The organism is Listeria sp. ILCC797 (genome assembly GCF_900186185.1).
GTDB lineage: Bacteria > Bacillota > Bacilli > Lactobacillales > Listeriaceae > Listeria > Listeria goaensis.
This window is the reverse complement of sequence record NZ_FYBS01000016.1, coordinates 1-45,307: the sequence shown is the minus strand read 5'-3', so window position 1 is coordinate 45,307 and position 45,307 is coordinate 1. Positions and strand designations below refer to the sequence as shown.

The following is a 45,307-nucleotide window of genomic DNA, read 5'->3' as shown; positions in this document are numbered from 1 at the left end:
CTGTCTTCTGTTGTTCATCTTTAATGGACGTGTAGGCGAAGGCTCGGGAATTTAACATCGCGGCTTGAAAATCTTGATGGCTGACGTCTTCTCCTTTGTTCGTCTGTTTCCATGCATCATACTGCAGCTTCATTTGGTCGGCATAAAAGGTGTCCCCGCTGAATAAATCCTCGAGGCTCACTTTACTTTTTGGGACCTCTACTTGTTTTTGCGTGTAGCTGTTTTCAAATTGTGTGGTTGTCGTGGTGGCTCCAATTCGGTTTTCCGTTGTGAACGTGGTCGCATCTAAGTCGCGCATGCCTGCCACAAAGTCATCTAGCTTTTCATAAAACGGGTGGTCGATCGTGTTGCTTACTATGTCCCCGATTTGGTCGGAAAAACGGTAAAGGACGTCAAAATCCTCGAAAATCTCCTGATACTTGGATGTTCGGCTTGTATGGTGAAAGGAAATCACGCCGTCTGTGTCGTAGCGGGCAATGTCGTCTTCGGCTTCTTCTAAATTCTTGGAAACTTTCTTTAAATGGTCGATTGTACCCTTTCCCCATGCGCCTTTCCCGATAAGGCTGCCAATGCTTTTTCCTGCTTTTTCAAAGTCATCTTCCTGATAATGAATATCTTTCACTAAAGCATTCACCTACTTACTACTTTTTCTTTTAGTTTAGCATATGCAAGAAATGCAAGCTGTGGACATTGTGTGAATTTTTCAGTAATATATATCAAATTTCGGGGCACAAATAAAAAAACAAGCGGACAACTAGTAAAATTCATTTTTGAAAATGAGATTCGTACTGGCTGTATGCTTGTTTATTTTTCCTCTTTATAGGACAGCTCTCTTCATCATTATTCCCGCACAAACTTCCTAAAAACGGCATTCAATTTGGCATAGGCAATCGGTTCGGGCGAATCAATGGATTGCACAAATTGTTTGAAATGGCCGATTTGTTCGTTAATATAGGCGTTTAGTTCATCAAGGCGCGGTTCTAAATCGAGTTCATCGCCTGCTTTTTTGCGTACTAAAAGTTCAGACGTTATTTCGCGAATTGGTTCGGGGATTTCAATTTCAGCCATGATTTCATCAAAGAGGACAGGCGGTTCCGCTTCATATTTTTCAATGTAGCTACATGCAAAAAGCGGACGGAGCACATAAAAATATTTTTTAATTTTTACCTGCTCACCTTGCAAATATTCGCGAAAATTTCCTTCCGCCATATGTAAATAATGATAAATTAGCGGTTTTAGTGCCATATTTTCACGACAAAGTTTGCGAAGTTCAGTTGCAAGATTCCCTTTATCACGATATACAATTGGCGAATTCAGCCATTCAAGTAAAGATGGATTGCACTTCCGAAGCAGTTGCAAGCCCTTCTTCAAATCCCAACCGCTCACGTCAAGCGAGTCATCAATCGGGTACTCAATCACGTCGCGCCGCTCCTCCACTGAAACATACCAATCCTCAGAATGTGTATATAAAAACCGTACATCAAAATCGCTATCTTTGGAAGGAAAGCCCCAGGCCCGACTGCCAGACTCCACTGCATACCAAATGGTTACGTTTTGTTCGTGCTCAATTCGTTTTATTTCCTTTTCAACCCATTCCCACACGCTTCTCACCTTCTTAAATTTGGAGTGTGTAGACGCTAACTACGTGCGTTTTTTCTCCAAACTGTGTTGTTTTTTCTTCCTGTTTTTGGTAGCCGAGATGTTCCCAGAAACCTTTTGCCGCCTCATTCTCATTCAAAACGCCGATGCGGAGCGACTTCGCGCCGCCGTCTGTCGCCCAGTCGCGAATGACTTGATGTAAAACGCGTCCAAGTCCTGCTTCCCTCGCGTCTGGCACAAGCAGTAACAGCCCGATAATCCATTCGCCCTTCTTTGGAAAATCCGCCACAACATCAATCAGGCCGATAGGTTCTTCCTGATCATCTAAAATCGCCATGACAAACTTGTCGAATTTCGTTTTCCCATCAGGCAAGTCCGTTAAAATGGCGTGTGCATCACTTGAATTCGCTTTCCGCCCTTGCTCAATTTGAAAGTAATCCTCGCACTTGGCGCATACATGTTCAGCCAAAGCGATATCCTTTTCATTTAAAAATTTTACATGATAATTACGTTTCATACTGTCACACTCTTTTCCACATTTCTTCTTCCATCTTGCCATATTTCCTAGTAAACTTCAATCGCTAGCAGGAATATGCTATACTTAATTGGTATGATTGGAGGAACTGAACTTATGATTAAATTAGTAGCAATTGATATTGATGGCACACTTTTAAACGACCACCACGAAGTAACGACCGAAGTGAAAGAAGCGATTCGAAAAGCAAAAGTAGCTGGCACAAAAATTGTTTTATGTACAGGCCGTCCACTTGTCGGCGTGCAACAATATTTAAGCGAACTTGAACTGCGCGAGGAAGGCGATTATGTCATTAGCTTTAACGGCGCCATGGTTCAAGATACCTTTACGAAAGAAGTCGTATCGCACTTAACGTTAACGAAAGACGACCTCGTTTCACTTTCAAAAATAAGTGATGATGCTGGACTACATATGCACTTCTTCGATGATAAAACGCTCTACACAGCGAATCGGAACATTGGAAAATACACTATTGTAGAAGCTTATTTAACCGGGAGTCAGCTCGTTTTCACTGAAATCGAGAAAATTCCGGCTGATTTCCAAATGTCAAAAGCAATGATGATTGACGAACCAGAAATTCTCGAAGCGGGAATAAAGAAGCTACCAAGCGACCTTGAAGAGCATTACCACCTTGTTCGCAGTGCCCCGTTTTATTTAGAAGTTTTAAACCCGAATGCAAGTAAAGGAAATGCGGTGAAGCAGCTTTCTGAACTTCTTGGCATCAAACAAGATGAAGTGATGTGCATAGGCGACCATGAAAATGATACAACGATGCTTGAATTTGCAGGCACTGCCGTTGCGATGGGCAATGCTATCCCGCGCCTAAAAGATATGGCTGATTTCATTACAGAAACCAACAATAACAGCGGTGTCGCGCGGGCCATTGAAAAATTCATTTTGAATGCTTAAATTAAAAAGCGTTGTAGTTTTCAATAACTACAGCGCTTTTTTTAAACTATTTTTTAAAACCCGTACTCATCATTTTTCGTGTTGCTAGCACCTTCAACGCTAGGTAAACACATGAAAACAAGAATAATAATGCTTCCAACAAACGGAATAAGACCAAGTAGCACGAACCAGCCACTTTTTCCGATGTCATGAAATCTGCGAATCATAAGGCTAATTCCCGGAATAATATTCGCGATTCCAAAGAGCCATACAAGTACGACTACAAAAAGCATTGGTCCTGCATACATTGCTCCAAAAACTTCCCCCGGATAAGCTGTACCCGCTGCTGCTGTTGCAGAAGAAAGACCAACGATTAGCATTAAAATCCAAAAGATTGCCATGATAATCGCATTCCATAGGATAGTATACCAGTATTCCGAACGTGTTGAACGCCCACTAAAGTTCACATAATTCTTCCAATAGGCTTTATAAGCTTCTAAAAATCCCATTTTTTCAACTCCCTTTTTTAAACTATCCAAATTATTATACTATACTTTCAAAGTGAATGATATGTCTAAATTTCGAATTTATTAACCATTTATTCTTTTTTAGCCACACTTTTACACTATTTCAAAAAGTAATTCGGTGTAAAAAAAACCTTTTTTTGTTTCGCGAAGTAGGCACTCTTAAGCCCATTCTCCACTGGATAATGACTAAGCTTCGTGCCAGGCTTGTAGGTTAAAATTGCGCCGCCGTGTAGGTTCATGTCGTCCCACCAAATCGCGAATGCTTTTATTTTCCCTTCAAATTTATCAGTCCCTTTAATGGGCTTCAAATTGGTGACCATCGAGTGGTAAATGTAGCCAGTAACCCATTTCCCGTTTTTGTCTTGAACGGAAGTCTTGTGCCAATAGCGCGAATGCTTCCGAATTTGGACTTTTGTACCCGTTTTCCAAAGCCGAAGTGGCGTTTGTGATTTGAATTGCGGTTTTGGAAGTAGTGGGGTAACATCTTGGACGGTAGCAGAAATGGAATGTTTCTTCACATCATTTTTCGTATTGTGAGCTACTTTTATTTTAAACAATAAAGTGATATTTTGCGAAGCCGTTCCTCTGTAGCCCGTAATGCCGTACTTCGCGGCTAGCTCCATACGATGACCATAGCTTGAGTCAAGCCCAATCAGATTCATATACGCGACGAGCCCTAGATCGTCTGTTTTCGGCGCGCTCGCTTCAAACGAATCCGAACCATAACCTTTGTAATTGAACTGCATATGCGGCTTATCGACAAGCCCCCGCCAATCTCCACCCCATTCAAAACCGAGCGTCTTCGCCTTTGCGATAAACTTCTTCATATCTGCACGGTTGTACCCGTCCCACTGAATCGTTTGCCCTTTCGCTGGGACAAAATCGAATGCCTGCCCAACAATATGGTAAGACTTCATCGTCTGTGATGCGCCACTCGCCACGTGACTCTTTTGCTGCGCAGTAGTTCGGATCGTTTCGTAAATTAAAACTTCGATTTGTTCCCCTTCTGCCCATTTTAAAAGCGAAGTCGCCGCTTTTTTCGTCTGGTTGGCTAATTTTGCGATATTCGCCCAATTTCTCTCGCTGTAATACGTCACTTGCTGTCATCCCCCTTCAAATTCCCATCACGTTTCGTAAACTGTTCAAACAAACCCGTACCGCCTAGTCCTGCTAAGCCGCCAGACCATAACATAACGGAAATTGAGCCGGCACCAGGAATAAACGTTGCCAGGCCTCCAACCGTAATACCTATCATTAAACTTACTAGCGGCAAATAATGCCGCGGAATTTTATTTGTGCTTTTGACAACTTGAACAATTGCAGTTGTTGAAATTGTTAAAAACGTCATATAAGCGAGTAATTCTTCTCCAAAATTCATTTTTTCCATCTCCTTTATGAAAAGCTTTCGACAATGCTTGCAATTAAAAGTGCAGCAACAAGACCAATTGCCCAGTAAAACGAGCGCAAAGCTTTTTCTTCACGTATGTTGGCTGAAACTTCTCTATCAAGTGCGTGTTTTTCGCGGCTAGCAGATTGTGTAAGTGCATTTTTCAGCTCGTTTTCTAGTGCTTTTAGCGAGTTTCTGATTTCATTTAGTGCATGTTGTTCATTTAGTTCTCTCGCATGGCTTTGCTCCTCGATATGTTTGACACGCTTTTTCAAGTATGCCAATTCATTTTCTAATTGCACGACCTTCTCTTTCATCACTTCCACTTTCAACACCTCCGTTTTGATAGCAGCCTTTTAAAAAGTCGCATTTTTGCAACTTCCTTCATTATACGCGATTGTTGATTTTCTCACAAAAAAAGTATCGCAAAAATGCGACTATCCATTGTAAAACTTGGTGAGATAAGATATACTTTCTATAAATCTCTGGAAAGAGGGGCTTTCAATGCATGTTGGTGAGCGAATAAAAACAAGACGCAAACAATTAAAGATTAGCGCAGATGAAATTGCTAAAAAGTTAGCGGTTTCCAGGTCGACTATTTTTAGATATGAAAACGGTGAGATTGAAAAACTGCCTGTTGGCATGCTCAAGGCGATTGCTGATATGTTAGAAACGACTCCGAGTAAATTGATGGGGTGGGAAACTGAAACAAGCGAAGATTTCATCGCAATTTTTGAAGAGCTAGAGCCGGATAGACAAAGGCTGGTTTACAATTTTGCGGCGGAACAACTGGCAGCACAAAGACAAATGAAAGTTCTAGATTCCTCGACCATCGCGGCTCATTTGGAGGACGATGTCACAGAGCTTGAAATGCAAGAAATTCTGGGCTTTATTGAGAATATCAAAAAGAACTAGGACGTCTAACTTTTGTAAAAAAATAAAAAGAAAAATGGGTATAAACGTAGCATGCGATTATATAAATACAACAGTAGAAGGGGTCGTTAGATGAAACATCGTAGAAAAATTTTATTTACAGCTTTGCTAGCAACAAGTCTTTTGGGAGGATGTGGGGAGCTTCCTCTCGAAATTAATCAAACACCTGAAAATGGCTATGATTTAACCTATTATGGAACAACTGATGTAGGCGCTGAGATAACGTTTACAGATGCGGCTCGTAATGAAGAAAAGGCAATTGCAGAAGACGGCAGGTTTGCTATCCATGTTCCACGGACAACCTCTAAAGCGTCGTATGAAATCATTGCAAAAAAAGAGGGCGAAGAAGCAACAAATTCATTTACAATTCCGAAACAAAAAACATTGGTTGATTATGAGGTGCTGAAAGACCAGTTTACACTTCCGCTACCTGGTGCCCCGCAAGCGGATACAAAAGTGACGACTGGATTTAATATTGCCTGTGACGGGAACAACGTAATGGCTATTTCTCTCGTTTATGCGCCCAGTACCGAGCTTGACATGGGTATTTACGATTATGACAATTTCCAAAATGCCATTGAAGCGGTCATGCGTGCGGTTGGCTCAGAAGATAAGCTAGATAAAGTTTTAGATACTTTCGACGCTAGTCATAAGAAACACAGTACTACGAAAGTGACAGTAGATCATGCAACTTATAAATTCTCTACTGATAAGAGCCTGGATGTAACAACATTAGAGATATATCCAAATTAAATTTGCCTTACTGATCACCCCTTAGCCTGAAGGTTATAGAGGTGTTTGCTATTTTCCTAGCATACTCTTTCACTTCCAATTGAAAAGATTATACTTTAAAATAAAGAAGTAATGTGTTTTATGATTAATGATTTGAGGAGGATTTTAAATGGAACACAAAAAACGGACAAGTTTTCCGAAAGATTTTTTATGGGGTTCAGCTTCTGCTGCTTATCAAATTGAAGGTGCATGGGATACAGATGGTAAAGGACCTTCTGTTTGGGACAACTACGTACGAATTCCCGGCACGACTTATGAAGGAACAAATGGTGATGTAGCGGTTGACCATTACCATCGCTATAAAGAGGACGTGAAACTCATGGCGGACGCTGGACTAAGAGCATACCGCTTTTCGATTGCTTGGTCGCGTATTTTCCCACAAGGTAAAGGGGAATTAAACGAAGCTGGCTTGAAATTTTACGATGACTTAATTGATGAGTTATTAAAATACGATATTGAACCGCTTGTTACGATTTATCATTGGGATATTCCGCAAGCGCTATTTGATGAATACGGCGGTTGGGAATCACGCGAAGTCATTCGTGATTTTACTAATTATGCGATTACGCTATTTAAGCGCTACGGCGACCGTGTTAAATATTGGGTTTCTTTAAACGAGCAAAATATTTTTGTTGGAATGGGCTACGGACAGGCGCTTCACCCGCCAAAAGTTTCAGATTCAAAACGGATGTATGCTGTTAACCATATTGCAAACTTGGCGAATGCTAGTGTGATTCAAGCTTTCCATGAAATTGTTCCTGATGGTAAAATCGGACCAAGTTTTGCCTACACGCCTCACTATCCGATTGATACGGATCCAAAAAACGTTCAAGCAGCCGATGATGCGGAAGAATTGAATAGTTATTTTTGGATGGACGTTTACGCATATGGTCGCTATCCAAGTGCAGTATGGAAATATTTAGTGGAACAAGACATTGCGCCTACAATTGAAGATGGCGATATGGAATTGCTTCGCGCTGGCAAACCTGATTTTATGGGCGTCAATTATTATCAGTCTGCAACAGTTGCTTACAACCCGCTTGACGGTGTTGGCATGAGCAATGAAATGAATACGACGGGTAAAAAAGGGACTTCGAAGGAAACAGGGGTACCAGGCGTTTATAAAAAACTGGTTAATCCATTTGTGAAAACGACAAATTGGGACTGGACTATTGACCCGAAAGGTTTACAAATTGCCTTGCGCCGCATTAACAGCCGCTATCAACTTCCTATTTTAATCACAGAAAATGGTTTAGGTGAATTTGATAAGCTGGAAGACGGGCAAATTCACGATGAATATCGCATCGAGTATTTGGCGAGTCATGTGACGGCGATTCGTGATGCGATTAGCGACGGCGTGGATATGCTTGGCTACTGCACGTGGAGCTTTACGGACTTGCTTAGCTGGTTGAACGGCTATCAAAAGCGCTATGGTTTCGTTTATGTGGACCGCGATGTGTCTGACGATGCACCGATGACGCGTATCCCGAAAGATAGCTTCTACTGGTATAAAAAAGTGATTGAAACAAATGGTGAAGAATTATAATAAAAGTTGATGACGACAATCAAAAAAAGTAGGATGGCACTTCGGCCATCCTACTTTTTTGATAAGGGCATTTCAATTTATTGTGCGTTCACAAATTCTGCTGATTTAATTCCGGCTTGGCGACCGAAAATAATAATTTCCGCCACCGAGTTTCCGCCGATTCGATTTTCTCCGTGTAAGCCGCCAGCTACTTCTCCAGCCGCGAATAACCCGGTAATTGGTTGCCCCTCTTTATTTAGCACTTCCGTATTCGTATTAATTTTCACACCGCCCATTGTGTAGTGGACGCCTGGACCGATTTTAATCGCATAATATGGCGCTTTGGATAAATCATTATCCATACCTGTCGTACGACCAAATTCAGCATCTTTTTTACTAGCTACACTTTGGTTCCATGTATTTAATGTTGCTTCCAAGTCAGTAGCTGGAACATCAATTTCTTTAGCTAAAGCCTCAATCGTATCCGCCTTTTTCACAAAGCCCATTTCTTCATATTGCTTAATTGCCTTCACACGTTCTGTTACGCCTGCATCAAAAACTAAATAAGCCGTTCTTTCTGGCAATTTATTAATAGCAGCAGTCACTTTATCTCGTGTGTCTAGTTCATTTGTGAAACGCTTGCCGTCGCTATTAACTAAAATGGCACCTTCACCACGAACTGCTTCCCCAATTAAATACGATTTTTCTTGTTGAACCGTTGGGTGAACTTGAATTTGATCCATATCAACCGTTGTACCGCCAAGTTTCTCAATCATCTTGATACCATCGCCAGTACTACCTTCTTGGTTCGTTGTAACATAACCTTTTAAATCTGGACGAACTTTTTCAATCAATTCAGCATTAGCACCGTATCCACCGGTAGTAACAACAACTGCGTCTGCTGTGATATTTTTCTTCGTCTTATCATTGAACACGACTTTCACGCCGTTTACTTTGCCATCTTTTTCAGTAATTTCCGTTACATTTGCATTGACAAACGTTGGAATTTCTTCTTTTTTCACATTTTCTAACAGGCCATCTACTAAATATTGTCCTACTGCGGAACCGTCTTCTGGACGATGCGTCCGTTTTTCATTCATTCCGCCTGTAATGGTAATATTATTTAGCGTAATTCCTTTTGAATCGAGCCAATCAATTGCGTCGGCGGAGTTATCTACAAAGAAGCGTAGCATTTCTTTATCATTCGTTCCGTGTCCGCCTGCTAAAGTTTCCTCATAAAAGAGGTCGTTACTGTCTTCAATCCCTTGTTCTTTTTGAAATTTAGTTTCTGAAGCGTTCATACCAGACGATGCTTTGGACGTATTTCCTCCTGCAACTGGCATTTTTTCGAAAATAACTGGGTTTAAGCCTTTTTCTTTTGCTTCAAGTGCTGCGGACATTCCTGCACCACCTGCACCGATGATAATGATGTCGTAATGGTCTTCCAGTTTATCTAGTGATGTATAGCTCGCTTGAGATGCTCCTGAATTTGCTTCCGTAGCTTCCTCTTTTTCACTAGCCTTACTTTTTTCGTTTGACTTATCACTGGACCCGCACCCTGCTAGTACGAGTGTGATAGAAAGGATAAAAATAAGTGTAGCTAATAATTTCTTTTTCATTGTTAAACCTCCGTTTTTTCCCTTTTTCACGTTTATACCCTTACCTTGTGAACACGTGAACAAGCATAACATAAAATAAACTCCTTGTGTGCGAATTCACAAAAAAAGTGCTCAAAAAAACAAAAATAAAAGCCGCTATCCTTGTTTTAGGATAGCGGCTTTTATTTCGTAAATACATTTGGCTCGAAATTAAGCTTCTTATACAAAACAATTTTAGAATTCGCTTTAATTTCATCTGCTCTTTGCACAGTTTACGATATTTCTCCCCATCTGGGATTTCATGAAAATTAACTTTTCTTATTAAATTATACGCGCGCCTTGTCTAAATGCGCGGTGTCATTAAGTTGTACGATATTAAATTGGCCATTCTCATATTCGACTTTACTAATACTTGTATTTAAAATTCGTTCGCCTTCTGCGCGGTGGTCTGACATTTTTCCGCCTCCTAAAAGATACATCAGGAGCGTTAACGTCATGCCGTGAGAAACGACGAGAATATGACCGCTTTTTTGTTCAGAAATAAGCTTTTGCATGCCTTTTTGAACGCGTTCTTCTAGCTCATAATAAGTTTCGCCGCCATTTTCGCTTGCGTCAAATGTCGCTGGGCTATGTAGCATCGCTTCACGCGCTTCTTTAAACTGAACATCTAGTTCGCTGACACGCACGCCTTCCCATGAGCCAAAGCTCATCTCACGAAACTCTTCGGTAAGGTGAATCGGGACTTTTTTTCCACTTAAAATGTATTTGGCTGTATCTTGTGTACGTTTACTTGGACTCACGTAAGCTGCTTTAAAAGGAATATCTTGAAGTGCCTCGCCGACTAAAATTGCGCCATTTTTCCCTTCGGATACGAGCGGGGAGTCTCCCCAGCCTTGCATTTGTCCAGTTAAATTCCATTCTGTTTTGCCGTGTCTTACAAAATAAATTGTCAATTTGCCTTGTTCCAATTCATTTCCTCCTATAATTCAAACACTAATAGATATTATTGTACCACTCCATCTATTTTTTTAAAAGAGGACGAATTTCGCTCATTTTCGGCTTTAAAGCTTGGCTAGACTTGTTGAAAGCGATTTAGTCGCCTTGTAAATTTCGCGATAAATCAGATAGATTTTTTCATATTTTGCTACATTTTGCGCATTTGGCGTATATAATTGACCTTGATACGTGACAAAAGTTTCCGCGCATGCATTTAAATCCGGATAAATCCCGAGCCCTGTAGCGGCAATCATAGCGGCCCCAAGGCCCGGACCTTGCTCACTCGTTAGCGTTCGCACATTTCGGTTGTAAATGTCCGCTTGCATTTGAAGCCATAGCGGGTTTTTGGCACCTCCGCCAACTGCAACGATTTCCGCCGCATCACGTCCTGCCAGTTTTAACAGCTCAAAAGCATCACGCAGTGAAAAAGTAATGCCCTCAATAACCGCGCGCATGAAGTGACTGCGCGTATGCTGGCCGTCAATGCCAATAAAAGCACCGCGAATCTCGCTATCCGTGTACGGGGTGCGCTCACCGCTTATATACGGCGTAAACAGCAAGCCTTCCGCACCAACTGGGATTTTCTTAGCCCCTTCAAAAAGTGCGTCAAAATCTTCGTCTGGCGCGAATTCCCGCTTAAACCAGTTCAAACTATTGCCCGCAGAAAGCGTCACGCCCATTGAATAAAAAGACCCTTCTTCTACATGGTTAAAAAAATGTAACGGTGACGCGTCGGCCTCCAAAATGTCCGATTCGAAACTTAGGAAGACGCCACTCGTTCCAATGCTCGACAGTGCAAGACCTGGTTTTGTGATGCCGGCACCAATTGCAGCTACTGCGTTGTCCGCTCCGCCCATGAATACTTTCGCGCTCGTTTGAATCCCGAGTTGCCGCGCGAGTTCCGGTGTGACCGTTCCGATGCAAGTCGTTGATGAAACGAGTTTTGGTAGCGTTTGCCTTGGGATTTGAAACGCGGTTAAGATTTCCTCTGAATAGGTTTTCTTTTGGACGTCAAGGAGCAGTGTGCCGGCTGCGTCGGAGTAATCGGTGCAAAGTTCGCCCGTTAAAATGTAGGCCAAATAGTCTTTTGGCAAACAAAAATGCGCCGCCTGATCCCATGTTTTCGGTTCATTTTGAGCAAGCCAGACCAATTTAGGGAGCGTGAAGCCTTCCAGCACATCATTTCGCGTAATCGATTTAATGTCAGGCATCTTCTCCCGAATATACTTACACGCCTCCGTTGTACGGACGTCATTCCACAAAATGGCCGGGCGCACCACTTCCATCTCGCTGTCCATCACAACAAGACTGTGCATTTGCCCCGAAAAACTAATGCCTAGAAGCTCCGCCTTTAAATCAGGCACCGCCTCGTGAAGCGCTTGAAATACCACCTTTAAGGCACGCACCCATTCAGCCGGATTTTGCTCGCTGTAGCCCCTTCGCTCACTAATTAGCGGGTAATCGCTTGCGGCGTCTGCAATGAGCTCGCCCGCTTCACTCATCAAAACCGCTTTTAACGCGCTCGTTCCTAAATCTAAACCTAACACATAACCCATTTTTTTCTCCTTTAAATTAAATAATCGTTCAAGCGTGACTTCACATATTCAATGTGGCTTGACGCGTTTTTGACTTCCTCATTTGCTAGCGCATATTCAGTTAGCGTTTCTAGGTCTTCCTCGCCTTTCAAAATGCGTGCGCCAATTCCTTCGCGGAAGCTTGCGTATCGTTCTTCCTTAATTTTTTCAAAAAAGCGCTCTTCTGTAAGTTTTGCTGCTGCTTTTAATCCCCGTGCGTACGTGTCCATGCCAGCGATGTGTGCAAGCAGAAGGTCTGCCATCGCAAATGAACTGCGGCGAACTTTGGCATCAAAATTAATGCCGCCTGGCGCGATTCCGCCGTTTTGCAAGATTTCATACATCGTGAGCGTTGTGTCATACACATTTGTCGGGAACTCGTCGGTATCCCAGCCGAGCAGCAGATCGCCTTGGTTCGCATCAATCGATCCGAGCGCGTTGTAGGTGCGCGCCACATTTAATTCGTGTTCAAACGTGTGGCCAGCAAGCGTTGCATGGTTCGCCTCTAAATTCAATTTAAAATCATTTTCGAGACCGTATTTTTGTAAGAAAGCCATTGTTGTGGCCGCATCGAAATCGTATTGGTGTTTCGTTGGTTCTTTTGGTTTTGGCTCGATTAAAAATTGTACGTCGTGACCGATTTCTTTCGCATAACGAATCGCCATTTTATACATCCGCGCCATGTTCGCCTGTTCAAATCCCATATCCGTATTTAAAAGCGATTCATAACCTTCACGGCCGCCCCAAAAGACGTAATTTTTGCCGCCTAGTTTTTTACTAATATCGAGGCCTTTTTTAATTTGGGCGGCTGAGACGGCGTATACGTCCGCATTATTCGTCGAAGCAGCTCCGTTTAAAAAGCGCGGGTGCGTAAATAAATTTGCCGTATTCCATAGCAATTTGATGCCCGTCTGCGCCATTTTCTGCTGAATTAAATCCGTGATTTCATCTAAATTGCGCATGAATTCTTGAAGGGAGTTGCCTTCTGGCGCAATGTCCACATCATGGAAACAAAAATACTCCACGCCTAGCTTCTCCAAAATCTCAAAAAACATGTCTACCCGATTTCTCGCGAGCTCCATTTCCGTTGCCCCGTGTACATCGCGAACATTCGTTGCCGCACCAAACGGGTCAGATCCGTCTTGCGTCATGGTGTGCCAGTAAGCGACTGCAAAGCGCAAATGCTCCTTCATCGTTTTTCCTAAAACAACCTCTTCTGGATTGTAATGTCTAAATGCAAATGGATTTTCGGAAGTTACACCTTCATAATTAATTTTTTCGATTTGTTTAAAATAAGTCATCATTTTCTCCTTTATTTTTCGTTTTCTCTAAACGCGCGATTTCGTTCTTCTAACTCTACTAAATATTGTTTTTCCTGTTTGTCAGCTCGGTAGAAAAATAGTGCGATAGCTGCAATGGCAAAGCCAACAATTGGAATCCAAACGAAATTAAATTCGATGGCACGAAGGGATGCGTCGGTTTGAACTTGGTTCGCCTGATAACCGCCCATCGCCAAAATTCCAGCCGTCAAGGCACCGCCGATACCCATACCAAATTTTGCCCCAAAGCTAGAAGCCGATGTCAATAGCCCTTGGGCGCGTACACCGTTCTTCCATTCGCCGTAATCAACTGTGTCGGCAAGCATAACGGATAACAATCCGGAAATAAAACCAGTTCCAAAAGCATTAATGATAACCCCAACAATAATAATCGCGATACTCAAATTGTGTGCCCCGACACCCATGATGACTTGGCCAACAATTGCAAGCGCTAGCCCCATCACCATCGTGTTTCGCTTACCAATTCGTCCAGCGACAGCAGGTGTAAATAATAATGTCAGAAGCGATCCAAATGCGAGCGCCATAATGATGGGCACTAAATCTTCACGACCGAGATTGTATTTAAAGAAATACACCGTCGTTTGATTTTTCATCGTCATCGCCATCCAGTAAATGAAGTTCATTAGAATCATAATCATCCACGGCCAGTTACGCTTCATTGCTTTGACGCTATCCTTGACGCGCACCACTTTTTGAACGTTAGTGACGCGCTCTTTTGTGTTGACGAAAGTATTTAAAAGTAAAACAACAGCGACGATTGAAAAGAGCAAAATCGTTAGGAAAAAGCCTTTTTGCTGGTCGCCAGAACCGAGTAGCGCCACAATTGGCAAGGTGAAAACGGTTACGATAATTTGCCCGAGCGTGCCACCAAATTGGCGAATAGTTCCGAGCACTGTCCGCTCTTTCGGGTTGTTCGTCAAACTTGGCAAAATCGATGTAATTGGCAAATTCACACATGAATAAAAAATGCCGACTAAAATGTACGTCACATATGCCCAAACAATTTTTCCGCCGTCCGATAAGTCTGGCGTTGTAAATGTGAGCACACACATCAAGCCAAACGGAATGGAGAACCATAAAAAAAACGGCCTGCTTTTCCCCCATTTTGTATGTGTTCGGTCAATAAAAATCCCAATGATTGGTCCGTCAAACGCGTCAATGACACGTGCGACTAAAAACAGCGTTCCCACTGCCGCCGCACTAATGCCATAAACATCCGTATAGAAAAACATTAAATACGTTCCGATAACTTGAAATGCTAAATTACATGCTGTGTCGCTTAAGCCATAACTAATTCTTTCTTTCCATGGAACCATTGCTTTCAGAGGTGCTGCCTCTTTTATACGTTCAGTTGCTTCCATTTCGTTACCCTCACTTTTTTAATTTTTTTACTTCAGACGAAGATTTTTTGCTCCCTCAAAACGCAGTACATCACCCGAACCGGGCTTATGCCAAACAACAGAATAATGTGCGATGTTTTCTACATCAACAGAAACAACATCTGCTTGTTTATTCACCGTGACACGCGCCACTTCTTCACCCGCTTTAGAAAAAATCGGCTCTGTGACAGAAACGTCCGCCCCGTCAAAACCGTATACGTGGATTTCTGGGTTCGCCACGTAATCGTACTCGGCGCGCTCACCTTCTCTGCCCATCACAATCACACTGTTTTCTCTCGCAAGCAGTGGAAACGACATATAATCATGCGTTTCGCTGTACCACTTTTCGCCTTCATATGTTTTTTCGGTTAAAATGTTCGTCCATTTCCCTTGTGGCAAGTAAAATTCACCTCTACCCGCAGAATTGAAAATCGGGGCCACTAAGAGCGCGTCACCGAGCATATATTGCCGATCCAACGTTTGCGCCGTCAAATCCTTCGGAAAACTCATCACCATCGGGCGCATCATTGGAATGCCCGTTTGATGTGCCAACACCGCATGACGGAACAAGTACGGCATTAAACGCAGTTTTAGCTTCGTAAATTTGCGCGTTACTTCCGTCGCCTCATCATCAAACACCCACGGAACGCGGTATTCGACATTGCCGTGATAGCGACTATGAGAAGATAAAAGTCCAAATTGCGTCCAGCGTTTGTAAATATCTGGCGTCGCGCCTTCTTCAAAGCCGCCGATATCATGACTCCAGAAGCTAAAACCAGATAGCATGAAGGACAAGCCGCCTCGAAGCGATTCCGCCATGGATTCATACGTCGATAAGCAGTCACCGCCCCAATGAACGGGAAATTTCTGACTACCCGCTGTAGCTGACCTTGCAAACACAACAGCCTCGCCTGGTTTCTTGCGTTCTAAGAGCTCATACACCGCCTCGTTATATTGATACGCATAATAATTGTGCATTTTTTCAGGATCAGATCCATCAAAGTATGTAACGTCAGTTGGAATTCGCTCACCAAAATCCGTTTTAAACGCGTCCACACCCATATCCATGAGCGCTTCTAGTTTCGACAAGTACCACGCTTTCGCTTCCGGGTTCGTAAAATCGACCACCGCCTGGCCACCCTGCCATAAATCCCACTGCCAAACAGAACCATCTTTACGTTTAATGAAATAGTCGTTCGCTTTCCCTTCCGCAAATAAAGCCGATTTTTGCGCAATATAAGGATTTATCCAGACGCAAATTTTCAACCCTTTTTCCTTCAAACGTTTTAACATCGCTTCTGGATTCGGAAACACTCGCTTATCCCATTCGAAATTGCACCATTCAAAGTCTTTCATCCAGAAGCAATCAAAGTGAAACACTTCAAGTGGAATATCGCGTTCTTTCATGCCATCTATGAAGCGATTGACCGTTTCCTCGTCGTAATCTGTGCAAAACGATGTGCTGAGCCACAAACCAAACGACCATGCTGGCGGCAGTGCTGGTTTGCCCATCAAATCTGTATATTTCTGGACTATATCGGCCATTGTCGGCCCGTAAATCACATAATACTCAAGCGTCTCGCCTGCCACACTAAACTGATTTTTCGACACGTGCTCTGTCCCAATTTCAAACGATACGTGTTCCGGGTGATTGACGAAAACGCCATACCCTTTATTACTTATGAAAAAAGGGACGTTTTTATAGGACTGGTCGCTACTTGTTCCGCCGTCTTTATTCCAAATATCAACCGTCTGCCCATTTTTCACAAAATTCGTAAACCGCTCGCCTAATCCGTAAATGTTTTCGCCAACAGCAAGGTTCAGCCTTTCGCGCATAAAATTGCCGTCCGCCGTTTCAATGTAACCTTGTCCGTTTATATCAGATGTTGTAAGGAGCGTATCATTTCCGAAAAACGCAATTTTATAGCTCGTTTTATCGAGCTCGGCTTTTAAGGCGCCAGATTGAACGACAATTTTTTCTTGCGTATCCGTTGTTTCTAGCTCTCGTTTGCTTTTCTTGACTGGAAATTCCGGACCTTTTTTTAGTCCCCCATCATGATGTTTTAAAGTGATTTTGAGAATATCTTCTTTTGGTGTTTCTAAACCGACCGTCATCATTCCTAAATTCAATGTGTCGCCACGAGTTTCAATTTTCTTAAACGGCGCATAAACTTCAATTGAATCCGCTTTCATTTTGTAATCAAAAATTTCTTTTGGCGTGTGAATTGTGTAGCCTTCTTTGACGAGCCAAATCCCATCTGTAAATTTCATGACTTTTCCTCCCATTCATCAAACGTTTGCAAAAGTTTAAGTTTGTTAGCATAATAAACTAACTAACAATAATATAAAGGAATACGGTTTCTTTTGTCAAGCCTTTTTGCTAAAATAAGAAGAGAAAGCGGGGGAAACGAATGTTTACTAGTCGTGCAGGAATTAGAGAATCAAACGAACGAATCGTCTTAAATAAAATTGCGCAAAAAGGGCCGCTTTCGCGTGCCGAACTTGCGGAGACTATCGGTTTAAATAAAGCAACCATTTCTGATATCGTAAAAAAATTGATGGCACAAAAACTTATTAATGAAGTTGGCATTGGCGAAAGTACAAATCAAGGCGGCCGAAAGCCCATCATGCTTGAACTTAATGCAAAAGCGGGTTTTTCCGTCAGCGTTGACATCGGCTACAACTACATTGACGTGATGGTGCAGCGTTTAGACGGCACTGCCTATAAGCGGGAGTTGTTTCCTTTTAAGACCATCAAGCGGGACACGATTATTCAGGAACTTTCTGAAAAACTTGATGTATTTCTTTCCAGCTTGCCAAAAGCGCCATTTGGGGTTGTAGGAATTTTAATCGCGATTCACGGAATTGTACTAGACAACCAAATTCAATTTACACCAGCATATGATTTGGCTTTTCTGGATTTCAAAAATACACTCGGCGAACAATTTGCCTGCCCGGTGTACGTGGAAAATGAAGCGAATCTATTAGCAGTTTCTGACCATACAAGAGAAGAAAATTACGCAAACCTTGTGAGTATTAGCATTCATTCTGGCGTGGGAAGCGGCGTTATTTTGGACAATCAACTTTATACCGGCATAAACGGCTATGCTGGCGAAATCGGACATATGACTATTGTGACTGAAAACGGCCGCCCATGCCCGTGCGGCGCAAATGGCTGCTTGGAGTGCTACGCTTCCGAAAAAAACACTTTGGACACATATAAAGAACTATCTGGACACGAAAACGCACTCGTCGTAGATTTATGCCGCGCTTTTTTGGAAAAAGATGCAACGGCCGTGCGCGTCGTACAAAATATGATTCACTACTTAGCAATTGGCATCCAAAACGTGACGGCGCTCTACAACCCAGAAGTTGTTTTTATAAACAGTGAAATTTCGCGGCTTATACCCGATTTCACCAACCAAATCGAAGCCAAACTCACTTCATTCACATCAAAAAACATCAAAATAAAAGCCTCCCACCTAGGCGAGGAAGCTATCTTGTACGGTGCTGGCTATTTAGTTATAAAGCGCTTCTTAGATTCATAAAAAAAGCAGTTTCCTGAATAATAGGAAACTGCTTTTTATTACACCTCATCTGCTGTAAATACCAGACCCGCTGAAGCTTTCGCCTTCGTCACAACGTCCATCACAATTTGGCTGTGCGCAAGCTTGCGGAGCATTTCGTCCGCATCTTTTTCATCAATGATACGCTGGAACGCTGCGAATTCGTCGTACATGCGATGTTCGCTATCCTTCACGTCAATATGCTCATCTTCGCCGCTGTTTGGCAAAAATTCAAAAGAATCGCAAACACTTACCGAGCCGTTCACATGAATCGTTCCCGCGTCGCCTTGAACATTCGCTGAAATTGGTGCCTTACTATCTTTTGAGCCAATGCAAACCGCCTTAAAATTACCGTAATCCATCACTAGAACGCCAGACGTATCAATCCCTTTCGCCATGTTTGCGTAATAATGGACATCTTTTGGTGCACCGAACAAGCCAACAACAAAATGGACATTGTAAATGTTCAAGTCCATCAAGGCTCCGCCAGACATTTCTCGATTAAACGCTGGTAAAATGTTTCCTTCTTTGAAAGCATCATAACGCGAGGAGTACTGTGAATAGTTCGCTTCCACAATTTTCATTTCGCCAAGGCTACTCACCCGTTTTTTTATTTCCAAAAAATTCTTCATGTATTGATTGGTAATCGCTTCGATTAAGAAGAGACCTTTTTCTTTGGCTAAATCAACAAGAATTTGTAGCTCTTTGGCGTTCGATGTGAAGGGCTTTTCACAAATGACGTGTTTGCCATGGGTGAGCGCCATTTTCGCATACGAAAAATGCAAATGATTGGGCAGCGCCACATAAACCGTATCGATTGAATCATCCGTTAGAAATGCTTCAAAATCCGTATGCACCTTGTCAATGCCATACTCTTTTTGCAAACCTTCAAGCTTCGCACGACTTTTCTCCCGCCCGAAAATCGCCGCAAGCGTAATCTTAGGAAGTTCTGCAAAAACAGGTAGCAAGTCATGAACAATCATTCCTGATCCAACAATGCCTAATTTCATGTTATTTACACTCCTCTATTCCTTTTTCTAAAATTTGCATTTGTAGTAACGTTTCCTCGTCCTTCACTTGTTTCGGCTTCCCGTTCGCAATGGCTTCATAAAGCCCATCATACACGCGACCATAATCGCCCACTTCCGAAATTACTTTTTCCTCGTGGTAATCGCCGCTTTCGTCTATATAAGTCAGCGTTCCGTAATGTTCGGGTAAATCAATGCCAAAATCTGGATTTTCAGGCATGTAGAACAGTTTTAAATGCTCTTCTTGACGGTCTTTCGTTTCCTTCACAAAAGAACCTTTTTTGCCGTAAACAACAAAGCTAGGACGCCCTTTCAAACGGAAATAGCTCGATTTGACGGAGACTTTTAAGATGTTGTAGTAAAAATCTAGATCAAAATAGTCATTCATCCGGTTTTCGCCGAGCAATTGCCGGACGTCATAATGGATTTTGTCCGGTTTTCCAAAATAAGATAGCACTTGGTCGATGGTGTGGCAACCGTGGCCGTATAGGTAGCTGTTATAAAACTCAAACTTGTGCGTCGACTCGGGCACTTCTGGTCTAAAATAGTCATAATGCATTTCCACTTCCAACAAGTCGCCCAGTTTCCCACTTTCAATGACGCGCTGCACCGTTAAAAAGTCGGAATCAAAACGACGATTTTGGTAACACTGCGCAATTAGACCTTTCGCCTTCGCTAGTTGAAAAATTTCTTCGGCCTCTTCGGACGTCATCATAAACGGCTTTTCGACTAAAACATGTTTCTGAGCTTCCAAAACTTGCTTCGCAAATTCAAAGTGGGACTCCTGCGTTGTGGCTACCACAATCATTTGAATTTCCGAATCAGACAGTAATTCTTCCAAATTCGTTGTATAATGAATATGATCAAATTTTTTCCAAGCATCATGACTTGGATTTCTCCGGTAAATGGTTTTAACACGAATGTTATTTCGCTCTAATACGAATGGTAGATGGTATCGGTTGGTGCTTTTTCCGTTCCCGATATATCCAATTGTAAGCATACTAAATCCTCCTCGTTTCACTTTGATACTTTTATCTTATAAGTATTTGGCGAAAAAGGCTACCAATTATGTTTGCGCCAGTTCATTTAGGAAAAATGGTTCTAAATGTATTGCGGAAAACTTATTTTTTGCACAAAAAGTTCATGAAAGGAGCTTTTTTATGATTTTAACGAATATGAAAAACATGGCGAATTTTACGGCGACTGAAAAAACAATTGCAACATTTATTCTTAAAAACACCGATAAAATGGAACTTCTGACGATTCAAGAGCTGGCGAAAAGGACGTTTTCATCGCATGCCACCATCATCCGTTTTACTCGAAAATTAGGTCTTTCGGGGTTTAAAGAATTTAAAATTGCGCTTGTGAAGGAAATTCAAGGTCGCGAGTTTTCGCCTGCTGATGTTGACCCGAACACGCCGTTTAAGGAGGGGGACTCGCTTTCCACGATTAGTCGCGAGATTATGGAGCTCACGCAGCAGACTGTTTCGGAAAGTTTTCACTTGCTTGATGAGGCGAAACTTGCCAAGGCAGCGCGGCGGCTACACGGGGCAGAGCGAATTTTTTTATTTGCGGTGGGCGATTCGCAAATTCGGGCGGAGAGTTTTCAAAATAAGCTGTGGAAAATTAACCGCTATACGTTTTTGGCTACGAAGCGCGCGGAATGGGCGGTTCATACGGCAAATATGACGGAACGCGATTGCGCGGTTTTTGTAAGTTATGACGCGAAATCAAAACTTGATCTTGCGGCGGCGAAATTTTTAAAAGAACGCGCTGTGCCCATCATTTTGCTTACCTCACATACTACGAGCGAACTTAGTAGACTCGCGGATATTTGCATTTCGATTCCGAAATCGGAGGATAAAACGGCGCTCAAAATTTCTACTTTCGCTTCACAAATCGCCTTTGACTACGTCTTAAATGTATTCTTCGCAGCGCTTTATCAAATGGATTACGACGAAAACAAAACATATCTTGCAAAAAACCAAGCGTTCTTTCAGGAGAATGATGTTTAACTAAAAAAAGAAGCTGAATGAATCCAGCTTCTTTTATTTATCAGTATCAAGTGGTGTTAAGTGTGCTTCAATTTCTTCGCGACGGCTTTCGAATTTTGGTGGGAGTTCCACATAAGTTCCGTGTTCCACTTCGAAATTCGTGTTGAAGCCTGGGCCGTCTGTTGCCAGTTCAAAAAGGATGCCGTTTGATTCGCGGAAGTAAAGCGAGTGGAAATAAAAGCGGTCAATAAAGCCGGAGTTTGGATAACCGGAATCAGCAATTCGTTCCACCCAGGCGAGCATTTCGGCATCGTCTTTCACGCGAAAAGCTAGATGATGTACTCCGCCGGCACCTAAATTGTGTTGTTCTAAATCGGGTCTAGCCTCAAGATGAACCTCAGCTCCAGTGCCGCCAGCTCCCGTTTGATAGACAGTAAGCAATTTTTCATTTTCTTCATAAGCTCCTGCATGTTTAAAGCCAAGGAGTTTAGTTAGCACCGCGTCGGTTTTTTCTTTCTTTAAAACCGAAATGCGCACGGGACCAAGACCAGAAATGGCGTATTCGATTGGAACCGGCCCATCTTTCCACGGATGACCTGCTGGTGTGCCTGAATTCCCCTCATCAGAAACTAAATGGATTGTCAGGCCGTCTACGTCCTTCAGCCGAATAATCCGCCGCCCAAATTGCGCCTCGCCGGTGCTATGAAAAATTTGAAACTCGTCAAGTCGTTTATGCCAGTATTCAAGTGCGGCATCATTTGGGACGCGCAAACTCATCGCGGAAATTTGATTGCGGCCTAGTCGATTTTTAGCCATGTTAGGGACTTCAAAAAAAGTGACTGTTGTGCCGGGGTTGCCAATCTCGTCCGCATAGTATAAATGATACGTATAAGGATCGTCTTGGTTGACGGTTTTCTTTACAAGGCGCATTCCTAATACTTTTGTATAAAAATCAAAATTTCGCCTTGCGTTTTCAGTGAAAATGGAAATATGATGTAAGCCTAATAATTCCATGTTTTTTGCCCCCTAATTTAATTTTTTCAGTAAATCAAGTAGCTGTTTTTGTTCTTCGCGCGTTAATTTGCTGAACTGATTTTGTTGAAAAGCTTCTTGCTTTGGCACCAGTTCATTGTAGCAGGCGACACCTTTTTTCGTTAGCATGATGAATTTTTCACGCCCGACTTTTTCGCGTTGCACATAATTTTGTGTTTCGAGTTTTACGAGTAACTGTGTAATATTTCCTTTCGTCACAACGAGTTTTTTGCCAAGCTCTTGTTGTGTTATCTTGCCTTCTGGACCGATTTGAGCAATGCAGTCGAACATGGCCGTTGAAAGGCCTGCTTCTTTAAAATTTTGATTGGTGAGCTTCATATTGCGATTATAAAAACGACTTAAGCGAAACCAAAGGACAACGCCTAGTCGGTCGTCAGTTTTTACCATCTCAAATCGCCTCCTTTTATTTTTAGTTTAGTACTAAACTTAATAAAAAGCAAGTTTTACGACTTGCTTACGAATTTAAGGAGCGTTTTTGCGACTTTTTGCGTGTCGGCTTGTTTAATGCCTAAAATATGCGTGTGCCACATACCATCAATGGTGTAGCGAACAAAATTGGCGTTTTCTGGGCCGATTTCAGGAATGAGGCGTTCGTGATCGGCATCATAAACGGCGTTCCAGTCTTCATTATCGACGTCTAGAGTGATGACAGACGCTAGGAGTGCTGCGTGTAGACCGATTAAATCATCGTCTTCTAATTGACGCAGATTTCCTGCAATATAAGCTTCTGTAAAAGGATATTTAGACGCGTTTTTGCGCTTTTCGTATTCCTCTGTGAGTATTTTGTTGTAGGCATCAATTGTATGTGCGATGAGTGATTTTGTAAGTTCCTCTTTATTTTTGAAGTAATAAAAGATGGCGGCCTTTGTTATACCAGCGTTTTTAGCGACTTTGGCTAAACTGTAATTTTGAATACCTGCTTCTGAAATTACTTCGATGGCAGACTTAATAATTAAATCTCTGCTACTCAATTTTGCTCCTCCGTTCACTTCTTTCCTAAATTTTAACGAAGAATTGCTTTTTTAGCAATTGTAATCCCGTTTTAGGCTTGAAATTGCTAAACATGACGAATCAAATTTCATGCTTGACATGTAATGCATTACAGAAAGTATGATAAAAATGTAAACAAATTAATGATTGAAGGAGCGACAAATATGACGGAAATAAAAAATGGTTTTCCGAAAAACTTTTTGTGGGGCGGCGCAACGGCTGCAAACCAAGTTGAAGGGGCATACAATTTAGATGGCAAAGGCTTGTCTACTGCGGATATGGTCAAATTTGTACCGAAATCAGAACGTGGCAATGATTTTTCATTAGATGTGACAAAAAAGGAAATTGATGCCATTTTAGCAGGCGAAACGCATGCCCGCTTCCCAAAACGCGACGGAGTCGATTTTTACCATCATTATAAAGAAGATATTGCGTTATTTGCGGAAATGGGCTTTAAGACTTTCCGTTTATCGCTGAACTGGGCGCGAATTTTCCCAAATGGTGACGATGCGGTGCCAAATGAAAAAGGGCTTGCTTTTTATGATGCGGTATTTGATGAGCTGAAAAAGTATGATATTGAGCCACTCGTGACTCTTTCGCATTATGAAACGCCGCTTAATTTGACGCTGAAATATAACGGCTGGGCTGACCGCCGTGTGATTGGCTTCTTTACGAACTATGCCGAAACCGTTTTCAAACGTTATAAAGATAAAGTTAAATATTGGCTTACTTTTAACGAAATCAACGTTATTTCACTTAGCCCTTACACTGGCGGTGGCGTTTTAGTGGAAGATGCCGAAAACCCACTCGAACTTTCTTATCAGGCGGCGCATCATCAGTTTGTCGCAAGCGCACTTGCTACGAAACTTTGCCACGAAATCATTCCTGGTTCACAAGTGGGCTGCATGCTTGCGCGCATGGCGACGTATCCGGCAACTAATAATCCAGATGACGTTCTAAAAGCGCAGTACGAAAATCAAATGAACCTTTTCTTTACAGACGTGCACGCTCGCGGAACTTATCCGACTTTCATGAATCGTTTCTTTAAAGAGAACAATATTTTGATTAAAAAGGAAGTAGGAGACGACGAGATTTTGAAAGAACATACAGTTGACTTTATCTCGTTTAGTTACTACATGTCCCTTTCTGCGACCGTAAAACCCGAAGGAGACCGGACTGCTGGCAACTTTATGGGCGGTGTAAAGAACGAATATTTGGAGACTTCCGACTGGGGCTGGCAAATTGACCCTAAAGGTTTGCGCTGGACGCTTAACGACCTTTACTCGCGTTACAATTTACCGCTTTTCATCGTTGAAAATGGCCTTGGCGCCTATGATACCGTTGAAGCTGACGGCAGTATTCATGACGATTACCGCATTGATTATTTGCGCAAACATATCGTTCAAATGAAAGAAGCCATTAAAGACGGCGTTGATTTAATCGGTTACACAAGTTGGGGCCCAATTGATTTAATTAGCGCTTCGACAAGCGAAATGTCAAAACGTTATGGATTCATTTATGTTGATCAAGATGATGAAGGTAACGGCACATTAAAACGCTCGAAAAAAGACTCCTTCAATTGGTATAAAAAAGTCATCACAACAAACGGCGAGGATTTAGATTAAAACGCAAAATGAGGTTGGAATTAATCCAACCTCATTTTTTTATTTCGATATTCTCTTGCGGCGAAACAAAGCGAACCCACCTAGTACTAGAAGGCCACCTAACGCCACATAAAGCAGTCCATTTGTATCCCCCGTTTTAGGCAGAAGATGTGTGCTTTTTGTTGGTTTTTCGGTGTTCGTTTTTGGTGTGATGATGGTATTTTGTTGCTCATTTGTCTCTTTTGGTACAACCATTTCGCCAGCTTTTGATGTTTCTGGTTTCTCTGGCTCTGTTGGTGTAATGGGCGTTTCCGGTGTCACAGGCTGTTCTGGATTTGTTGGGTCAACTGGTGCGGGTGCAACTTCTCGTACGGTAACTTGAACTTTAACAGGCGTTGCTTTTAGACCTGCTTCATTTTCAGCATTCAATGTCACTTCGTAAACTCCCGGTGTTGTTAAATCAACAACTTGTGCAAAATTACTCGTCACTGGTGAACCATCATCGGTTGTCGCATGAACATCTTGCAAAAATTGCGCTTCTGTCACTTGTTGATTTTGGTCATATTCATAAGCTTCATCTGCTGTCAAAGTAATAAAATGTTCAATGTCAAAATATTGGTCATACGTGCCGGACGAAGCATTATAGCCTTGTAAAAATGTTGGTGTTGCATAACTTCCGGCCGCATTATCATAAAATGCATTATATTCGATTTCTGAAAGGTTATCGAAGTCTTCTTTTGTCATCGCGTTAACCGTAATGCCTTCATCATTTATAGAAAGGCGGCTATTATCCACTCTTGTATCATTAAATGCTAAAAATGTTTGATTTGATGCAGTCGATTTTGTAAACGGTGGTTGATAGCCATTAAAATGCGTAAAGCGATTTACCATCATCGAAAATGGAATAAACACTGTTTGATTGGCTTCATCATAGCTGAGTACTGAGCTTTTAATTTTATTATGAGCATCAAGACGCCCTGTATTTTGCCCCGTTGCCGCGAGCGATTCTAATGCTGGAAACTCAGAAATACATTGTAAATCTTGAATGCCATCGAATTGCACAAATAATACTTTCAATTTCGGCATACTTTTAAGAGCCGAAATATCTGTGATGTTATAGTTATTCTGCACATATAAATTCGCGACGTTTGGCATTTTATTTATTTTCGAAAAAACTGCGTTTGTATTTGACGTATTACTCAAACTAACAGATTCGAGGTTCGTCACATTATTTAAGTCCGGTAATTTATCGTCCGTAAGAAAAGCACCCGAAATCGTCAAATTGGTCAAGCTAGGAATCGCCGTCACTGTTGAAAGATCCGCAATGTTGGACGTATTCGACAAAGACAACGCCGTCAAATTGTTCGCATGTTCAAGCCCTGATAAATTTGTGTAGGTATCCCCTGAAAGTGAAACACTACGGAGTGTATTCAATTGCGCTTGTGTAATATCCGCATCTTGCGCCTGCCTTAATTGAGTATTTAAATATTTTTTTAACTGTAAATCTGGAATTTGGACTATCTCTGTCCCTTGTTCTGTAACAATTGGTTCTTCTGCTAAAACTGTAACTGGTACAAAAGGTATTGCCATTATTGTTGTCACTAACATAAAAGTTAATGCTTTTTGCTTCACTGCCATTCATTAAACCTCCTGATGGTTAGTACCATAAGAATACCTTTCTTCTTAGTCGTATTCAATGAAAATTTTGTGAAATTCAGGATTTATTTGATTATTTTTTAACAAAATATTCTTGACATGGTCTAAATCGCCTATTTAAGCCATTTTTAAATGTATACTTATCTTTTCTCAGACACATTTTAGACACAAAATATCATATACGTGTCAAAAAAAGACAATTATAGCTTCTTTCATACAAATAAAAACGGAAATCATTTCATAAAATGATTTCCGTTTTATTTTTTAGAAAGTAGTTGGTTCCTCTGTTATTTCTTTTTCAGCACCAACAACTTCTGGTTTTAATTTGCGATAGTGGTGAATACCTGTTCCTGCTGGTACAAGTTTACCAAGAATAACATTCTCTTTAAGACCAAGAAGTTCATCACGTTTTCCTTTAATCGCAGCATCAGTAAGAACACGTGTTGTTTCTTGGAATGATGCAGCAGATAAGAAGGAATCCGTTTCAAGAGAAGCTTTCGTAATTCCGAGTAATACTGGACGACCAGTAGCCGGTTGTTTACCACTCAAAATAGCTTCACGGTTTGCTTCTGTAAACGTATGAATATCCATTAATGTACCTGGTAAGATATCCGTATCCCCAGTGTCCATTACGCGGATTTTACGCAACATTTGACGAACCATTACTTCAACGTGTTTATCGCCAATTTCTACCCCTTGCATCCGGTAAACTTTTTGTACTTCAGCAAGCAAGTATTCTTGAACGGATAAAACGTCACGTACACGGATTAGCGCTTTCGGATCAATAGAACCTTCCGTAAGTGCTTCCCCGCGGTCTACCATTGAACCTTCTTGAACACGAAGACGTGCTGTATAAGGAACTGTGTAGCTACGACGGTCGTCCGCACCTTGAATTGTAATTTCTTGTCCACGGTCACGGCCCTCTTCGATAGAAACAACTTCCCCAGCCACTTCTGTGATGGTTGCTTGTCCTTTCGGATTACGTGCTTCAAAAATTTCTTGAATACGTGGAAGACCTTGCGTGATATCGTCGCCGGCTACCCCACCAGTATGGAACGTACGCATTGTAAGCTGTGTACCAGGTTCCCCGATAGATTGTGCCGCGATAATACCGACTGCTTCACCAACTTCAACTTCTGTACCAGTAGCCAAGTTTTTACCATAACATTTTTTACATACACCATGTTTTGTATTACATGTAAACGCCGAGCGAATCGATACTTCTTCAATACCCGCTTCAACAATTGCTACTGCAATCGGTTCAGTAATCAAATCATTTTCTTTAACTAAAACTTCGCCAGTTTCAGGGTGACGCACGGTTTTACGAGCATAGCGCCCTTCTAGACGTTCTTCTAGCGGTTCAATAATCTCCGTACCTTCGCGAATCGCTTTAATTGTTAAGCCGCGGTCCGTGCCACAGTCGTCTTCACGAATGATAACATCTTGCGCCACATCAACAAGGCGTCGAGTAAGATAACCAGAATCGGCCGTTTTCAGGGCTGTATCGGTAAGACCTTTACGCGCTCCGTGGGTCGAGATAAAGTATTCAAGGACTGTTAACCCTTCACGGAAGTTTGAAGTGATTGGAAGTTCTACGATACGTCCAGATGGATCAGCCATCAGACCACGCATACCAGCAAGTTGCGTGAAGTTCGAGATGTTACCACGAGCTCCGGAATCTTGCATCATAAAGATTGGATTTAAACGTTCCAAGCTTAAAATTAGTTTTCCTTGAATTTCGTCTTTGGCAGCATTCCAAACGCCGATAACGCGCTCATAACGCTCGTCATCTGTAATTAAACCGCGACGGAATTGTTTCGTGATTTTTTCAACCATATCATGTGCTGTTTCTAGAATTTCATGTTTTTCCGTAAGCGTTAAGATATCTGCAATACCAACTGTGATACCCGCTTTTGTGGAAATTTTGAAACCTAAGTCTTTCATGCGGTCAAGCATTTTAGATGTTTCTGTAATATGGAATCGTTTGAACACTTCTGCAATGATATTTCCAAGAATTTTCTTCTTGAATGGGTCAACAATTGGTTGCTTAGCAATATGCGCTTTAACGTCCGTTGTTGGCTCAACAAAATATTTTGTAGGCGTTTCAATTTCTAAATTATATTTCGTTGGTTCGTTAATATAAGGGAACGATGTTGGTAAGATTGTGTTGAAAATCAATTTACCGACTGTCGTAATTAATAGTTGCTTACGTTGCTCTTCTGTAAAGCGTTCATTTGGAATGGATCCTGCGTAAACGGCAATACGAGAATGCAAGTGAACATAGCCATTTTGATAAGCAAGTTGCGCTTCGTTAATATCCTTAAAGATTGTTCCTTCACCAACCGCATTTTCACGTTCAAGTGTCAGATAGTAGTTACCTAGCACCATATCTTGGGAAGGTGTTACAACTGGTTTACCATCTTTTGGATTCAAAATGTTTTGTGCGGCAAGCATTAAAATGCGTGCTTCCGCTTGTGCTTCTGCCGAAAGTGGAACGTGGACGGCCATTTGGTCACCATCGAAATCGGCATTATACGCCGTACAAACAAGTGGATGCAAACGAATCGCGCGACCTTCAACTAAAGTCGGTTCAAACGCTTGGATACCAAGTCTGTGGAGCGTAGGGGCACGGTTTAGTAGAACTGGATGTTCGCGAATAACTTCTTCAAGGACATCCCAGATTTCTGGCGCCATGCGTTCAATTTTACGTTTAGCGCTCTTAATGTTGTGCGCAAGGCCTCGTCCAACGAGTTCTTTCATCACAAAAGGTTTGAATAATTCAAGTGCCATTTCTTTTGGAAGACCACATTGGTACATTTTAAGGTTAGGTCCTACGACGATAACGGAACGACCGGAATAATCGACACGTTTACCGAGTAAGTTTTGACGGAAACGACCTTGTTTCCCTTTAAGCATGTGCGATAAAGATTTTAATGGACGGTTACCTGGTCCAGTCACTGGACGGCCACGACGACCATTATCAATTAACGCATCAACTGCTTCTTGAAGCATCCGTTTTTCATTTTGGACGATGATGTTTGGTGCGCCTAAGTCAAGCAAGCGTTTCAAACGGTTGTTCCGGTTAATAACACGACGGTACAAATCATTTAAATCACTTGTTGCAAAACGGCCACCTTCAAGTTGTACCATTGGGCGAAGTTCTGGTGGAATAACTGGTAGTACATCAAGAACCATCCAACTTGGATTATTGCCAGAGTTACGGAAGGCTTCCATTACTTCTAGGCGACGAATTGCACGCGTACGGCGTTGACCTTGTGCGGTTTTCAATTCTTCTTTCAGCTCATCTGTTTCTTTTTCAAGATTGATGTCTGAGAGAATTTTCTTAATTGCTTCGGCACCCATTCCAGCTTGGAAGGTTTGACCATATTTTTCACGATAAACGCGATATTCTTTTTCAGAAAGAAGTTGTTTCTTCTCAAGCGGTGTGTCGCCTGGCTCTGTTACTACATAAGACGCAAAGTAGATAACTTCTTCAAGCGCACGCGGGCTCATATCCATCACAAGACCCATACGGCTTGGAATACCTTTAAAATACCAAATGTGTGAAACTGGCGCTGCAAGTTCAATGTGTCCCATGCGTTCGCGACGAACTTTGGATTTCGTTACTTCAACCCCGCAACGGTCACAAACGACGCCTTTATAGCGGACACGTTTGTACTTTCCGCACGAACATTCCCAGTCTTTCATTGGTCCGAAAATACGCTCACAAAACAGTCCGTCACGTTCTGGTTTTAGCGTACGGTAGTTGATTGTTTCAGGTTTTTTTACTTCACCGTGCGACCAAGAACGGATTTTATCTGGAGATGCTAGACCGATTTTCATATACTCAAAATTATTAACATCTATCAAGTGCCCAACCTCCTAATTTTGGTCATGACTTTTCACTTATTAGGTTTAAATTATATCGTTTCATATAACTTGGCCCGCAAGAAAGCACGACTACGTTCAGTGCTTCTTGCGGCTAACAAGTCCATCATGTTTAAGTTTATCGAAAAATTATTTTTATTTTGGAGTTTTGTTTCGGGCGGGTTAGTCAACCTGCTCGGTAGCCTCTTCAGGCTTCACAATATTAAATGCATCGTTTTGACCGGAGAAATCGTCGTCATCGGTATCACGCATTTCGATTTCTTCCTCGTCTGCAGATAGGATTTTGACGTCCATACCTAAACTTTGCAACTCTTTGATTAATACGCGGAAAGATTCCGGCACGCCTGGTTTCGGCACGCTTTCGCCTTTCACGATTGCTTCATACGTTTTCACACGTCCAACAACATCATCTGATTTAATTGTTAGAATTTCTTGTAACGTATAGGCTGCACCGTACGCTTCAAGAGCCCAAACTTCCATCTCACCAAAGCGTTGTCCACCAAATTGAGCTTTACCTCCAAGTGGTTGTTGGGTAACAAGTGAGTATGGTCCAGTCGAACGAGCATGCAATTTGTCATCAACCATGTGAGCAAGTTTAATCATATACATAACGCCGACAGAGATACGGTTATCAAATGGTTCACCTGTACGTCCATCATAAAGAACAGTTTTCGCATCGCGAGCCATTCCCGCTTCTTCCACTGTGCTCCAAACGTCTTCTTCATTTGCTCCATCAAATACTGGTGTTGCAACATGAATGCCGAGTTTACGAGCCGCCATACCTAAATGAAGTTCGAGCACTTGCCCGATATTCATACGAGATGGCACCCCTAATGGGTTAAGCATGATATCAACGGGTGTTCCATCAGGCATAAATGGCATATCTTCTTCTGGTAAGATACGGGAGATAACCCCTTTGTTACCATGACGACCGGCCATTTTATCGCCTTCGTGAATTTTACGTTTTTGTACGATATATACACGCACTAATTGGTTTACGCCTGGTGGTAATTCGTCACCGGCTTCACGAGTAAAGATTTTAACATCGAGAACGATACCGCCACCACCGTGAGGTACACGTAGTGATGTATCGCGAACTTCACGCGCTTTTTCACCAAAAATAGCATGTAATAAACGTTCTTCAGCCGTAAGTTCGGTTACACCTTTTGGCGTTACTTTCCCTACAAGAAGGTCGTTATCTTTTACTTCAGCACCGACACGAATAATACCGCGTTCGTCAAGATCGCGAAGTGCGTCTTCACCAACGTTTGGAATATCGCGTGTCATTTCTTCAGGTCCAAGCTTCGTATCACGTGCTTCGGACTCGAATTCTTCGATGTGAATGGACGTATAAACGTCGTCTTTTACAAGACGTTCGCTCATAATAATCGCATCCTCATAGTTATAGCCGTCCCATGTCATGAAGGCTACTAAAACGTTACGTCCTAGTGCTAGCTCTCCTGAATCCATGGATGGACCGTTACCGAGGATTTCGCCTTTAACGACGCGGTCCCCTTCTGCAACGTTTGGACGTTGGTTATAACATGTTCCTTGGTTGGAACGAACAAATTTACGTAGTGTATATTTATCGATTCCACCTGTTACTTCTTTGCCATCAACCATAGATACGCGGCGCACCCAAATTTCGCGTGCTTCAACGTGTTCTACGATACCGTCATGTTTCGCGGTTACAGCTGCACCGGAATCTTTTGCCGATACGTGTTCCATACCTGTTCCAACAAACGGTGCTTCCGGATGCATTAATGGAACAGCTTGACGCTGCATGTTCGCACCCATTAGGGCACGGTTACTATCATCATTTTCTAGGAACGGGATACAAGCTGTTGCGACGGACACAACTTGTTTTGGCGATACGTCCATATAATCGACGCGTTCTTTATCCACAGCAAGGTTTTCAGAACGGAATCGAGCCATAACTTCTTCTTCCGTAAATGCACCTTTTTCGTCTAACTTGGAGTTCGCTTGCGCAACCACGTAGTTATCCTCTTCATCTGCTGTTAAATAATCGATTGTGTCGGTTACTTGGTTCGTTTCAGGGTCAACACGACGATATGGTGTTTCGATGAACCCGAAGCGATTGACTTTCGCATAAGAAGAAAGGGAGTTAATCAAACCGATGTTTGGTCCCTCTGGCGTTTCAATTGGACACATACGACCGTAGTGAGAATAGTGAACGTCACGCACTTCATAGCCGGCACGTTCACGCGTCAAACCACCAGGACCTAAGGCAGATAGACGGCGCTTATGCGTAAGTTCGCCAAGTGGATTTGTTTGATCCATGAATTGCGACAATTGTGAACTACCAAAGAATTCTTTAATAGAAGCGACAACTGGGCGAATGTTAATTAATTGTTGTGGTGTGATGGTTGTCATATCTTGGATAGACATACGTTCACGAACCACACGTTCCATACGGGATAAACCGATACGGAATTGGTTTTGAAGCAGTTCACCGACTGAACGTAGGCGGCGGTTACCTAAATGGTCAATGTCATCTGTATCGCCAACGCCGTGCAGAAGGTTGAAGAAATAACTGATGGAAGACACGATATCAGATGGCGTAATGTGTTTTACATTTTCATCGATATACGCATTTCCAATGATGTTGATTTCTTTTTCTTCATCGTCAGGTGCATAAATTTTAATAGATTGAACAACTACATTGTCTTCTAATACGCCATCAGTTGGACGCAGTGTACGGAAGCCAACGCCGTTTTCAAGATTAGGAATAATCGTATCTAGTTTGCGGCGATCTAAAATGTCGCCTTTTGAAGCGATAATCTCACCTGTTTCAGGGTCCACTAACGTTTCAGCTAAAACTTGGTTGAATAACCGGTTTTTAAGGTGTAGTTTTTTGTTGATTTTATAACGTCCAACGCTAGCTAAATCGTAACGCTTAGGATCGAAAAAGCGAGACACTAGTAAGCTTCTTGCGTTTTCTACAGTAGGAGGTTCTCCTGGACGTAAACGTTCGTAAATTTCGAGTAACGCTTTATCTGCGTTGTCCGTGTTGTCTTTTTCTAGGGTGTTGCGAAGATAGTCGTTATCTCCGATTAAATCTAAAATTTCTTGGTCGGAACCAAATCCGAGTGCACGGAGTAAAACGGTAACAGGCAATTTACGTGTGCGGTCGATACGCACGTGCACAACGTCTTTTGCGTCTGTTTCATATTCTAACCAAGCGCCGCGGTTTGGGATAACGGTTGAACCGAAACCTTTTTTACCGTTTTTGTCTAGTTTGTCATTGAAGTATACACCTGGGGAACGAACGAGTTGTGAAACGATAACACGCTCTGCTCCGTTGATGATAAATGTTCCCATTTCTGTCATCAGCGGGAAATCACCCATGAAAACTTCTTGGTCTTTTACTTCGCCTGTTTCTTTGTTGATTAGGCGTAGTTTAACGCGTAAGGGTGCTGCGTAGTTTGCATCACGATTTTTGGATTCTTCTACCGAATATTTCGGCTCTCCTAAATCGTAATCGATAAATTCTAGCGATAGGTTGCCTGCGAAATCCTCAATTGGAGAAATATCGCGGAACATCTCACGGAGTCCTTCATCTAAGAACCACTGGTAAGACGCTGTTTGAATTTCGATTAAGTTTGGTAATTCTAATACCTCACTAATCCGAGCAAAACTTCTACGTTTACGGTGTCTGCCGTATTGTACATCATGTCCTGACAAACTCTTCACCCCTCAATTTTTTTAAAATTTATAAGCACATTCAAAATGGTTGTCATTCGCACAAATGGTGGAACCCCCCGCACCCGGAATTTAAGACGCTAAGAGCTTTTTTTACACGTGTAAAAATCACTCGCTTAAATACCGTTCATCAAAAGCTTCCTGCCACTTTTCAGCCGGCTTAAATACCAGCAAAAGGACAACTTTGAATGGAACTTTAAAAGAAAATTCTATGCTGTTTTAGACAAAAAGAAAGCGGATTTCATTCGGCAAAGAGACTTTTTTAAAAAAAGTTTCATAATAAATCAAATTTGACCTATTTGCTTGAAAACCACGACCATGTCCATTATGCTACCAAAACAATGGAAACGCTTCATTTCACTAGCTTTTTACATAAAAATGAGCGCACCAAAAAACAGTATAGATTCTTTTGGCATTTAACTATAATACAACATCTGGCGTACATTGTCAAGAGTCGCAGATGATGTATGACGTAGCAAAAAAAAGCGATTCACATTTAATCGCTTTTTACTTATTTTCAAGTCGATCGCCGACAACTGAATCTACACTACAACGCGCCCACTTCGAAAGTGATTCAATAAAAACTTTTAACTTTTCTGGTTCAAAATGCGCAACTACCATAAAGCAAGCATGTCCGCTTACTTTATAAAATTCTTCAATTTCCTCATATTCCATAATTTTTTGTTCGACCTCTTTAAAACGATTATCTTCCATAAATACGCGAATAAACTGTTTGTTACTGTAATAAACTTTTATGGTGTAACTGCCTATGATACCTGCATCTTTCAAATTCAATATTCGTTTGCCAACTGCTTGACCTGTTAGGTGCACTTCATTTCCAATTTCCTTATTTGTTAACTGTGCGTCTTTTTTTAATAGCTTTATGATTTCTTGGTCGAGTTCATCCATTTTAAAGTCCTTTCACGATGAAAACATTGCATCGTTTATTTTTTCATGAGGCTATATAATTATTAGGGGATATTCTATATACTTAAATATAGCAAAACTACATAGGAGGATTTCAGATGAATTACCAATATTATACTACAAAAGAACAATTGAATGCAGCCATACCAATCGTGCGTGCTTTATCACAAAATTTAGTGGAAAAGAATACCATTGAATTGAAAAATATTCTTACAAAATGGATTTCCGAAATTGATTTATGCTACAATGATTCACTTTTTTTAAATAGGTTAATTTTAGACATTTCGAATTGCTTAATTGTACACCGCATCTCCTTATCAAAAGAAAATTCAGCGCTTTTAAAAAAACTTAACGCTTGCTTATTAGCGAAGTAAATTGACAGGCCGTTAATAAACGCTAAACTTAAGCAAAACAAAACATACCACGCACAATCAGACTGAAGGCTGGGAAGTATTTCCCAGCCTCTAATGTGCGTTTTAAATTAATTTTATAGTCACGATTTCTGCAGGTTTTAGTTCATTCGGTAGCGGATTTTGGCCTTCTTCAAGGAGGTTCGTACGGTAGCTGCTACGCGCACCTGCTTTAATTTCAAGTGGCTCTTTAGATGTTTTTAAGTTGTAGCCGCGGAGGATTATGGCGTCTTCCGTTTGTGCTTTTTTGAGTGCGGTCATTAGGAAAGCGTCGTTGTTCGCTTTGAGGAATGCTTTTGTAGCGGGGATTTCGCCACGATGCACATTGGTTTGTTCGGCGGTAAACGGCACTTGGAATTGTTTCGCTTGATGGAATGTTTTTTCGCGCTCCCCGTCGCCGTGCAACATGAGACCATAGCGGAAAACATGTTCACCGAGGCACTGCGCTTCTGGCGTTGGGAAGTAGCCCCAGTCACCCATTTCGCCGACAGAACGGAACAGCGTGAGCGCGATGGTGTTATTTGCGAGCACTTCGTATTCATTTAAGCCCATGTTTGCAATCGTCATTCCGCCAGCTTCGTCTTCCATGTGCACAAAGGCATGTTGGTGATTCGGATTCGTCGGATTTTCCCACGTTTCTGGCATTTTGTTTTGCCGCGTCACCACTTCGTAAATGCTGTCTGCTTGATGGACGTTAGTTTCAAAGCTTGTTGGGAATAAAACGCGCAACCTGTGATCTTTGATGTCGTTATTCACGGTCGTTTCAAATTGCACGAGCGAATTGTTTTTCTCTAAAACAACACGAGTCGTGATGACCATTTTTTTCATTTTCTTGGAGCGTTTAGCTTTGCGCAGTTTAAATTCGAGCACCATTTTTTGTTCCTTGTCAAGGAGTTCGTCCGCGGATTCAGGGACAAGCATTTCATGGCGGATTTCAATTTCCCCTACATTCGGCGTATTTCGAATAACCCGAACTTCAGCTGGGCTTTCATGCGAGTAGTAGCGCGAAACCCCGGTCGGCTCAAAGAAAATATATTCGTTCCCAATATCTCCCGTTTCCTCAAAAGAAAGAAGGTTTTCGTGAATGCGACCAGTCGGCTTGTGCGTGATTGTAAGCTGCCCGTTTTCGTTCACATCAACACGGACAGTAGCATTTTCAAGCGTATGCGTCCCCTTCACCAGATTTTCAGAACCGGCAGTCGGCGCTTTTTGTACAAGACCGAAAACCTCGTGGCTATACGCCGGCATGTCGACCAAGAATAGCTCAACCGTGATGTAGCGCGCGATATAAGGGACTCTAAAAGCATCTTTAGGTAAATCGAAGCCAAATCGTACTTCTTGCGATAGAAGCTCAAACGGAATTTGATTGCCGCGAATGTCCACAACAGAAACTTCAGGAACAGGCTTACTGGAAAGTTTATCGTAGAGCGTATCGTGTTTATTGCCTGCAAAAAGCATTCTTTCCCACTCGAGTTCAATCGTAACGGAGCCCGTCTTTTGGAAAGATGTCGTATTCCAAACAACGAACGGTTTCGCGTCAGCGTCAAAAGCACTCGTGTCAATTTTTTTAGCGAGAAATGCTGCTGCCTCACTAGCCACGTATTTGCCGACTTCATTTGCCGTTTCAAAACGTGTGACCATTCCGCGGTGAACCGAATCTACGCTACAGCCGCAAATGCTATCATGCGGGTGGTTTTGCATGAGCGTTTTCCACGCATAGTTGAGTTTGTCCGTTGGATATGCGAAACCTTCCGCGAACGCCATTGTTGCAAGCGGTTCGGCGATATTTTCTAGCTGGCAGCTCACTTCCGTATTTTGCTGTTTCAAGTAGACGCGCGATGATGCCGTATTTGCGAGCGTGTACCAACCATCTGATTCTTGGCTTGTAAGTTCACCTTCAATGACGCTCATATCAGCAGGCAAGTCTGCTTTTAGTGCATTTAAATACGTATCAAAGCCAGCGTGAATAAATTCAATATCCGGATACAATTCATTGGCCACGCGAATTGCTTCTGTAATGTCCTTTTGAACTGGTTGGTGGTCGCAGCCATTCATCATGAGCAAATGATCCGTTGCGGCATATTGTTCGGCATCGCGCAATTTTTGCTCCCAAAACGCTTTCGCTGCCGTTTTGTCTGTTGGGATTTCATTCCCGTTGCTGTACCAGTTGGCGAACAGCACGCCTAAAATGCGACTACCGTCAGGCCCGTCCCACCACATTTCCGAAAACTGCGAGGAATATTTTTCATCATTAATTACAACATTATTAAAACCAGTCGGCTTGACTCCTCGGCCAAAAGCGGCAACGTCCAAATTTGCTTCTTTCATCAATTGCGGCGTTTGCCCCATGTTTCCAAACGTGTCAGGGAAGTAGCCGAGCTTAACGGGCGTGCCCCATTTTTTACTTTCTTGCATACCAATTAGCATGTTGCGCACATTTGATTCGCTGCTCGTTAAAAAGGCATCTTGCAAAATGTAAAACGGACCAATTTTTAGTTTGCCAGCTTCAATGGCTTTCCGAACGGCCGCTTCTTTTTCTGGGCGCACTTGTAAATAGTCGTCTAAAATAATCGTTTGCCCGTCTAGATGGAAACTTTCAAATTCCGGGTCGGTTTCAAACAATTCGAGCAAGTCGTCCATCAATTCAATTAGCCGCATGTGGTGCGCTTCATACGGAATATACCATTCTCTATCCCAGTGACTATGCGAAACAATATAAACTTTTTTCACGTTTTCTCCTCCTATTTTTCGACTCGAATATCAAAATAATCCATCACAAGCTCACAAAACATCATATTGGCCCAAGAAAACCATTCGCGCGTATAGGCAAACGGATTGTTCACATCAAAACCTTCGTGCATTAAATTCGTCCCGCCGTCGCAATCGACAAGCAAGTTCAAAATACGTTCCTTCTCCGACTTGTCATCAGTCGTCATGCCCTCCATCGCAAGTGCAATTGGCCAAATGTAATCGGGCGGCGTATGCGAACTGCCAATCCCTCTCGCAAACTCTCCTTTATAAAAATAAGGGTTTTCCTCACTTAGTAACACTTTTCTCGTTGCGAGATATGTTTCATCGTTTGGCGACACATAACCTAAGTACGGCGCCGAAAGTAGGCTTGGCACGTTTGAATCGTCCATCACACTCACACCGCCGCGACCGTCCACCTCGTACGCAAAAATCGTTTCGCCAGCTTGTGATTTTGTTTTCCCGTACGTTTCAATTCCGTCTTGAATTGCTCCGCGGAGCGCCTGAATTCGCTTCACTAACGATGCATCATCCGCAATCTCACTGTAAATTTCCTCCAAATAACCAAGCACGACGACCGCAAACATATTCGAAGGCACTAAATAGCCAAATTTACAAGCATCATCGCTCGGTCTAAAACCTGACCAAGTCATCCCTGTGTAGCCAACCTTTGTCCCTTTCCCGTCTTCTGGCAGCGTATCCTCTATACGCCAAGTATCACGCGTAAACGTATAAGGAGAATCTTCATGTTTTTGTTCAACTTCCCACACGGTTAAAATGTTCTTCACCGCCTGATGGAACGTTTCATTAAATTGCTCCGTTTCGCCCGTTGCTTTATAAAGTAAATAACTAAGTTGAACGGGGTAACAAAGCGAATCAATTTCATATTTTCGTTCCCAAATCCACGGGTTCATTTCTGTATTATCCGTTTGATGCCCTGCGCCATTTGCTTCCTCATTGAATGCGTTTGCATAAGGATCTAAACAGATGAACTGCATTTGACGCTCTACTAAGCCACGAATCATCGTTTTTATTTCTGGATCTTCTTTTGCAAGTACAAGATACGGTCTGACTTGTGCGGTTGAATCGCGCAACCACATCGCTGGAATGTCACCAGTAAGTAAAAATGTTGTATCATCTGGCAAACGCTTGACGGTTGTGAGTAATGTATTGGCAAAGCACGCATTGAAATTTTTCGCCCAGTTAGCGTGTGTTTCGCCGCATTTCTCCGTAATTATTTTCATAAACTTTTCTACTGAAACAGGAACCTCTTGATATGTCATTTAAAACACTCCTAAAATTTGATATATCTTTTTAACTTTAAATACAGTATAATGATGTTAGCATGAATTGTCTAGTGTTTTTTCATTTTATTTTCTTTCAAATCGCAAATTTGGTATAGTAGGTATATTAAATGATATATCAAAGGAGACAATTTGAATGGTTAAAAAACCACTTTACCAGCAAATTAGCGAACAGCTTGAACGTCAAATTATGTCGGGTGAGTTGCAAGTTGGCGCACAATTGCCGACAGAACATGCCCTAGCCGCCTCACATCAGACGAGCCGCATTACATCAAAGCGTGCTTTATCTGAACTGGAAAACAAAGGTTTGGTGGAGCGAATTCGCGGCAAGGGAACCTTTGTCAAAGCGCGTTCCATTTCAAAAGCGGTTACTTCCATGAAACAAGTCCTTTTTATTTTGCCTTTTCCTGGCCAACACGATCTTGGCAATTTTACAGCTCTAATGCTGCCGTATTTAGCGGAAAAAGGGTACCATGTGCACATTCAAGATGAAAGTTTCCTAACTCAAACGCATTTTTTCCAGTTGATTGAACAATACGACGGGATGATTTACTATCCGGAAACAGGAAACTCAAACTTGGATATTCTTTATCAGTTGCACTTTCAAGGTTTCCCGGTTGTTTTACTCGACAAAAAAATGGAGGGTATCCCGTTTCCGTATGTAACGGCGGACAATTTCAGTGGCGGATATATGGCGGCTCATTTACTCCTATCAAAAGGCCATACGAAAATCGCCTTTTTAAACAGTAGAACGATCCAAGAAACTTCCACTGTTCGCGAGCGTTACATGGGCTATTTGCGGGCTTTGTTCGAGGCGGGGATTTCGTTTCATGCGCTTGAAACGAATGTGCACTCGGAAGAGGCGTATGCTGGGATTGCGGAAAAGTTTGTTGCGGACGACGTGACGGCGATTGTGGCGGAAAATGACTTGATGGCTATTCAATTTATGAAGCAAGCGAAGAAAATGGGGATTCGTATCCCTCAAGATTTGGCGGTTATTGGCTTTGATAATATTCAAGCCGCGGAATTTGTTGAGCCCTCGCTCACGACGATTTCACAAAATTTTGAAGAGATGGGGCGCGCGGCCGCAATCAGTTTGCAAAAACAAATTCAAAAAAAAGACGTGGAAAACGCAATCATTCCCGTTTCTTTAATTGAAAGGGAGTCAAGCGGGGCACGTTAGAATCGGAGGAAATTATGGACGTTACACAAATCGACACGAGGCATGGCACAAATAATCAGCACAGTTATTCAAATGGAAATACGCTTCCCTATACTTCTGTGCCACGAGGAATGAATTATTTTGTGCCGCAGACGACAAACAATAACGGAAGTTGGTTTTTCCATCCAAACGACCACACATTCCAAGGCTTTCGGTTAACACACCAACCAAGCCCGTGGATGGGCGACTTTTCTCACTTTTTGCTCACCCCGATTTCTGGGAAGTTGGCAAATTATGACTTATATTTCGCCCAAAGCTCTTATCGGCCGAATGAAGCCGTTTTCAGCCCGCATTATTTAAAAATCAAACAACTCCGCTATCAAATTACAAGCGAACTCACACCGAGCACTTACGGCGCAAAAATACGCCTTTCTTATACGAAAGACGAACAACACGGCTTGCTTTTTTCTGCTGAAAATATCAGTTATATTGAGGTGGACGAACGGCAAAACCGCGTTTTTGGTTACGTGCAGAATTTTGCTGGCTGCGCGGATCCAGAATTCAAAATGCACTTCGTCTTGACGGCTGACCGCCCATTTGATTTTTCGAACACGGGCTTCCCTGTAGACGGAAAAATCATTTCAAAAGCGGCACAAAAAGCAGAAAATCAATTTTTCCAAATTGGGTTTGACGGCTCGGCACCTAAAACGGTGGAAATCAGTTTGGCGACAAGCTTCATCAGCCCTGAACAAGCGAGTCTCAATTTAAAACGGCAAGCGGATTATGATTTTGAGGCGACCAAAACGAGGGCGGCCGCGAAGTGGAACGCCTATTTGAGCAAAATTCAAGTAAGCGATTCAGATAAAGCGAAAGTCGCCACATTTTATCATTGCCTTTACCGGACGGCGCTTTTCCCGCAGCGCTTTTATGAATATGATGCAAATCAAAATGCGATTCATTATGACACGACTGCACGGCGCGTTGCAAATGGTAGATTATATACGAATAATGGATTTTGGGATACTTACAAAACGGTGTTCCCACTTTATTCGCTTTTAATTCCAGATGAATACGAAAAAATGCTTGGCGGCTTTTTAAATAGCTACCGCGAAACGGGCTATCTGCCAAAATGGCTGTCGCCTGACGAACGCGGCCTCATGCCCGGCACACTCATTGACGCGGTCATCGCGGACGCTGCTGTAAAAGGCATCGGCACAAATTTAATGCCCGAGTTTCAAGACGCGATGCTAAAAGCAGCCACGACACAGTCCGACAAAGAAAACTACGGTCGCCGCGGCGCACTGGACTACAACCGTCTTGGCTACGTCCCCTTGAACTACCATGAAAGCGTCAACCACACACTCGACTACGCCTACAGCGATTTTTGCATTTCCGCCGTCGCGAAGACACTAGGAAACACAGCGCTCGAAGCCGAATACGAGGAACGCTCGAAAAACTACCTGCATATTTTCGACCCAAAGACGGGTTTTATGCGCGCCAAAGACGAAAACGGAAATTTCCAAACCCCTTTCAACCCTTTTTCTTGGGGGAAAGACTACGCCGAGGGTAGCGCATGGCAGACTAGTTTCGCGGTTTTCCACGATTTTGCTGGCCTAAATGAAGCGTACGGCGAAGGTGGATTTTTGCGTAAGCTGACCGAGCTCGCGAACACACCACCAAAATTCGATGTAGATGGCTACGGCTACGAGATCCACGAAATGAGCGAGATGGCGATGATTGACTTCGGTCAAATTGCGCTGTCCAACCAGCCTAGTTTCCATTTACCCTATTTGTTCACCTACGCGAAAAAACCCGCTTATACGCAGGTTCTAATCAAGCAAGCGGTGAATCAATTTTATGACGCGGGCATAAACGGCTATCCTGGCGACGAGGACAACGGTAGCATGTCCGGCTGGTACATTTTCAGTACGCTCGGTTTCTATCCGGTGACACCCGGTTCAGGGGAATACGTCTTCGGAATTCCCGCTTTCGAAAACGTGCGCATTGACCTGCCAAACGGCAAAACCCTAACGTTAGATACGGCGAACAATTCGCCTGCGCATCAATTCGTCACCGCCAGAACGCGCGACAATAAACCCTTAAAATCGCAATTCATCACCCACAGCGACCTAATCCGCGGCGGCAATCTAACCACCACATTAGGCCTTGTACCAGAAGAACGTGAGATTTCAGAGGAAGAATTGCCGTTTTCGATTTCGTCGGCACAAAAAAGTATTTTAAAATTCCAAGAGCTTGCGACTACACATTCGGAAACTTGTTAGCGATGTAGGCATAAAAACTGAGAAACATTTCCTGTGTTGGGAGGTGTTTCTCGGTTTTTACTAGTTAAAGAAAATGACTGTTAGTTTTCGCATCAACTTATAAAATCCCAAAATCTGTTTTTTGAAAATCTGTCATCCTCCACTGTAAATAATCATCCAAAATACTAAGATTTTCATTGATAGAAGTCTCATCAAAATTTATTGGTAAATTTTCTCCGTTTTCTATTACTGAGATTAGTGGAGTCATTTTTCCAATTGCTATATCCACACTAAAAACCCCACCTTTCCCAATATCGGTTAAACTAAATTGAAGCCAAAAACTCCTATATATCAAACATTCAATAAAAATTTCCTAATTTTCTTTAGTTTCTACATAAGAATTTGATACAGTGCTAGAAAAATGTTCTTCTATCAGTCTTGTCAATTTTTTTATATTCTCAACCATATCATTTGTAAGCATACCACTTATCTCCTTGCTTTTTATATACTCTATTTCCTGCTTATAAAAACCTGTATAGGTTACACTTTCTGGAGAAGGAAGGACTTTTAACTGTCTTAGATAACATTTTTGAGAATTATTTGGATGAGATTAATTCAGATGAATAGAATTCCGTCAATTTAGCCCCCTTTCTCAATTCGTCTTACCATTCCCCTAGATGAAAACTTTCACTATCAATTTTAATTTCTTTCATACCGCACCGGAAGTTATAATAAAAAAATGTCACTTGTAAAGGTCTGCTTCGCACCACTAACATGGTAAGGACCTTGAAAACTGGCATTCGTTTATTGTTTTGGATAGTCAACATGATGTAAGAATAATCATGCAAATTTCTTTGCTATTCTTAATATTTATTATGCGTCTAGTTGCTGTTCTACTAAGCTCAATAAGAAATCCCCAAAATCCTCTGCAATTACTTCCATAATTTCATATTCTTTTCCAGTGTACATGCACATTATTATTCTAGGTTCTCCCTCTGCATTTTTATTGGAGAAATCTAGATATGCCATATTACCATCTTCATAATTATAAACTGGAATCCAATTAAATGGTAAATTATACTCTTCTCTATCATTTAATGTATATGCAACCGAGTTACCTTCTAAAATTCCCGAATCATCCTCTGGGTCAATTCCAAATATCTCTGTACCAAAAAATGATAAATACCCAAACTTTTCATAAAACTCCAAACATTGTTTTGAAAATTTTATACCTAACATTTCTTCGGATCTCAAAATTTCTTCTTGTGATTTCCCACCAACGGTGGTATAAAACTTGCATTTTGGTGCTAGTGACATTGCCTTTTCAAAATTTTGATAACTCATTTGAGACCTCCTTGATTATTCTAAATTATTTCCTCGCCATTTCCAATAGTCTTTTCTCCAACTGTTAAAAGCATTTCTGTCTATTTGAGATGGACTTTGACCTGTATTTGAATGCAAGTCAGCATAATTCTGTTGATGTTCAGTTGCAGTAATCTCCATTACCGGTCCATCATCTGTCTGGTCTATATGATGAATATTAACCGACTTTCCGTCCTTTCCTATTGGAGCTAAGCCTTGCTCCATTCTTTGTGTATTAGTTCTACCTAGCTTATCTGTTAGATTAGGATCAAACGTATCATTATCTATTGTAACACGTTTCCCACTAACCTCAACCGTTTTCTTAGCTCCACCAAGCCCCTTATACGTCATACTCCCACGAACAGCCGCCAAACTTAAACCAACGCCAGATATCGCTCCCATCACGCCTGCTTCGGAGAGCTTACCTTCTAAGTCCTCCACATACGCAGAAGCTTGTAAGATGCTCCCTGCCGCGCCTGAATACACTTTTCCGTCCATGTAATACGTCTTATCTTGCCAGGCTTTCATGATTTTCTCGTTTAACTCTTCTAACGTTAG

At 42.1% G+C, this 45,307-nt stretch carries 36 protein-coding genes and 3 pseudogenes; 10 read left to right on the top strand and 29 right to left on the bottom strand.

The window, feature by feature from the left end; translation table 11 throughout:
* The 3 genes and pseudogenes from BN1609_RS13115 to BN1609_RS13105 all read right to left on the bottom strand — a co-directional run.
* Positions 1-622 (bottom strand): annotated as a pseudogene (locus BN1609_RS13115) (hypothetical protein); the annotation flags it as partial.
* 218 nt (positions 623-840) lie between these two features.
* A complete protein-coding gene (locus tag BN1609_RS13110) occupies positions 841-1,602 on the bottom strand; it encodes a nucleotidyltransferase domain-containing protein (protein ID WP_220387170.1) in 762 nt (253 codons plus the stop codon).
* Between the two features lie 13 nt (positions 1,603-1,615).
* Positions 1,616-2,116: an N-acetyltransferase gene (locus BN1609_RS13105; protein WP_088810464.1), complete on the bottom strand. Its 501-nt coding sequence runs from the start codon at positions 2,114-2,116 to the stop codon at positions 1,616-1,618.
* Between the two features lie 114 nt (positions 2,117-2,230).
* On the opposite strand from BN1609_RS13105, the gene yidA reads away from it, so the two are divergent.
* The gene (gene yidA, locus BN1609_RS13100; RefSeq protein ID WP_088816077.1) at positions 2,231-3,043 is read left to right on the top strand and encodes a sugar-phosphatase; all 813 of its coding nucleotides are present in this window, start codon (positions 2,231-2,233) and stop codon (positions 3,041-3,043) included.
* A gap of 53 nt (positions 3,044-3,096) precedes the next feature.
* On the opposite strand, the gene BN1609_RS13095 is transcribed toward yidA, so the two are convergent.
* The 6 genes and pseudogenes from BN1609_RS13095 to BN1609_RS13080 form a co-directional block, all read right to left on the bottom strand.
* Positions 3,097-3,531 carry a DUF805 domain-containing protein gene (locus BN1609_RS13095; RefSeq protein ID WP_088810466.1) on the bottom strand — a complete coding sequence of 145 codons (435 nt, stop codon included), beginning with the start codon at positions 3,529-3,531 and terminating at the stop codon, positions 3,097-3,099.
* A gap of 116 nt (positions 3,532-3,647) precedes the next feature.
* Positions 3,648-3,869 (bottom strand): hypothetical protein, encoded by a 222-nt coding sequence (locus tag BN1609_RS14205; protein ID WP_369821898.1) that lies wholly within the window; start codon positions 3,867-3,869, stop codon positions 3,648-3,650.
* 6 nt (positions 3,870-3,875) lie between these two features.
* Positions 3,876-4,043 (bottom strand): annotated as a pseudogene (locus tag BN1609_RS14200) (hypothetical protein); the annotation flags it as partial.
* A gap of 48 nt (positions 4,044-4,091) precedes the next feature.
* A pseudogene (locus BN1609_RS14135) lies at positions 4,092-4,646 on the bottom strand (M15 family metallopeptidase); the annotation flags it as partial.
* Entirely contained in the window at positions 4,643-4,927 is a 285-nt protein-coding gene (locus tag BN1609_RS13085; protein ID WP_088816079.1) for a holin, read from the bottom strand. The pseudogene BN1609_RS14135 and the gene BN1609_RS13085, both read right to left, overlap by 4 nt.
* A gap of 14 nt (positions 4,928-4,941) precedes the next feature.
* Positions 4,942-5,262 (bottom strand): hypothetical protein, encoded by a 321-nt coding sequence (locus tag BN1609_RS13080; protein WP_088810469.1) that lies wholly within the window; start codon positions 5,260-5,262, stop codon positions 4,942-4,944.
* Positions 5,263-5,440: 178 nt separating this feature from the next.
* Between BN1609_RS13080 and BN1609_RS13075 the strand changes: the two genes are divergently transcribed.
* The 3 genes from BN1609_RS13075 (at position 5,441) to BN1609_RS13065 (ending at position 8,207) form a co-directional block, all read left to right on the top strand.
* Entirely contained in the window at positions 5,441-5,851 is a 411-nt protein-coding gene (locus BN1609_RS13075; protein WP_088810470.1) for a helix-turn-helix domain-containing protein, read from the top strand.
* A gap of 90 nt (positions 5,852-5,941) precedes the next feature.
* A complete protein-coding gene (locus BN1609_RS13070) occupies positions 5,942-6,622 on the top strand; it encodes a hypothetical protein (protein ID WP_088810471.1) in 681 nt (226 codons plus the stop codon).
* A gap of 148 nt (positions 6,623-6,770) precedes the next feature.
* A complete protein-coding gene (locus BN1609_RS13065) occupies positions 6,771-8,207 on the top strand; it encodes a glycoside hydrolase family 1 protein (protein WP_088816080.1) in 1,437 nt (478 codons plus the stop codon).
* Between the two features lie 77 nt (positions 8,208-8,284).
* On the opposite strand, the gene BN1609_RS13060 is transcribed toward BN1609_RS13065, so the two are convergent.
* The 6 genes from BN1609_RS13060 to yicI all read right to left on the bottom strand — a co-directional run bounded on the left by BN1609_RS13060 (position 8,285) and on the right by yicI (position 17,344).
* The gene (locus tag BN1609_RS13060) at positions 8,285-9,805 is read right to left on the bottom strand and encodes a flavocytochrome c (protein ID WP_088810497.1); all 1,521 of its coding nucleotides are present in this window, start codon (positions 9,803-9,805) and stop codon (positions 8,285-8,287) included.
* A gap of 305 nt (positions 9,806-10,110) precedes the next feature.
* On the bottom strand, positions 10,111-10,752 hold the full coding sequence (locus BN1609_RS13055) for a histidine phosphatase family protein (RefSeq protein ID WP_088816081.1): 642 nt from the start codon (positions 10,750-10,752) through the stop codon (positions 10,111-10,113).
* 93 nt (positions 10,753-10,845) lie between these two features.
* Positions 10,846-12,336 (bottom strand): xylulokinase, encoded by a 1,491-nt coding sequence (gene xylB, locus BN1609_RS13050; protein WP_088816082.1) that lies wholly within the window; start codon positions 12,334-12,336, stop codon positions 10,846-10,848.
* 11 nt (positions 12,337-12,347) lie between these two features.
* Positions 12,348-13,655, bottom strand: coding sequence for a xylose isomerase (xylA, locus tag BN1609_RS13045; RefSeq protein WP_088840949.1), 1,308 nt, complete (start codon positions 13,653-13,655; stop codon positions 12,348-12,350).
* Positions 13,656-13,666: 11 nt separating this feature from the next.
* Positions 13,667-15,055 carry a glycoside-pentoside-hexuronide (GPH):cation symporter gene (locus BN1609_RS13040; protein ID WP_088810476.1) on the bottom strand — a complete coding sequence of 463 codons (1,389 nt, stop codon included), beginning with the start codon at positions 15,053-15,055 and terminating at the stop codon, positions 13,667-13,669.
* A gap of 27 nt (positions 15,056-15,082) precedes the next feature.
* A complete protein-coding gene (yicI, locus tag BN1609_RS13035; protein WP_088840948.1) occupies positions 15,083-17,344 on the bottom strand; it encodes an alpha-xylosidase in 2,262 nt (753 codons plus the stop codon).
* 140 nt (positions 17,345-17,484) lie between these two features.
* On the opposite strand from yicI, the gene BN1609_RS13030 reads away from it, so the two are divergent.
* The gene (locus tag BN1609_RS13030) at positions 17,485-18,621 is read left to right on the top strand and encodes an ROK family transcriptional regulator (protein ID WP_088840947.1); all 1,137 of its coding nucleotides are present in this window, start codon (positions 17,485-17,487) and stop codon (positions 18,619-18,621) included.
* Between the two features lie 38 nt (positions 18,622-18,659).
* Here the strand turns inward: BN1609_RS13030 and BN1609_RS13025 are convergent, their stop codons facing one another.
* Positions 18,660-19,649, bottom strand: a complete 990-nt coding sequence (locus tag BN1609_RS13025; RefSeq protein ID WP_088816085.1) for a Gfo/Idh/MocA family protein — start codon at positions 19,647-19,649, stop codon at positions 18,660-18,662.
* Between the two features lies 1 nt (position 19,650).
* Positions 19,651-20,667: an oxidoreductase gene (locus tag BN1609_RS13020; RefSeq protein ID WP_088840946.1), complete on the bottom strand. Its 1,017-nt coding sequence runs from the start codon at positions 20,665-20,667 to the stop codon at positions 19,651-19,653.
* A gap of 160 nt (positions 20,668-20,827) precedes the next feature.
* Here BN1609_RS13020 and BN1609_RS13015 point away from each other — a divergent pair, with 160 nt between their 5' ends.
* Entirely contained in the window at positions 20,828-21,682 is an 855-nt protein-coding gene (locus BN1609_RS13015) for a MurR/RpiR family transcriptional regulator (protein WP_088816086.1), read from the top strand.
* Between the two features lie 33 nt (positions 21,683-21,715).
* Here BN1609_RS13015 and BN1609_RS13010 read toward each other — a convergent pair whose 3' ends face one another.
* Genes BN1609_RS13010 through BN1609_RS13000 form a run of 3 tightly spaced genes read right to left on the bottom strand, consistent with a single transcriptional unit; the run spans position 21,716 to position 23,685 of the window.
* Entirely contained in the window at positions 21,716-22,675 is a 960-nt protein-coding gene (locus tag BN1609_RS13010) for a ring-cleaving dioxygenase (protein ID WP_088816087.1), read from the bottom strand.
* A 12-nt stretch (positions 22,676-22,687) separates the two neighbouring features.
* Positions 22,688-23,101: a MarR family winged helix-turn-helix transcriptional regulator gene (locus BN1609_RS13005; protein WP_088825813.1), complete on the bottom strand. Its 414-nt coding sequence runs from the start codon at positions 23,099-23,101 to the stop codon at positions 22,688-22,690.
* A 56-nt stretch (positions 23,102-23,157) separates the two neighbouring features.
* Positions 23,158-23,685 carry a TetR/AcrR family transcriptional regulator gene (locus BN1609_RS13000; protein ID WP_088810484.1) on the bottom strand — a complete coding sequence of 176 codons (528 nt, stop codon included), beginning with the start codon at positions 23,683-23,685 and terminating at the stop codon, positions 23,158-23,160.
* Positions 23,686-23,868: 183 nt separating this feature from the next.
* On the opposite strand from BN1609_RS13000, the gene BN1609_RS12995 reads away from it, so the two are divergent.
* A complete protein-coding gene (locus tag BN1609_RS12995; RefSeq protein ID WP_088816088.1) occupies positions 23,869-25,329 on the top strand; it encodes a glycoside hydrolase family 1 protein in 1,461 nt (486 codons plus the stop codon).
* 39 nt (positions 25,330-25,368) lie between these two features.
* Here the strand turns inward: BN1609_RS12995 and BN1609_RS12990 are convergent, their stop codons facing one another.
* The 4 genes from BN1609_RS12990 to BN1609_RS12975 all read right to left on the bottom strand — a co-directional run bounded on the left by BN1609_RS12990 (position 25,369) and on the right by BN1609_RS12975 (position 35,484).
* Complete coding sequence (locus BN1609_RS12990; protein WP_088816089.1) at positions 25,369-26,946, bottom strand: LapB repeat-containing protein; 1,578 nt, start codon at positions 26,944-26,946, stop codon at positions 25,369-25,371.
* A 282-nt stretch (positions 26,947-27,228) separates the two neighbouring features.
* Positions 27,229-30,834, bottom strand: coding sequence for a DNA-directed RNA polymerase subunit beta' (gene rpoC, locus BN1609_RS12985; RefSeq protein WP_088810487.1), 3,606 nt, complete (start codon positions 30,832-30,834; stop codon positions 27,229-27,231).
* A gap of 180 nt (positions 30,835-31,014) precedes the next feature.
* Complete coding sequence (gene rpoB / locus BN1609_RS12980) at positions 31,015-34,566, bottom strand: DNA-directed RNA polymerase subunit beta (RefSeq protein WP_088810488.1); 3,552 nt, start codon at positions 34,564-34,566, stop codon at positions 31,015-31,017.
* A 516-nt stretch (positions 34,567-35,082) separates the two neighbouring features.
* A complete protein-coding gene (locus tag BN1609_RS12975; protein WP_088810489.1) occupies positions 35,083-35,484 on the bottom strand; it encodes an Lrp/AsnC family transcriptional regulator in 402 nt (133 codons plus the stop codon).
* Between the two features lie 116 nt (positions 35,485-35,600).
* On the opposite strand from BN1609_RS12975, the gene BN1609_RS12970 reads away from it, so the two are divergent.
* Positions 35,601-35,876 (top strand): bacteriocin immunity protein, encoded by a 276-nt coding sequence (locus tag BN1609_RS12970; RefSeq protein ID WP_088816090.1) that lies wholly within the window; start codon positions 35,601-35,603, stop codon positions 35,874-35,876.
* A 102-nt stretch (positions 35,877-35,978) separates the two neighbouring features.
* Here BN1609_RS12970 and BN1609_RS12965 read toward each other — a convergent pair whose 3' ends face one another.
* Positions 35,979-38,642: an alpha-mannosidase gene (locus BN1609_RS12965; RefSeq protein ID WP_088840945.1), complete on the bottom strand. Its 2,664-nt coding sequence runs from the start codon at positions 38,640-38,642 to the stop codon at positions 35,979-35,981.
* 11 nt (positions 38,643-38,653) lie between these two features.
* The gene (locus BN1609_RS12960) at positions 38,654-39,943 is read right to left on the bottom strand and encodes a glycoside hydrolase family 125 protein (RefSeq protein WP_088840943.1); all 1,290 of its coding nucleotides are present in this window, start codon (positions 39,941-39,943) and stop codon (positions 38,654-38,656) included.
* 157 nt (positions 39,944-40,100) lie between these two features.
* Between BN1609_RS12960 and BN1609_RS12955 the strand changes: the two genes are divergently transcribed.
* A complete protein-coding gene (locus tag BN1609_RS12955; protein ID WP_088840942.1) occupies positions 40,101-41,147 on the top strand; it encodes a substrate-binding domain-containing protein in 1,047 nt (348 codons plus the stop codon).
* Between the two features lie 14 nt (positions 41,148-41,161).
* On the top strand, positions 41,162-43,408 hold the full coding sequence (locus BN1609_RS12950) for a GH92 family glycosyl hydrolase (protein ID WP_088840940.1): 2,247 nt from the start codon (positions 41,162-41,164) through the stop codon (positions 43,406-43,408).
* Between the two features lie 97 nt (positions 43,409-43,505).
* Here the strand turns inward: BN1609_RS12950 and BN1609_RS13945 are convergent, their stop codons facing one another.
* The 3 genes from BN1609_RS13945 to BN1609_RS12940 form a co-directional block, all read right to left on the bottom strand.
* The gene (locus BN1609_RS13945; RefSeq protein ID WP_159458337.1) at positions 43,506-43,676 is read right to left on the bottom strand and encodes a hypothetical protein; all 171 of its coding nucleotides are present in this window, start codon (positions 43,674-43,676) and stop codon (positions 43,506-43,508) included.
* Between the two features lie 584 nt (positions 43,677-44,260).
* Positions 44,261-44,731, bottom strand: a complete 471-nt coding sequence (locus BN1609_RS12945) for an SMI1/KNR4 family protein (protein WP_088840939.1) — start codon at positions 44,729-44,731, stop codon at positions 44,261-44,263.
* 15 nt (positions 44,732-44,746) lie between these two features.
* Positions 44,747-45,307, bottom strand: a 561-nt coding sequence (locus BN1609_RS12940) for an HNH/ENDO VII family nuclease (RefSeq protein ID WP_220387169.1), incomplete at its 5' end; no start/stop codon positions are given.

What these genes read in the sequence shown, in the direction of transcription:
- BN1609_RS13105 (WP_088810464.1), bottom strand. Translation starts at nt 2,116, where the DNA reads ATGAAACGTAATTATCATGTAAAATTTTTAAATGAAAAGGATATCGCT.
- yidA (WP_088816077.1), top strand. Translation starts at nt 2,231, where the DNA reads ATGATTAAATTAGTAGCAATTGATATTGATGGCACACTTTTAAACGAC.
- BN1609_RS13095 (WP_088810466.1), bottom strand. Translation starts at nt 3,531, where the DNA reads ATGGGATTTTTAGAAGCTTATAAAGCCTATTGGAAGAATTATGTGAAC.
- BN1609_RS14205 (WP_369821898.1), bottom strand. Translation starts at nt 3,869, where the DNA reads ATGGTCACCAATTTGAAGCCCATTAAAGGGACTGATAAATTTGAAGGG.
- BN1609_RS13085 (WP_088816079.1), bottom strand. Translation starts at nt 4,927, where the DNA reads ATGAATTTTGGAGAAGAATTACTCGCTTATATGACGTTTTTAACAATT.
- BN1609_RS13075 (WP_088810470.1), top strand. Translation starts at nt 5,441, where the DNA reads ATGCATGTTGGTGAGCGAATAAAAACAAGACGCAAACAATTAAAGATT.
- BN1609_RS13070 (WP_088810471.1), top strand. Translation starts at nt 5,942, where the DNA reads ATGAAACATCGTAGAAAAATTTTATTTACAGCTTTGCTAGCAACAAGT.
- BN1609_RS13065 (WP_088816080.1), top strand. Translation starts at nt 6,771, where the DNA reads ATGGAACACAAAAAACGGACAAGTTTTCCGAAAGATTTTTTATGGGGT.
- BN1609_RS13060 (WP_088810497.1), bottom strand. Translation starts at nt 9,805, where the DNA reads ATGAAAAAGAAATTATTAGCTACACTTATTTTTATCCTTTCTATCACA.
- xylB (WP_088816082.1), bottom strand. Translation starts at nt 12,336, where the DNA reads ATGGGTTATGTGTTAGGTTTAGATTTAGGAACGAGCGCGTTAAAAGCG.
- xylA (WP_088840949.1), bottom strand. Translation starts at nt 13,655, where the DNA reads ATGACTTATTTTAAACAAATCGAAAAAATTAATTATGAAGGTGTAACT.
- BN1609_RS13040 (WP_088810476.1), bottom strand. Translation starts at nt 15,055, where the DNA reads ATGGAAGCAACTGAACGTATAAAAGAGGCAGCACCTCTGAAAGCAATG.
- yicI (WP_088840948.1), bottom strand. Translation starts at nt 17,344, where the DNA reads ATGAAATTTACAGATGGGATTTGGCTCGTCAAAGAAGGCTACACAATT.
- BN1609_RS13030 (WP_088840947.1), top strand. Translation starts at nt 17,485, where the DNA reads ATGTTTACTAGTCGTGCAGGAATTAGAGAATCAAACGAACGAATCGTC.
- BN1609_RS13025 (WP_088816085.1), bottom strand. Translation starts at nt 19,649, where the DNA reads ATGAAATTAGGCATTGTTGGATCAGGAATGATTGTTCATGACTTGCTA.
- BN1609_RS13020 (WP_088840946.1), bottom strand. Translation starts at nt 20,667, where the DNA reads ATGCTTACAATTGGATATATCGGGAACGGAAAAAGCACCAACCGATAC.
- BN1609_RS13015 (WP_088816086.1), top strand. Translation starts at nt 20,828, where the DNA reads ATGATTTTAACGAATATGAAAAACATGGCGAATTTTACGGCGACTGAA.
- BN1609_RS13010 (WP_088816087.1), bottom strand. Translation starts at nt 22,675, where the DNA reads ATGGAATTATTAGGCTTACATCATATTTCCATTTTCACTGAAAACGCA.
- BN1609_RS13005 (WP_088825813.1), bottom strand. Translation starts at nt 23,101, where the DNA reads ATGGTAAAAACTGACGACCGACTAGGCGTTGTCCTTTGGTTTCGCTTA.
- BN1609_RS12995 (WP_088816088.1), top strand. Translation starts at nt 23,869, where the DNA reads ATGACGGAAATAAAAAATGGTTTTCCGAAAAACTTTTTGTGGGGCGGC.
- BN1609_RS12990 (WP_088816089.1), bottom strand. Translation starts at nt 26,946, where the DNA reads ATGGCAGTGAAGCAAAAAGCATTAACTTTTATGTTAGTGACAACAATA.
- BN1609_RS12975 (WP_088810489.1), bottom strand. Translation starts at nt 35,484, where the DNA reads ATGGATGAACTCGACCAAGAAATCATAAAGCTATTAAAAAAAGACGCA.
- BN1609_RS12970 (WP_088816090.1), top strand. Translation starts at nt 35,601, where the DNA reads ATGAATTACCAATATTATACTACAAAAGAACAATTGAATGCAGCCATA.
- BN1609_RS12960 (WP_088840943.1), bottom strand. Translation starts at nt 39,943, where the DNA reads ATGACATATCAAGAGGTTCCTGTTTCAGTAGAAAAGTTTATGAAAATA.
- BN1609_RS12955 (WP_088840942.1), top strand. Translation starts at nt 40,101, where the DNA reads ATGGTTAAAAAACCACTTTACCAGCAAATTAGCGAACAGCTTGAACGT.
- BN1609_RS12950 (WP_088840940.1), top strand. Translation starts at nt 41,162, where the DNA reads ATGGACGTTACACAAATCGACACGAGGCATGGCACAAATAATCAGCAC.
- BN1609_RS12945 (WP_088840939.1), bottom strand. Translation starts at nt 44,731, where the DNA reads ATGAGTTATCAAAATTTTGAAAAGGCAATGTCACTAGCACCAAAATGC.